The organism is Herbaspirillum sp. C7C8 (genome assembly GCF_022627875.1).
Taxonomy (GTDB): Bacteria; Pseudomonadota; Gammaproteobacteria; order Burkholderiales; family Burkholderiaceae_D; genus Herbaspirillum.
On sequence record NZ_JABXGG010000003.1, the window covers coordinates 1 to 54,707 of the forward strand.

A 54,707-nucleotide genomic window follows, 5' to 3' on the forward strand; every position below is an offset into this window, starting at 1 on the left:
AATCAATTCGTGCAAAGTCACCTTCAAGATCCTCGCTTGATGGCAGATCCGTACTTCAATGAAAGTACAAATGATCCCGAGCTCGCGGCAAGTCTTATAGCGCGGCAAGCTTTTACTTCACGTCCCTGCGATTGGATTTACGTAGAACAACTTCACGGACAGCCTATCGACTTGTTCGAACATCCGTCCAATGCAGGAGCTTAAACGCTCCCCAGTCCGCAACGTAACGTCGCCACGAGAACGAATACCGATCAGGACTGAATGCTGCAGGACAGGCCCGGTCCCCGTTTGGCCCTGCATCAACCCGCCGATATGAACATCAAAGACCTGATGATCAATCACAACGCGGATGCTGGGCTCAGCTATTGCGACTGCCCCCTCATAAAGCGAATAAACTTCCTCAAGCGGCATCCGCCTGCGCAAACCTCGCCCGCGCCTTGTGCAACTTGCGATAGCTATCAAGCAGGCGCTGATGACGCTCCAGTCCTTCGAGCTTCATGCTGGTCGGCGTCAAGCCAAAGAAGCGCACGCTTCCCGTCACCGATCCGATAGCCGCGTCCATGCGCGCGTTGCCGAACATGCGGCGGAAATTGGTCTCGTAGTCAGCCAGTTCCAACTCATCATCCAGTTTCACTTCCAGCACGACATTCAAGGCTTGGTAGAACAGACCGCGTTCGACCGAATTGTCGTTGTACTGCAAGAAGGCGCCGACCAGGTCATGTGCCTCTTCGAATTGCTGCAAGGCCAGATTGATCAGCAACTTTAGTTCGAGCACCGTCAACTGGCCCCATTCGGTGTTCTCGTCGAAGTCGATACCGATCAGGGTCGCGATATCCGAGTAATCATCCAGCTCGTTGTTCTCCAGACGATCAAGCAAGGCAGCCAGCGCCTTGTCGTCCAGGCGATGAAGATTCAGGATGTCCTCGCGGAACAGCAGCGCCTTGTTGGTGTTGTCCCAGATCAGGTCCTCCACCGGATAGACCTCGGAATAGCCCGGCACCAGAATGCGGCAAGACGTAGCGCCCAGCTGGTCATACACCGCAACGTAGGCCTCCTTGCCCATCTGCTCCAGAATGCCGAACAAGGTAGCCGCCTCGTCGGCATTGGAATCTTCCCCCTGACTGGAGAAATCCCATTCCACGAATTCATAATCCGACCTGGCACTGAAGAAGCGCCACGACACGATGCCGGAGGAATCGATGAAATGCTCGACGAAATTGTTGGGCTCGGTCACGGCATTGCTCTCGAAGGTCGGCTGCGGCAAATCGTTGAGGCCCTCGAAGCTGCGGCCTTGCAGCAGCTCCGTCAGGCTGCGCTCAAGCGCCACCTCGAAGCTCGGATGTGCGCCGAAGGAAGCAAACACGCCGCCGGTGCGCGGGTTCATCAAGGTCACGCACATCACCGGATAGACTCCGCCCAGCGAAGCATCCTTGACCAGCACCGGGAAGCCCTGCTCTTCCAGCCCCTGGATACCAGCCACGATGCCAGGGTATCTGGCCAGGACTTCTTGCGGCACGTCGGGCAGGCAGATCTCGCCTTCCAGGATTTCGCGCTTGACCGCGCGCTCGAAGATCTCCGAAAGGCATTGCACCTGAGCTTCAGGCAAGGTATTGCCGGCACTCATGCCGTTGCTCACGAAGAGGTTCTCGACCAGATTGGAAGGAAAATACACGACCTCGCCATCCGACTGTCTTACGTAAGGCAGCGAACAGATACCGCGCTGGGCGTTGCCCGAATTGGTGTCGATCAGATGCGACGCGCGCAGCTCGCCGTCCGGGTTGTATATTTCCAGGCAATACGCGTCCAGGATTTCCTTGGGCAGCTTGTCTGCGCGAGCGGGCTTGAACCAGCGCTCGTTGGGGTAATGCACGAAGTCGGCATTGGCAATCTCCTCACCCCAGTAGGAACCGGCGTAGAAATGGTTGTTGCTGATGCGTTCGATGTACTCACCCAGCGCCGAGGCCAGCGCGCTTTCCTTGGTGGCGCCCTTGCCGTTGGTGAAGCACATCGGCGAATGCGCATCGCGGATATGCAGCGACCACACATTGGGAATGATATTGCGCCAGGAAGCGATCTCGATCTTGATGCCCAGTTCGGCCAGCAAGCCCGACATGTTGGCGATGGTCTGCTCCAGAGGCAAATCCTTGCCAAGGATATGCGTGCTCACGCCGGCTTCGGGCTTGAGTGTGAGCAAGGACTGCGCATCGGCGTCCAGGCTTTCCACTTCCTCGATGACGAATTCCGGCCCCTGCTGCACCACCTTCTTTACCGTACAGCGCTCGATCGAACGCAGGATGCCGCGACGGTCTGCCTCCTCGATGTCGGCCGGCAGTTCGACCTGGATCTTGAAGGTCTGCTGGTAGCGGTTTTCCGGGTCGACGATGTTGTTCTGGGATAGACGGATGTTCTCGGTCGAGATATTGCGCGTATTGCAGTACAGCTTCACGAAGTACGCCGCGCACAGGGCCGATGACGCCAGGAAGTAATCAAAGGGGCCAGGTGCCGAGCCGTCTCCTTTGTAGCGGATGGGCTGATCTGCGATGACGGTAAAGTCGTCGAACTTGGCTTCAAGACGCAGCTTGTCGAGGAAGTTGACTTTGATTTCCATGGCGAAATTCCGAGAATGAACCGAAGAGGTGGCTAAAACTGACGTGTTCAAGAGTCCGGCCGCTACAGCGGCCCGGAGAATTGTCGTGACGAACGCGATATCATTGGCGATGCCGTTGATCGGCGCTATCGGCCGTCCGGCAAAGAGCCTTGATGATAGCTCAGGTGACCTTGCGCCGGCAGCGTGACCGTGTTGAGCGCTTCACAAAGGCCGTAGCTCAGGCTGGAGAGACTACGTCTCAATGGGCAAAAATGCGGAGCAAAAGAAAAACGGCTCACATCGCTGTGAGCCGCTTCGGTATTGGTGCTGGCTGCAGGACTTGAACCCGCCACCCCCTGATTACAAGTCAGGTGCTCTACCAGATGAGCTAAGCCAGCAAAACTTCAGCCGGCGATTATAGCTTACTTGATGCGGGTCAGTACAGGGCGACCACCCTTTTTCGGCGGTTCCGGATCATCATCGCCTTTATCGCCGCCTTCGGCGGGTTTCTTTTCTGGCTCGGATACTGGCACCGACGACAAGACCGGTGTGACGCTTTCCTGTTCAGCTGCCTGCTGCGCCTCCTCTGCCTTGGCCGGCGCCGGGGCTTCGAACGCCATGCCCTGGCCATTCTCTCGGGCATAGATGGCGATCACGTTTTCGACGGGAACCAGAATATCGCGTGAAACGCCACCAAAACGGGCGCTGAAGTGAATGTTGTCGTTCTCCATCTTCAGACCGCTGGTGGCCTCGAAGCTGATGTTGAGGACGATTTCGCCATTCTTGACGAACTGCATCGGCACGCGCGTGCGGCCGTCGACGACCACGGCGATGTGCGGCGTGTAGCCATTGTCGGTGCACCACTCGTAGATGGCGCGCAGCAGATAAGGCTTGGTGGAGACTTCTGGCATGACTGGTGTGGTGTGCGATGCGCCTGTAAAAACCGCATCTGCCGGCTAGGCCGGGGTGGAAAGCAATCTGAACAACTGGCAGCTGCACCACCGCTCAGGCGGTAGTGCAGCCGGTACGGCTTAACGGCGCATGACCTTTTCGGACGGGGTCAGGGCTTCAATGTAAGCAGGACGCGAGAAAATGCGCTCGGCATACTTCATCAGCGGGGCTGCCGTCTTCGACAGCTCGATGCCATAGTGATCCAGGCGCCACAGCAACGGGGCCAGGGCCACGTCCAGCATGGAGAACTCGTCACCGAGCATGTACTTGTTCTTCAGGAACAACGGTGCCAGTTGGGTCAGGCGGTCACGAATCTCGTGACGGGCCTTTTCCTGATTCTTCTCGGCAGCCTTGGACTTTTCATTTTCCAGGGTGTGCACGTGAACGAACAGTTCCTTCTCGAAGTTGAACAGCATCAGCCGCGCGCGGGCACGCATGAGCGGATCAGCCGGCATCAGCTGCGGATGCGGGAAGCGCTCATCGATGTACTCGTTGATGATGTTCGATTCGTACAGCACCAGATCACGCTCGACCAGGATAGGCACCTGGCCATAGGGATTCATGACCGAAATGTCTTCCGGCTTGTTGAACAGGTCGACGTCGCGGATCTCGAAATCCATGCCCTTTTCGAACAAGACGAGGCGGCAACGTTGCGAAAATGGGCAGGTCGTGCCCGAGTAGAGAACCATCATTTTTTCAGAGCCCTAAAACAAAAGGGGGGCGAGACGCATAACGCTCACCCCGATACGCAATTCCGCAAAAACTGCGCGGATACGTGATTGTACGTTTTTACTTGATGTTCTTCCAATAGGACGCGTTCAAACGCCACGCCAATACCGAGAAGATTCCCAGGAACAACAGCACCCAGACACCCAGACGCTTGCGCGTATTCTGCGCCGGCTCACCCATCCATTGCAAATAGGCAACGAGATCGGCGACATTGTTGTCATACTCCGCCGCGCTCATCTTGCCAGGCTTGACTTGTTCGAAGCCGGCAAACTTGTGGATGGTCTTGTTCGCGTCGTGAGGATCCTTCTCTTCCACGAACTTGGCCTTGCGGATACCTTGCAATTCCCACAACACATGCGGCATGCCAACGTTGGGGAAGAGCATGTTGTTCCAGCCGGTGGGGCGGCTGTCGTCCGTATAATAACTGCGCAGGTAGGTATAAATCCAGTCCGGACCGCTACCGGCCTCCGATGCCTTGGCCCGGGCGATCACCGACAGGTCCGGCGGCGCCGCGCCAAACCAGGCCTTGGCATCCTGCGGCGTCATCGCGATCTTCATCAGGTCGCCGACCTTTTCCCCACTGAACATGAGGTTGTTCTTGATCTGGTCTTCGGTCAGGCCGATGTCGCGCAGACGGTTGTAGCGCATGGCCGAGGCCGAATGGCAGTTCAGGCAATAGTTGACGAACAGCTTGGCACCGTTTTGCAGCGAAGAAACATCCTTGGTACGGTCCGGGGCGTGATCCAGCGGGAAGCCCCCTTCGTTGGCGCAGGCCAGCGCCGGCAGCAAGGCCAGCGCGGCAATCACTTTCTTGAGCAATGTCATGTTCTTGTCCTTTGGCAGCTGGCTTAGTGCGGATGGTAGACGACGCGCTCGGGCACCGGCTTGAAGGTACCGGCAGCACTCCACCAGGGCATCAGCAGGAAGAAGCCAAGGTAGATGAAGCTGCATACCTGAGAGACGGTGGTGCCGATGGCCGTCGGCGGTTGCACGCCGAGGTAGCCAAGGATGACGAAGGCAATACCAAAGACCAGATACACGTACTTGTGCCAGCTCGGGCGATAGCGGATGGACTTGACCTGCGAATGATCCAGCCACGGCAGTCCGCCCAGAATCACCACCGACAGGCCCATCAGGACCACGCCCCAGAACTTGGCATCAAAAATCAGCATGCCGGCGATGATGGCCAGACCGACGGCGATGGCGACGATCTTCAGCTTGGCTGTCAGCCGCGACTTGAACACCAGCAGCGCAACGTAGCCGGCCACGCCGGCAATGAGCCAGCCCATGAAATCGGCCGTCGTGGCACGCAGGATCGAGTAGAACGGCGTGAAGTACCAGACCGGAGCGATGTGTGGCGGCGTCTTCAGGGAATCGGCCGGAATGAAGTTGTTGTACTCCAGGAAGTAGCCGCCCATCTCCGGCGCGAAGAATACCACCGCCGAGAACACCAGCAGGAAGATCGAGACCCCAAAGATGTCATGCACCGTGTAGTACGGGTGGAAGGGCACGCCATCCAATGGCACACCGTTCTCATCGGTCTTTTCCTTGATTTCCACGCCGTCCGGGTTGTTGGATCCGACTTCGTGCAGGGCGATGATGTGCGCGGCCACCAGGCCGATCAACACCAGCGGAATGGCGATCACGTGGAAGGAGAAGAAGCGGTTCAGCGTGGCGTCCGAAACGACATAGTCGCCGCGAATGAGCAGCGACAGATCCGGACCGATGAAGGGAATGGCGCCAAAAAGGTTCACGATCACCTGTGCGCCCCAGTAGGACATCTGCCCCCAGGGCAACAGGTAACCGAAGAAGGCTTCACCCATCAGGCACAGGAAGATCCCCACGCCGAACAGCCACACCAGTTCGCGCGGCTTGCGGTAGGAGCCATAAAGCAGGCCCCGCACCATGTGAAGATAAACGACGATGAAGAAGGCCGAGGCGCCAGTGGAGTGCATATAGCGCACCAGCCAACCCCAGGGCACATCACGCATGATGTATTCGACCGAGGCGAAGGCCAGGTTGGCGTCCGGCTTGTAGTGCATCACCAGGAAGATGCCGGTGACGATCTGGATCACCAGCACCAGCAGTGCCAGGGAGCCGAAGATGTACCAGAAGTTGAAGTTCTTCGGGGCGTAGTATTCGGAGAGGTGGGCTTTCCAGGTGGCCGTCAGCGGAAAGCGCGAATCGACCCAGTTCAGGGCCTTGGCAGCCACCGGTGCATCATCCGGCAGCTTCTTTTCGTGAAATGCTCCCATGATCAGGCCTCCCCTTTCTCGTCCTTGCCGATGACGAGCTTGTTATCGCCTTCAAACATGTAGCGCGGGACTTGCAGGTTGTCCGGCGCCGGCTTGTTCTTGTACACGCGACCGGCCAGGTCGAAGGTCGAGCCGTGGCAGGGGCACAGGAAACCGCCGTGCCAGTCGTCTGGCAGCGAAGGCTGCGGGCCGGTGTCGAAGCGGGAACTGGGGGAGCAGCCGAGGTGCGGACAGATGCCGACCACGACCAGGATGTCCTTGCGCAGCGAGCGCCACTCATTGAGGGCGTAATCGGGCGTCTCGGAGAAATCGGTACGCTTGGAGTTCGGGTCGGCCACCTCGCTATCGGTCTTCTTGAGGGACTCGATCATTTCGGGGGTGCGCTTGAGAATCCAGACCGGCTTGCCGCGCCATTCAACCGTGCGCATTTCACCGGGAACCAGTGAAGAAATATCCACTTCCACCGGTGCGCCCGCTGCCTTGGCGCGTTCGGAAGGTTGCAGGGTGGAGACGAATGCTCCAGCGGTGGCCAAACCCGCTACACCTCCGGCCGCACAAGTCGCAACAAGCAAACCTCGTCGACTCGCGTCGACCTGATTCTCGTCAGTCATAAAGACCCCAATCTCCAAATGTAAGTTAGCGTGGACCTTCTAAGTGACCCTCATGCAACTTTTTGATTATATATAAGCTGAATAGGGTTTTGTAGCTAACGGCGGGTATCGTACAGGCTTGTGAAAATGAACATTTGACGCAGCGCAACCCCTTGTCAATCTGCTCTCGTTCTCGTTTTTTTTGCAGTGCGGCGTCAGCGCTTGTCCGATTTACTTTTCCTGGCGGGCAGGATATAACCCGTTGTAAGCCCGCCTCATGTTTAAACAGCAACTTTCAAAGGAGAAACCAGGGATGAGCATGCTCAAGGATTTTCGCGCCTTCGCGATCAAGGGAAACGTGGTCGACCTGGCCGTCGGTGTCATCATCGGCGGGGCCTTCGGCAAGATCGTCGGCTCGCTGGTCGAGGATATCATCATGCCCATCGTCGGCAAGATTTTCGGCGGTCTGGATTTCGCCAACTACTACCTGCCGCTCAACGGTCAAGCCTACGGGCTGCCGCTGGCCGAAGCCAAGAAGGCAGGCGCGGTCTTCGCCTACGGCAACTTCCTGACCATCTTCATCAACTTCCTGATCCTGGCCTTCATCATCTTCCAGATGGTGCGCGCCATCAACAAGGCGCGTGACCTGGCCTCCAAGCCAGAGGAAGCCGCCCCCGTCGCACCGGCCCCCACTCCGGAAGACGTGCTTCTGCTGCGTGAAATCCGCGATGCGCTCAAAAAGCAGGGCTGACGCGCTTCCTCACTTTTTCTGCTTCATCTTTTTGGTTTTTAAACTGAAGCTTGTAGTCAAAACATCGCCATCCGGTCTCAGACCGGATTGTCGATGTCGATGAAGCGATGCTCGATGCCGAAGTGCTTGGCCACATGTTGGCCGAGCGCCTCAATGCCGTAGCGCTCGGTGGCGTGATGGCCGGCGGCGAGATAGACGGTGCCGCTCTCGCGCGCCAAGTGCACGGTCGGTTCCGAAATCTCGCCGCTGATGTAGGCCGTGGCGCCGGCGTCGATGGCCTCGCCCAGCATGCCTTGTGCAGCGCCCGTGCACCAGGCGACCTGAGCGATGGACTGATGCGGGTCACCGATGAGCAGCGGCGTGCGTCCCAGGCGTTTCTCGATGAGCTGCGCCAGGTCGGCGGCAGTCTTGACCGAAGGGGCAAGGCAGCGCCCGATCCAGCCGATGTCGTTTTCACCGAAGCGACCGGTGGCGTCAAAGTCGAGTCGCTTGGCCAGTTGGGCATTGTTGCCCAGCTCGGGATGGCAATCCAGCGGCAGGTGATAGCCGAACAGATTGATGTCATGCGCCAGCAGCAGCTTCAGGCGCCGCTGCTTCTGGCCGATCACGCGCATGTCTTCGCCGCGCCAGAAGTAACCATGATGGACCAGGATGGCATCGGCCTGCCATTGTACGGCCGCCTCGATCAGGGCCAGGCTGGCCGTCACGCCGCTGACCACGCGGCCGATGGTGGCGCGCCCTTCCACCTGCAAGCCGTTTGGGCAATAATCGCGATATTGCGCCGCGTTGAGCGTCTGCCCCAGATAGACTGCGAATTCATTTCGACTAATGTGGCGGGTCATCTCTTCCTCATCCGATTTCAAATCCAAAACCAAAAATTCTTTTTATGCGACGTTTATGGCTGTTGTTTGCCCAGACCGTGACAGTGGGTCTGGCGCTGTGGTTCATTGTAGCGACCCTGAAGCCGGACTGGCTGTCCGGATCCTTCACTTCGCGTGCGCGCCCTGCCCAGTCCACGATCCAGATGCAGGAAGCCACGCCCGCCGCGCCCGCCCTGGACTCCTATCGTCATGCCGCGCGCCAGGCCATGCCCTCGGTGGTCAATATCTTCACAACGACCGAAGCCCGCCCGCAGAAGAGCCCCTTCCAGAACGACCCGTTCTTCCGCAAGTTCTTCGGCGACCAGTTCGACGAGCAGCAGCAGGATGACAAGCAATCCAGTCTGGGCTCGGGCGTCATCGTCAGCCCGCAAGGCTACATCCTGACCAACAACCACGTGGTGGAAGCGGCCGACAAGATCGAAGTGGCCCTGGCCGATGGCCGCAAGGCCAGTGCCAAAGTGGTCGGCATCGATCCCGAGACCGATCTGGCCGTCATCAAGATTGACCTGCCCAACCTGCCCGCCATCACTCTGGGTCATCCGGAAAACAGTTCGGTGGGCGATGTCGTGCTGGCCATCGGCAATCCGTTTGGCGTGGGCCAGACCGTCACCATGGGCATCATCTCGGCGCTGGGCCGCAATCACCTGGGCATCAACACCTTCGAAAACTTCATCCAGACCGATGCCGCCATCAACCCCGGCAATTCGGGCGGCGCACTGGTCGATACCAACGGCAACCTGCTGGGGATCAACACGGCCATCTATTCTCGTACCGGCGGCAACCTGGGCATCGGCTTTGCGATTCCGATGTCGACGGCCAAGACGGTGATGGAAGCCATCATCAGCCACGGCCAGGTGGTGCGCGGCTGGATCGGTGTCGAGCCGCAGGACATCACCCCTGAACTGGCCGAGAGCTTTGGCCTGGGCAAGAAGACCGGTGCCATCATCGCCGGCGTGCTCAAGGGTGGTCCGGCCGATCGTGCAGGCATGCGTCCGGGTGACATCCTGGTGAGCATCGCCGACAAGCCGGTGGCCGATACGACCGAGATGCTCAACGTCATCGCGCAACTCACGCCCGGCCAGCAGATCGCCATGACGGTGCTGCGCAAGTCGCAGGAGACCAAGCTGAACATCACCGTGGGCAAGCGTCCGCCGCCGCCCAAGAACGATGATGCCGAAGAAGAATAATCTAGGAGCAAGCCATCCATGCACGTGCGAGACCTGATCCAGTTCCTCGGAGAGCTCTCCGAGAACAACAACCGCGCCTGGTTCGTCATGAACAAGCCGCGCTACGACATCCTGCGCGAGGAATTCCTGGCGCTGACCATCAAGCTCATCGCCGAGATCAGCAAGTTCGATCCGGCCATCGCGGGCTGCAATCCGAAGAAGGCGCTGTTTCGCATCAACCGCGACATGCGCTTCTCACATGACAAGCGGCCCTACAAAACGCACTTCTCCGCCGCCATCACCGCCAGTGGGCTGAAGAAGCCCAGCCAGGGCGGCGGTCCGGCCTACTACTTCCACATCAACGAAGCCGGGCAGCTGCTCATCGCCGGTGGTGAATACCTGCCACCGACGCCGCGCCTGCGCGCCATCCGCAACCGGGTGGTGGAAGATGCAGCAGGCTTCACCAAGATGCGCAAGAACAAGAAGCTTGTGGCGACTTATGGGGATCTGCAGGAGGAAGGCAAGCTGCAACGTCCGCCCAAGGGCTTCGATCCGGACACGCCCAATATCGAATACGTGAAGCTCAAGAGTTTCATCGTCTGGACCGAAGAAGATATCCGCAAGAAGATTCCTGCTGACCTCGGCAAGCAGGTACTGGAAGGATTCAAGGATGCCTATCCGCTGGTGCAATGGCTGCGCGAGATCCCTCTGGTGAGCCTCGAGGAGTGAGGATTCATCCAAGGCGCCTGCACAACGACAAAGCCCGCTCATCATCGAGCGGGCTTTGTTTTGCGGGGACAGCCGGGCTTATTCCGAGGATACCGAACTGCTGGGCTCGGCATCCGGCGCGCGTGTGGCACGCTCGAAGATCGGCGCCACCAACAGGCCCACTTCGTAGAGCAGGATCAGCGGCACGGCCAGCATCAGCTGGCTCATCACGTCCGGCGGGGTGACCACGGCGGCGACGATGAAGGCGGCAACGATCACGTAGGGACGGATCTGCTTGAGCTTGGACAATTGCACCAGGCCCATGCGCACCAGCACGATCACGATCACCGGTACCTCGAAGGTCACGCCGAAGGCGACGAACATGGTCAGGACGAAGTCGACGTAGCTGTCGATATCCGGTGCCACCGAGACCGACTTGGGGGCGAAGTTGTTGATGAACGGGAAGACCACGCCAAAGACGAAGAAGTAGCAGAACGCCACCCCCATGACGAACAGCAGCGAAGACGAGATCACCAGCGGCGCGATCAGACGCTTCTCGTGCGCGTACAGGCCCGGTGCGACGAAGGCCCACAGCTGGTACAGCACCCAGGGCAGCGAGATCAGCACCGCCACCAGCATGGTGACCTTGATGGGAATCAGGAAAGGCGTGATCACGCCGGTGGCGATCATGCGGCTGCCGGCGGGCAGCGCATGGATCATCGGCGCGGCAAGCACGTCGAAGATGTGGGCCGCGAAGGGCATCAGGCACAGGAACACCACCAGCACCACGGCAGCCGCCTTGACGATACGGCTGCGCAATTCGATCAGGTGCGAGATGAAGGTATCTTCGGCCTGGGTGTTTTCTTCAGCCATGGGGTCGGAATTCCGATGAGGTGAGACGCGCTGCGCCAAATTAGAAGAAACCTGCCGACTTGCCCACCCCGACCGGACGGCGATACTTGGCCACCCGGGCCGAGGCCGAGATCACGCGGGTCTTGTGACCGCTCTGGTGCTTGTACCAGGCCGGCACGCCGGTAGTGCGCGAGAGCTTCTTGCGGCGGAAGGCCTTGGCCTTGATCGCATGCAGGGAGGGATCGGGCATACGGGTCCAGCTATTGCCCGCACTGGCGCTGTCGGAACTGGAAGAATCGTCACCGCCGTTCCAGGCGTCATTGATCGATGCTTCCGTCTCCGACATGCTCTTGTGGATGCTGTTGCTGACGTCGCTGGCGGCGTCCTGCACATCCTTCTGCATCTTGCGCAGCTCGTCGAGTTCCATCTCGCGGCTGACCTCCGACTTGACGTCGTTGATGTAGCGCTGGGCGCGACCGAACAGGGTGCCGGCCATGCGCGCTACCTTGGGCAGGCGCTCGGGACCGATCACGACCAGCGCGACCACGCCGATCAAGGCCAGCTTGGTAAGGCCGATATCAATCATGAGTCTGTGTGGGCATTAAGAGGACAACGAGGGCGCGCATGCGCTGGAAGACGGGATACCCGCTTCGAACCGCGACGCGGGCCCATGCGAACCCGCCAGACAGGGCTGGCGGGCGGCCTGTTCAGCTGCCGGACTTGTCCTTTTCCTTGGCCTGCACGTCGATGGCCGCGTCCTTCTTCTCTTCCTCGGCGCCCTTGACGCCATCCTTGAAGCCCTTGACTGCCTTGCCCAGGTCGGAACCCATGTTGCCGAGCTTCTTGGTGCCGAAGACCAGCATCACGATCACCAGAACAATCAGCCAATGCCAAATACTGAACGAACCCATTCTCTTCTCCTAAGCGGACATCCCTGCCCTGTGTACAAGTGAAACCTGCCAGCCCCCGGGCCGGCGAATCCTTATTGTTGCACGAACCGTACCCGCCAGGGATGCGGACCACCGATCACGTGCATGTGCAGATGGTACACCTCCTGGCCGCCATCCGGTCCGGTGTTGATGATGGTCTTGAAACCGCCGCTGGGCTTGCCTTCGGCGTCCAGACCATAAGCACAGCCCTGCTCGGCCGCCAGGCGTGGCGCCAGCGCCAGCATCTTGCCCAGCAGGGCGGCATGCTGTTCACCGCAATCGGCCAGGGTCGCCACATGCTGGCGCGGCACGATCAGGAAATGCACCGGTGCAGCCGGATTGATATCGTGGAAGGCGATCAGGTCCTCGTCCTCGTAGATCTTCTTCGAGGGGATCTGGCCCGCCGCAATCTTGCAGAAAATACAATTATCCAACGCCGTACTCCTGGGAAACAAGGGGAATGGAAAAGAACGCCAACCGGTCAGGTCAGTCCTTGCGGGCCGCCTTTTCTTCCAGGCCGGAGAGGCCTTCGCGCCGCGCCAGTTCGTTGAGCACATCCTGCGGGCTCAGCTCGAACTGCGCCAGCAGGACCATGGAATGGAACCACAGGTCGGCGCACTCGTAGAGCACCTTGGACTTGTCGCCCGAGACGCGGGCATCCTTGGCGGCCATCACGGTTTCGGTGGCTTCCTCGCCGATCTTCTTGAGGATGGCGTCATCCCCCTTGGAGAACAGCTTGGCGACGTAGGATTTCTCGGGATTGCCGCCGTTGGCCAGCTTGCGCGACTCGATGACTTCGGCCAGTCGCTTCAGGGTTTCACTCATGATGGGGTCTTGTCACTATCCACGGGCTTGGGGATGGTCTTGCGCACGCGCTTGGGCTTGGCGACCGGTGCGGCCGCTGCGACGACCGGAGCACCGCCGGCACCCGGCTGCAGATCCTTCAGGACCGGCTCGACCGTGACCCATTCGCCGCTGTCGGCGCTACCCTCGAACTTCTGGAAGAAGCAGGAATGGCGGCCGGTATGGCAGGCAATGCCGGCCACCTGCTCGACCTTGAGCAGCACCACGTCTTCATCGCAGTCCAGGCGGATTTCGTGCACTTTCTGGAAATGACCCGATTCTTCACCTTTGTGCCACAGCTTCTTGCGCGAGCGGCTCCAGTAGACCGCCTGGCCGATCTCCACGGTGCGCGCCAGCGCCTCGCGGTTCATCCAGGCGAACATCAGCACGTCATTGGAGCCGACTTCCTGGGCGATCACCGGCACCAGGCCGACTTCGTCCCATTTGACCTTGTTGAGCCATTTGGCGCTGATGCTCATGCCAGCCTCATGGAAATGTTCTGATCGGCCATGAAGCGCTTGGCTTCCTGCACGGTGTGCTGGCCATAGTGGAAGATGCTGGCGGCCAGCACCGCATCGGCCTTGCCCTTGGTGATGCCGTCGGCCAGGTCCTGCAGGCCACCCACGCCACCCGAAGCAATCACGGGGATGCTGACCGCTTCCGAGACCGCACGGGTCAGGTCGAGGTCGAAGCCGCTCTTGGTACCGTCACGATCCATGCTGGTCAGCAGGATCTCGCCCGCACCCAGCTGCGCCATCTTGCGCGCCCAGTCGACGGCATCCAGGCCGGTGGCCTTGCGGCCACCGTGGGTGTAGACCTCCCACCTGCCGTCACCGGCGCGCTTGGCATCGATGGCCACCACGATACATTGCGAGCCGTACTTGTTGGCCGCATCGGCCACCAGTTGCGGATTGGTCACGGCCGAGGTGTTGATGCCCACCTTGTCGGCACCGGCATTGAGCAGGCGGCGCACATCTTCCACCGCGCGCACGCCACCGCCCACCGTCAGGGGGATGAAGACCTGCGAGGCCACGGCTTCGATGATGTCCAGGATCAGGTCGCGGCCATCGGAGGAGGCAGTGATGTCGAGGAAGGTCAGCTCATCGGCGCCCTGCTCGTCATAACGACGGGCGATCTCGACCGGATCGCCGGCATCGCGCAGCTCCAGGAAGTTGACACCCTTGACCACGCGACCTGCGGTCACGTCCAGGCAAGGGATGATGCGTTTAGCAAGGGCCATGTTATTTGCTGCCGGACAGGCGGTTGGCTTCCAGTTCGCGCGTCAGCTCATCCGCACGATCCTGGCCGCTGCGCAGGTCCAGCGTCCCTTCATAGATGGAACGGCCGCAGATGACGGCTTCGATGCCTTCATCCTCGACCCGGCACAGCGCCTCGACGTCGCCCACGTTGTGGACGCCGCCCGAAGCGATGATGGGGATGGTCACGGCCTGCGCCAGGCGCACGGTGGCCTCGATATTGACGCCGCCCATCATGCCGTCGCGGCCGATGTCGGTGTAGACGATGGCTTCGCAGCCATAGCCTTCAAACTTCTGCGCCAAGTCCACCACTTCGTGGCCGGACAGCTTGCTCCAGCCATCGGTGGCAACCTTGCCGTCCTTGGCATCCAGGCCCACGATGATCTGGCCGGGGAAGGCGCTGCAGGCGTCATGCAGGAAACCGGGATTCTTCACCGCGGCGGTGCCGATGATGATGTAGGAGAGGCCATCGTCCAGATAGCGCTCGATGGTGTCCAGGTCGCGGATGCCGCCACCCAGTTGCACCGGGATTTCCTCGACCTCGTTTTCCTCGGCGAAGCGGGCGACCACCTGCAGAATGGACTTCACGGCTGCCTCGTTCTTGGGCTTGCCGGCGAAGGCGCCGTTCAGGTCCACCAGGTGCAGGCGGCGCGCGCCCTGCTTGAGCCAGTGCAGGGCCATTTCCGCCGGATCTTCGGAGAAAACGGTGGCTTGTTCCATATCACCTTGTTTGAGGCGTACGCAATGACCGTCTTTCAGGTCGATGGCGGGTATGAGCAGCATGGCTAGGGGATGACTAGTCAGTAAAAAAGAAGGGTTGGCGACGCTCTGCGGCGAAGCTCTTGCCGGAAAGGCAAAAAATCAAGGTTTCCAGTGTACGAAATTCCGATACAGCTGCAAACCCGCCGAAGCACTTTTTTCCGGATGGAACTGGGTTGCAAAGATATTATCGCGGGCCACGGCACAAGCGAAGTCACGGCCATAGGGAGTTTGGCCAACGATCTGCGACGTTTCGGCCGGGACGGCGTAATAGCTGTGGACAAAATAGAAGAAGGCGTTATCGGCGATGCCTTCCCACAAGGGGTGGGCGCTGGTCTGGTGCACATGGTTCCAGCCCATCTGCGGCACCTTGAACAGCGATCCATCGTCCTGGCGCACGCCTTCGAGCTCGAAGCGCACCACCTTGCCGGGCAGCAGGCCCAGGCCGGGGGTGTCGCCTTCTTCACTCCAGTCGAACAGCATCTGCTCGCCCACGCACACGCCGAACAGCGGCTTGGTGCGGGAGGCTTCGAGCACGGCATCCTGCACGCCGGATTCGCGCAGGCTGCGCATGCAATCGGGCATGGCGCCCTGGCCGGGCAGGACCACGCGGTCGGCGGCGCGGATATCGGCGACCTCGCCGGAGATGCGCACGTCGGCTTCAGGTGCGACATGGCGCAGCGCCTGCGCCACCGAGCGCAGGTTGCCCATGCCGTAATCGACTACAACAATTTTATTCATGGCGACATTGAACGGTGCTCGCGCACCGGGAAACCCAGATGATGTTTAGCGATACCCTGCGATTTACAGGCTGCCCTTGGTGGACGGAATCGTACCAGCAGCGCGCGCATCGAGTTCGACGGCCATGCGCAGCGCGCGGCCGAAGGCCTTGAACACGGTCTCGGCCTGGTGGTGGGCATTCACGCCACGCAGGTTGTCCACGTGCAGGGTCACCTGCGCATGGTTGACGAAACCATGGAAGAACTCGCTGGTCAGGTCCACATCGAAGGAACCGATCATCGAGCGGGTAAAGGGAATGTGGTATTCCAGGCCGGGACGGCCGGAGAAGTCGATCACCACGCGCGAGAGGGCTTCATCCAGCGGCACGTAGGCATGGCCGTAGCGGCGGATACCCTTCTTGTCGCCGATGGCCTTGGCAAACGCCATGCCCAGGGTGATGCCCACGTCTTCCACCGTATGGTGCGCGTCGATGTGCAGATCGCCCTTGGCGTGGATATCCAGGTCGATCAGGCCGTGGCGGGCGATCTGGTCCAGCATGTGATCCAGGAAGGGGACGCCGGTATCCAGCTTCTGCTGGCCGGTGCCATCCAGGTTGATCGCAACGCGGATCTGCGTCTCGTTGGTGTTGCGGACGACTTCCGCGGTTCTCGGTGTAGACATGGTTGGGGTCAGACGGTGTTCTATCGTTGGGTAATGCTTGATGCCGGCTTGCCTGGGCGGGAGCCTGAATCCTTCAGTGCTCTCGCAGTGCTTCTTTCAGGGCCGTCAGAAAAATGCGGTTTTCTTCATCTGAACTGACGGTAATACGCAAACAGTTTCGCAGCAATACGTGCATTCTACCGGCATTTTTGACAAGTACCCTGCGCGCCAGCAATGCAGCGCTGACTTTATCGGCATCCGGGACGCGGATCAGGATGAAATTGGCCGCCGAGGCAAACACCTCCACCCCTTCCAGCGCCGCCAGCCGCGCTGCCAGTGCGCCGCGCGCCTCACGCAGTTGTGCCGCCTGCGCCTCCAGCACCGGCAGGTGCTCCAGCACCAACAGCGCCGCCGCCTCGGTCAGCACGTTGACGTTGTAGGGCGGGCGCACCTTGTCCAATTCACGCAACAGGGCCGGGGCCGCCGACAGGTAGCCCAGGCGGATGCCTGCCAGGCCCAGCTTGGAGACGGTGCGCATGACGATCAGGTTGTTGTGCTGCGGCAATGCAGGCATCAGCGTCGAGGCGGCAAAGGGTTGATAGGCTTCGTCCACCACCACCAGGCCGTAGGGCGCGGCGGCTTCGATGATGCGCAACACCTCGGCCATCGGATAGAGCGTGCCGGTCGGATTGTTGGGATAGCCCAGCCAGGTGATCACGGGCCTGTGTTGCTCGATGGCGGCCAGCATGGCCGGCAGGTCCAGTGTCAGGTCCGCGCGCAGCGGCACGCCTACGTAGTCCAGGCCAGCCATCTTGGCCGAGATGCCGTACATGACGAAACCCGGCTCCGGCGCCAAGACGGTACGCCCCGGCATGGCACAGGCCACGCAGAGCATGGTGATGAGCTCATCCGAACCATTGCCCAGCAGGACGTCATATCCCTCGGGCACACCCAGCTGTGCGCAGATCGCCGCCTTCAGGCGCGTATAGGACGGCACCGGATAACGGTTCAACGCCAGTGCCGCCAGCCGCTGCGCCAGTTCGTCACGCAAGGCCGGCGGCAGCAGGTAGGGATTTTCCATGGCATCGAGCTTGACCATCCCTTCGGCCGAGGGCACGTGATAGGACTGCCAACCGCGCACCAGCGGGCGGATCACGTTGGCCACCAGGTCGTCCACGGTCTCAGGCTTGGAGGGATTCATCATCTAGGCTCGCAGGCGCCGGCGCATCGAGAGCGTCGAGACGCTGGCGGATCAGTTCGCAATAATCGGGATTGAGTTCAAAGCCGGTGAAGTGGCGTCCGCAACGGCGTGCTGCCACGGCCGTGGTGCCGCTGCCCATGAAGGGATCGAGCACCACGCCGCCGGGCGGGCATGAGGCTTTGACCATGCGCTCCACCACTTCCAGGGGTTTTTGCGTGGGATGGTCGGCGCGCTCCTTGTGCTCGCGGTGCAATCGCGAGACGCTCCACACATCCTTGGGGTTGTAGCCCATTTCCAGCCACTTGGCCCCGACGAAGATGGAGCGTGAACGCGCCTTTTTGGTCTGGGCATCGTAGGGAATGCGGATGGCATCGAGATCAAAGAAATAATCCTTGGCCCGCGCGAAGAAACCGATGGTGTCATGCACCGACGAATAACGCCGGGTGCTGCCGCCCATGGAGGGCACGCGGCGGTCCCAGATGATCTCGTTGATCATGGTCATGCGCTGCTTCAGCATCACGAAGATCTCCGGCGAATTGCGCCAGGTCAGGAAGATGTAGAGGCTGCCATTGGGCTTCAGCTTGGGCAGCGCGGCATCGACCCACTGCTCGGTCCAGGCCAGGTAGGCAGCGGTATCGAGCTTGTCGGAATCATTGCCGTAATCCTTGCCCAGTCCGTAGGGAGGATCGGCGATCATCAGATCGACGCTGCCATCGGGAACCCGCGCCAGGCCGGCAGCGACCGAGAGCGCATCCTCGCAAAATACGCGGTCCAGCCAGCCGGCGCCTGCAAGGGAGTCGGTGGCGGAGGTCATCATTTCACTTCTTGAGCCGCAATTCGGCCGAGCGGGCGTGGGCCTGCAGACCCTCGCCATAAGCCAGTTCAGCGGCAATCCTGCCCAGCGTCTGCGCGCCCTCTTCCGACACGCGGATGATGCTGGAACGCTTCTGGAAGTCATACACGCCCAGCGGCGAGGAGAAACGCGCCGTGCGCGAAGTCGGCAGCACGTGATTGGGACCGGCGCAATAATCACCCAGCGATTCGGACGAGAAACGGCCCAGGAACATGGCCCCGGCGTGACGGATCTGGTCGGCCCACTGTTGCGGTTCCTGCGCGGAAATCTCCAGGTGCTCGGCGGCGATCATGTTGGCGATCTCGCAGGCTTCCTCCATGTCGCGCACCTTGACCAGGGCGCCACGGTCGGTCAGCGAAGTACGGATCACGTCCTTGCGCGGCATGTCTTCCAGCAGGCGATTGATCGAGGCTTCGACCTTGGCGATGTAGTCCGCATCCGGGCACAGCAGGATGGATTGCGCCAGTTCATCGTGCTCGGCTTGCGAAAACAGGTCCATGGCGATCCAGTCCGGATCGGTGGCACCGTCACAGATGACCAGAATCTCGGAGGGACCGGCGATCATGTCGATGCCCACCACGCCGAACACGCGGCGCTTGGCAGCAGCGACGTAGGCATTGCCCGGACCGACGATCTTGTCCACCTGCGGGATGGTGGCGGTGCCATAGGCCAGCGCGCCCACGGCTTGCGCGCCACCAATGGTGAAGACACGGTCCACGCCGGCAATGGCAGCGGCGGCCAGCACCAGTTCATTCTTTACGCCATCGGGCGTGGGCACGACCATGATGACTTCCTGCACACCGGCCACCTTGGCCGGAATCGCATTCATCAGCACCGATGACGGATAAGCTGCCTTGCCGCCCGGCACGTAGATACCCACGCGATCCAGCGGCGTGACCTTCTGGCCCAGTTCGGTACCATCGGCTTCGCGATAGAGGAAACCATCGGAGCCGCATTCCTTCTTCTGGCGCTCATGATAGGCGCGCACGCGGTCGGCGGCGGTCTGCAGCGCATGGCGGCGTGCCTCGGGCAACCCGGCCAGTGCAGCTTGCAGCGCATCCTTGCCGATCTCCAGAGCGGCCACGGAAGTGGCCTGCAGGCGGTCGAAACGCTGGGTATATTCCAGCACGGCGGCGTCACCGCGCGCCTTCACGTCGGCCAGGATGGTGGCCGCAGCGCGGTCGATGGCTTCGTCCTCGCTGGCTTCGAAGGCCAGCACGGCCGACAGCTTGTCACGGAAGCCGGCATCGGCGGAATCGAGTTTTCGGATGGCAATGCTCATGGTCTCACCTGCTCTGCGAGGATGTCTGGGGTCGTGGGAATTACTTGGCCTTGGAAGCCTTCTCGAAGGCATCGAGAATCGGCTGCAGGCGCTCGCGCTTCAACTTCAGCGCGGCCTGGTTCACCACCAGGCGCGAGGAGATATCGATGATGTGCTCGACTTCCACCAGCTTGTTGGCACGCAGCGTACCGCCAGTGCTGACCAGGTCGACGATGGCATCCGACAGGCCCACCAGCGGGCCCAGTTCCATCGAGCCATACAGCTTGATCAGGTCGACGTGCACACCCTTGGCGGCGAAGTGCTCGCGCGCGGTATTGACGTACTTGGTCACCACGCGTAGGCGCGCACCCTGGCGCACTGCATTGGCGTAGTCGAAACCTTCCTGCACCGCCACCGACAGGCGGCACTTGGCGATGTTCAGGTCGATGGGCTGGTACAGGCCTTCACCGCCGTGTTCCATCAGCACATCCTTGCCGGCCACGCCGAAATCGGCCGCGCCGTATTGCACGTAGGTCGGCACGTCCGAAGCGCGCACGATGATCACGCGCACGTCAGGGTCATTGGTCGGCAGGATCAGCTTGCGCGAGGATTCCGGATCCTCGGCCACGGTGATGCCGGCGGCTTTGAGCAGCGGCAGCGTCTCTTCGAAAATACGGCCCTTGGAGAGCGCCAGCGTCAGTTGTTGGGTCATGATGGTGTACTTTTTGTGGAATCCGTCAAACTTGCTTGATGCGCTCGATATCGGCGCCGATGGCCGACAGCTTGGCTTCCATGCGGTCATAGCCACGGTCGAGGTGATAAATGCGCTCCACCACCGTCTCGCCCTGCGCCGCCAGGCCGGCAATGACCAGCGAGGCCGAGGCGCGCAGGTCGGTCGCCATCACGGGGGCGCCGAGGAATTTCTCGACCCCGGTGACGATGGCGGTATTGCCCTCCACATCGATGGCCGCGCCCAGGCGATTCAATTCCTGCACGTGCATGAAACGGTTCTCGAAGATGGTCTCGGTAACGTGGCTGGTGCCTTCCGCCAGGCAGTTCAAGGCCATGAACTGCGCCTGCATGTCGGTCGGGAAGCCCGGATATTCAGTCGTACGGAAGCTCACCGCCTTGGGACGGCGCGCCATCTGGATACGGATCCAGTCCTCGCCCGAAGTGAGGATGGCACCGGCTTCGCGCAGCTTGTCCAGCGCGGCATCGAGCAGGCCGGCACGGGTACGGTGCAGGGTAACGTCGCCACCGGTGGCCGCAACGGCGCACAGGAAGGTGCCGGTCTCGATGCGGTCGGCGATGACCTCATGCTCGGCACCGTGCAGCTTATCCACACCCTGGATCACCAGGCGATCCGTGCCGATGCCCTCGATCTTCGCGCCCATCTTCACCAACAGATTGGCCAGGTCACCCACTTCAGGTTCGCGCGCAGCGTTTTCCAGCACGGTCTCGCCATCGGCCAGGGCGGCAGCCATCAAGAGGTTCTCGGTACCGGTCACGGTGATCATGTCGGTGACGATGCGCGCCCCTTTCAGGCGCTTGGCCTTGGCATGGATGTATCCGGCCTCGATATGAATTTCCGCGCCCATCGCCTGCAGTCCCTTGATGTGCTGGTCGACCGGACGTGAACCAATGGCACAACCGCCGGGCAGCGACACCTTGGCCTGGCCGAAGCGCGCCAGCAAGGGGCCCAGCACCAGGATCGAGGCACGCATGGTCTTGACCAGCTCATAGGGCGCTTCGGGGCGGGTGATGTCATTGCCGTTCAAGACCAGCTGCTCGCCGTTCTCGCGTACGCGCAAGCCCATCTGCGTCATCAGCCTGGTGATGGTGGAGACATCCTGCAGGTGGGGCACATTGGAAAGCACCAGGTCGCCATCGGTCAGCAGGCCCGCGCACAAGATAGGCAGCGCGGCATTCTTGGCACCGGAAATGGTGAGGTCACCGGAGAGGCGCTTGCCGCCACGGATCAAAAGCTTGTCCATCGTGTTGCCTTATTTCTGGAATTCTTCGGGAGTCAGGGTCTTCATCGACAGCGCGTGAATTTCTTCGCGCATGCGGTCACCCAGCGCGGCATAGACCAGCTGGTGACGCTGGATCAGGCGCTTGCCGGCAAACGCCTCGGCGACGATAACGGCGGTGAAGTGCTGACCATCGCCCTCCACTTCTAGGTGCTGGCACTCCAGGCCGGCGGCGATGTAGCTTTTGACGAGTTCAGGTGTGGGTAGCATGTTGAGGCTCTTCACGGGAATGGGGGAGATGGCGGGGCGCAGGGTGTTCAATGCGAACCTGCCCGCAGCTTGTAGCCGCTCTTGAGCATGCGCACGGCCAGGGTAGACAGCGCCACGAAGAACACGGCGACGATACCGAGGCTGGTCATGGGGGGAATGTCGGACTGGCCGAAGAAGCCATAACGAAAGCCGTCGATCATATAAAAAAACGGGTTGAAATGCGATACCGCCTGCCAGAACGGAGGCAGCGAGTGTATCGAATAGAACACGCCGGCCAGGAAGGTCAGCGGCACGATCAGGAAATTCTGGAACGCAGCCAACTGGTCGAACTTCTCGGCCCAGATACCGGCGATCAACCCCATGGTGCCCAGGATGCCCGCTCCCAGCAGGGCGAACATCAGGATCCACAGCGGCGCCACGAAGTCCAGGTGGCCGAACCAGACAGTGACCACGAACACGCCCGCGCCCACCATCAGACCGCGCACCACGGCCGCCAGTACGTAGCCGCCAAACAGTTCCCAGTGCGACAGCGGCGTCAGCAGCACGAACACCAGGTTGCCGGTGATCTTGGACTGGATCAGCGAAGAAGAGCTATTGGCAAAGGCATTCTGCAACACGCTCATCATCACCAGGCCCGGGACCAGGAAACCGGTGTAGTTCACGCCCGGATAAACCTGTACGCGATCCTGCAGTACGTGGCCGAAGATCAGCAGGTACAGCAGGGCCGTGACGATGGGCGCGGTGATGGTCTGGGTGGCCACCTTCCAGAAACGCAGGATTTCCTTGTAGAACAGGGTACGGAAACCAATCATTTTTCATCTCCCATGATCTGGATGAAGACGTCTTCCAGGTCGGCCTGCTGCAACTGCAGATCGTCGATCTCCGCGCCCGAGGCGCGCAGCGTGGCCAGGATGGGTTCGACTTCCTTGTAGTCCGTCACGCGCAGCGTGAATTTATTGCCCGACAACAGCTCTTCCGGATGGGTGACCAGTGCCTTCAAGCCATCGGGCAGGCTGCCGCGCTTCAAGCGCAACAGCATCTGCGAACCGGAGATGCGGCGAATCAGGGCCTCGGTCGAATCCAGCGCCACCACACGGCCGAACTTCAACATGGCGATGCGATTGCACAAGGCCTGGGCTTCTTCCAGATAGTGCGTGGTCAGCACGATGGTATGCCCTTCGCGGTTCAGGCGTCCGATGAACTGCCACAGGGTCTGGCGCAATTCCACATCCACCCCGGCGGTCGGTTCGTCCAGCACGATCACGGGTGGCTTGTGCACCAGCGCCTGGGCCACCAGCACGCGCCGCTTCATGCCGCCGGACAGCGCGCGCATGTTGGTATCAGCCTTGTTGGTGAGGTCGAGGTTTTCCATGACCTCGTCGATCCACTTGTCGTTGTTGGTCAGACCGAAATAGCCGGACTGCATGCGCAAGGTCTCGCGCACGGTGAAGAAGGGATCGAAGACCAGCTCCTGCGGCACCACGCCCAGGTTCATGCGGGCGCCGCGATAGTCGCTCACCACGTCATGCCCGTGAATGGTGACCGAGCCCGAATCGGCCCGGTTCAAGCCGGCAATGATGGAAATGAGCGTGGTCTTGCCGGCCCCGTTGGGACCGAGCAGACCGAAGAATTCACCTTCTTCGATCGCCAGGGATACGCCACCCAGCGCCTGCAGGGACTGGTAGCGCTTCTTGATGTCTGTGATTTGGAGAGCGGCCATTGCCTCGCCCGTTCAATACGTTACTTGCCAGAAAGAAATAAGGAGCCAGGAGTTCCACCGGGGAATCCGCTGTCCACCTCGCCCTGGCTGCGCCATGCTCTCCGCTGGGGAGGCAGGCTGTCGCAGCCATCTTGTCGTTGTGCCATGAAAAATAGCGCAGTGTTTCGGTGTTGCCGTCGGCATTGCCGACAGGCAGGAGATTGCCTGGGCGGAAAGCTTATCCGCGGCCCAGGCTGCCGACGCGCCTGCAAAACCTTCGATTATAGGGGAATTCGATATTCGGGGCCGCCCCGGACGGGCTTCCCGGCGTCCGGGAGCCCGGACGACTGGGGAGAGCGCGATCAGTGATGTCGATCAGTCGCGGAAGTCGGCGCGCTGGCGCCTTGCAGCAAGGCGGTCACACCGTAGAGGTCGGCCAGGCTTTGCAAATTGGCGGGCAAGACCCCGAACTCCAGTGCCGCACCACGACCGGCTGCAGCGCGCCGCCAGGCCAGCAGGGTCGCCACCGCCGAGGAATCGACCACGACCACCTCGCTGACGTCGATGCTGGCCTGGCCGGCGGCGATGGCCGACAGGCCCTGGCGCAACACCGAGCTGGCATTGGTGAAGGTCAACGAGGCGCCGGGCTTGAACATGATGCGCTCTTTCGGATCAGGGGTCAGTGGTCGAGGGTCGGTCAGCAGTGACGGAGATTACTTCTTGCCGCGTGCGGCCAGTTGCTGGTTCTTGTCCGTCAGGGCCTTGATCAGCCCGTCGATGCCGCCCTTGTTGATCTCGCTGGAGAAGGTACCGCGATAGGCTTCCACCAGCCAGGCGCCCAGCACGTTGACGTCATACAGCTTCCAGCCGTCGGCCTTCTTTTCCAGGCGATAGCTCAGCTGGATCGGCTCGCCACCGCGCGAGGAGATGACCTGCGAGTTCACTTCCACTTCGGTATCGGTCGGCGCAGCGCGCAGCGGCTTGAATTCGATCTTCTGGTCGCGCACCTGCGACAGCGCGCCGGCATAGGTGAACACCAGCAGGCTACGGAACTGGGTGATCAGCTGCTTTTGCTGCTCAGGCGTCGCCTGGCGCCAGTAGCGGCCGGCGGCCAGTTGGGTCATGCGCTCGAAATCCACGTAGGGCAGGATCTTCTGCTCCACCAGCTGCATGATGCGGGCGTTGTTGCCGGCCTGGATGTCCTTGTCGTTCCTGGCAGTATCCAGAACTTCGGAACTGATGCGCTTGACCAGCGCATCCGGGGCCTCCTGGGCTGATGCGGCGCCGGAGAAGGACAGCGCCGGAACGGCAAAGGCGGCGATGGCGAAAAGTTTGGTAAGCATCTTCATAAGTCGGTTTTCCATTCGAGTCGGCAGAAGGCGCCGGGGCTGCCCGGTGGCGTCGCGCTGTAAGGCGCGCCGACGGCAGCTGGCGTTGTCCTTCGAAACCCGCCCGGGAGCGGGGTTCCCGCGCCGTCACAGTTCGGCACGGATGTTACAGATTGCCCTGAGGGGAGACTGCACGGAAAGCGCAGATTGGGCAGTTCGGCCACATTTCAAGACCAAAGCGCCCCTGCGGGCGCCCCGGAGGTTACACCCGCGAGGCGATCCGGGCCATCAGGGCTTGATGGTTTCTTCCTTCTGCTCACTGCCACCGGAGGCACCGTTGATTTGGCTCTGGCGGCGTTGCAGGTAGGCATCGCGCACGAAGTCATACTTGTCCAGTGCGGCATCTTCCAGCAGGGTCGAGGCATCCAGCAGTTGGGCGCGACGGTCGACGATGCGGACCACCGCACCGACATTGCGCCAGCGGGTCGGACGCTTGTAGGTCCACAGGTCGCCGTACAGGTCCACCGGCATGCCGGCGGTGTCGCGCAGCGTGGAGGGACCGAAGAACGGCAGCACCACGTAGGGACCGGAGCCGACGCCCCACTTGCCCAGGGTCTGGCCGAAATCGGACTTCTCACGCGGCAGACGCGCTTCGGTCGCCACGTCCAGCACGCCACCCAGACCGAAGGTCGTGTTGATGGCCACACGCATGAAGGTCGAGACCCCCTGCTCGATGCGACCCTGCAGCAGCTGGTTGATGGACGACCAGACATCCCCGATGTTGCCGAAGAAGTTGCCCACGCCGCGCTGGACCGGCGTCGGCACCACGGTGTCGTAGGCTTGCGCAGCCGGCTTCAGGGCCACCTTGTCGACCGTGTCGTTGAAGCTGAACATGGTGCGGTTGAAGCCTTCCAGCGGATCCTTGGGATTGTTGCTGGTGCTGGCACAGCCGGTCAGGGCGGCGGCAGCAAGGGCGAAGGCGCCGAGGCGGCCTGCATAAGCGGTGCTGATGGTTTTTTTATTCATTTGATTCATTTGGAATCATCCTTTCCCTCTGCCGCCTTGCTGTACAGGAACTGACCGATCAGGTTTTCCAGCACGATCGCGGATTGTGTCATCTTAATCGTATCGCCCGCAGCCAGGTTAGCAGTATCGCCGCCCGGCTCGATGCCGATGTATTGTTCACCCAACAGGCCCGAGGTCAGGATCTTGGCCGAGCTGTCCTTGGGGAATTTGTAGCCCTCGTCCATGTTCAGCGTGACCACGGCACGGAAGGTCTGGTCATCGAAACGGATCGAGTCCACCCGGCCCACCACCACGCCGGCACTCTTGACGGCCGCACGCGACTTGAGGCCGCCGATGTTGTCAAAATTGGCCTTGAGGGCATAGGTCTTCTGGCCAAAGGACATCGAGCTCATGTTGCCCACCTTGAGCGCCAGGAACGCCAGTGCCGCCACACCGGCCAGCACGAAGATTCCTACCCAGGCATCCAGAGATTTACGTTGCATATTCAACCCTTTTTCTACCCTTTTATTCACATCATTGTGCCCTCACCGGGCGCCAGTCCAAGTACTGCGGCCGCTCAGCTGAACATCAGTGCAGTCAGCAGGAAATCCAGGCCCAGTACGGTGAGCGAGGCGATCACCACGGTCCGGGTGGTGGCGCGGGCCACGCCTTCGGGCGTAGGCTGGGCTTCATATCCCTGGAACAATGCCACGAAGGTCACGGCCACGCCGAAGACGATGCTCTTCAACACGCCATTGGCGATATCGTTCCACACATCCACCCCGCCCTGCATCTGCGACCAGAACGCGCCCTCATCCACACCGATGAGCAGCACGCCGACCACATAGCCCCCCAGCACACCGACGGCGCTGAAGATGGCCGCCAGCACCGGCATGGCGATCACGCCGGCCCAGAAACGGGGCGCCACCACGCGTTGCAGCGGGTTCACGGCCATCATTTCCATGGCCGACAACTGTTCACCGGCCTTCATCAGACCGATTTCGGCGGTCAGCGAGGTCCCGGCGCGCCCGGCGAAGAGCAGGGCCGTGACCACCGGGCCCAGCTCACGGGTCAGCGACAAGGCCACCAGCAGACCCAAGGCCTGCTCCGAACCATATTTATTGAGCGTGTAATACCCCTGCAGACCCAGCACGAACCCCACGAACAGGCCCGACACCGTAATGATCACCAGCGAATAGTTGCCGATGAAGTGGATCTGGTCGGTAATCAAGCGCGGACGGCGCAGCAGGCCCAGCGAGGCCCCCAGCATGTTGATGAACATGCGCGCGGCAAAACCCACGCCGACTGCGAACTCGCGCACGCTGCGGCCCAGACCGCCGAGCAGACGGACGATCATGCGCCACCTCCCAGGCCCAGGTCCTCGGCCAGCGAACGGCCCGGATAATGGAAGGGCACCGGACCATCGGCCTCGGCGTGGACAAATTGCTTCACATAGGGATCGGTGGATTCACGCATCTGTTGCGGCGTTCCCTGGGCCACGATCTTGCCGGCCGACAGGAAATACACATAGTCGGCAATGGCAAAGGATTCATTGACATCGTGCGACACCAGGATCGAGGTCGACCCCAGGGCATCGTTGAGGCGGCGGATCAGGTTGGCCGTCACGCCCATGGAAATCGGATCGAGCCCGGCGAAGGGTTCGTCATACATGATCAGCGCCGGGTCCAGAGCGATGGCCCGTGCCAGCGCCACACGGCGCGCCATGCCGCCGGAGATCTCGGCCGGCTTGAGGGCGGCGGCATTGCGCAGGCCCACGGCGTTCAACTTCATGAGAACCAGGTCGCGGATGAGCGTTTCATCCAGGTCGGTATGCTCGCGCAACGGGAAGGCCACGTTGTCGAACACCGTCATGTCGGTAAAGAGCGCGCCGTTCTGGAACAGCATGCCCATCTTGCGGCGCAGCACATACAACTGCCGGGTCGCCAGTGAGGGCACGTTCTCGCCATCCACTTCCACCCTGCCCTGCTGAGGCTGCAACTGCCCGCCGATCAGGCGCAGGATGGTGGTCTTGCCGGATCCGGAACCGCCCATCACCGCCACCACCTTGCCGCGCGGGAAGTCCATCTGCAAACCGGTCAGGATGGGCCGGTCGCCATAACGGAAATGCAGATCGCGGATTTCGACGATGTTGGGCACGGGAGGCAAGGGGATTCTTTGAGGATTTGGGAAAACCGACATTGTAGAGCAAATTTTACAAATCGCTTTCAAGAAGGCAATACAGCCTGTAAATCACGGGCGCTGAAAACGCCTGTTCTTTACAAGTTACAGGCATGTTCACTACAAATAGGGACACTTTCCGACAACCAACTAGATGACGAATGAGTCATTTAAATATTGCACCGGCAAAAAAATTCTTATTGCGTGGTACATCTGCAACGGAATGGTGCATTGCAGACAATTTCCGAGATGCGAATCAAGACTCGCATGTTACCAGTGATGGCCGGATACCACAGCGCGTACGTGCGCTTCGATGCTGCGTTGCAAAGCTGGGGCTTGGGGCGTCGGGCTTGCTACAATGTCGGTTTTGCTTTCGGAAGAATCTGTCATGAGCCTCAAATGCGGCATCGTGGGTCTGCCCAACGTCGGTAAATCCACTCTTTTCAATGCGCTGACCAAGGCGGGCATCGCCGCCGAGAACTATCCGTTCTGCACCATCGAGCCCAATGTCGGCATCGTGGAAGTGCCAGATCCGCGTCTGAAGGCGCTGGCCGAGATCGTCAAGCCCGAGCGCATCCTGCCGGCCACGGTGGAATTCGTGGACATTGCGGGCCTGGTGGCGGGTGCCTCCAAGGGTGAAGGTTTGGGCAACCAGTTCCTGTCGCACATTCGCGAGACCGATGCCATTGTCAACGTGGTGCGTTGCTTTGAAGACCCGAACGTGATCCACGTAGCCGGTCGCGTGAGCCCGCTGGACGATATCGCCGTGATCCAGACCGAACTGGCGCTGGCCGACATGGGCACGGTCGAGAAGGCCATCCACCGCGAACAGAAGAAGGCCCGTTCCGGCGACAAGGATGCGGCCAAGCTGGTGGCGCTGCTGGAGCGCATCATGCCGGCGCTGGACGAAGCCAAGCCGGTGCGCGCGCTGGGTCTGGATGCCGAAGAGATGCTGCTGATCAAGCCCTTGTGCCTGATCACGGCCAAGCCGGCGATGTATGTGGCCAACGTGTCCGACAGCGGTTTCACCGACAACCCGCTGCTGGACCAGCTGACCGCCTACGCCCAGGAACAGAACGCCCCCATCGTAGCCATCTGCGCGGCCATCGAAGCCGAGATCGCCGATCTCGACGACGCCGACAAGGCCGACTTCCTGGCCGACATGGGCATGGAAGAGCCGGGCCTGGACCGTCTGATCCGTGCGGCCTTCAAGCTGCTGGGCCTGCAGACCTACTTCACGGCGGGCGTAAAGGAAGTACGCGCCTGGACGATTCCGGTAGGCGCCACTGGCCCGCAGGCGGCTGGCGTGATCCACACCGACTTCGAGCGCGGCTTCATTCGTGCGCAGACCATTGCCTTTGAGGACTTCATTGCCTTCAAGGGTGAGGCGGGTGCCAAGGAAGCGGGCAAGATGCGTGCGGAAGGCAAGGAGTATGTGGTCAAGGATGGGGATGTGATGAATTTCTTGTTCAATGTCTGATTCAACTTAGCTGTTTCAAGCAATTTCATCACGTTGCAGAAATCGCCAAGAACTTAAATCCTCGTGAATACGGGGATTTTTTTTGCTGCCTTGGGTCAGGGAGCATCCGCATTGGCGGCAGGGGTGAAGCTTGCCAACAACACTTACAGGCGCCGGAGAATGAGTCGCATACGGCGCCTTCCGTGAGGCTCAGTCCGGGTTTGCGCGGATGCAGAGGTCATACTGCTTGGACAGATGGGCATTGGCTTCGGCAACGAAGGCCTCGGGCACGCTTTCTACAATGGACGATCGCCCCTGCTCCAGGGTAAATATGCCGAAATGGTTTGTTGAATCATTCATGAAATCGTAGATCAATAGATAATCCGTGTCCGCCGTATCCTTGTAGCGGCAAACGTTTCTCAAAAACGGAAGACTCACCAAGAGGGTATAGACGCTGTAGGAGAAATCAAGGCTGCTGAATTGCCAGATGCCGGTTGCGGAATCGTAGTTCGACATGGTCAGGCCATAGCACTGCGATGATGCGCACCAGCCTTCAAGCGATTCCTTGACCGTTCGATCTCCGCGCTCAACTTCGCTGTATTCATTGACAAGGGCCTGCGTGATCTGCGGGTCGTAGTTGCCCTTGGTGTTCAGCCATTCGACCCAATCGTCGAAATCCGACGGTCGGCCGCCGTCGCTTTCCAGGTAATCGGCATACGCCTGCGGGCTCAACTTGACACGCATATAAAATGAAGGTGTATCGGACATGCTCTTCCTTTAGAAAATGAGTGGACTACTTCATGGCTGATGCCGGCGCGCGCAGATATGAATGATTCCAAGTAGGGCCACTTCTATCACTGCGTTCTCCGGCACGCCGTCATGAACGGGATTGTGGTCTGAACATGGGTCCACTTGGAATGGAAATTTTTGGAGAAAGTGCGCCAGTTCTAAAACAAATCAACAGCGCCTTGCATTGCGGTTCCAAGATACCGGCGGTCAATGATGCCGAGTCCGAATGTGGGCTGCGATCAAGCGCGTGTGGATGGTGGCCTCCCAGGAAGAAATTCTCTAAATCATTTTCGCTTGTCCACGACAAGTGCTGTGGACAATTCAACTGAAAGTGATTCTCCAATTATGAGAATCACTTTCTCACCTCCTCCCACTACTCAACTGCGGCGTCAAAAACGACTGCCTGAAATACTCCCGCACCGCCTCCATCGCCGGCGTAAATTTCACCCCCTTGCGCCAGGCCAGCCCCACATTCATGGCCGGCACGTGATCCATCAACAACACGGTCTCGATACGCAACCCCTCCAGCGACCACGGCCGATACACCAGGTCCGACAAAATCGCCACCCCCGAACCATTGGCCACCATGCTGCGCACCGCCTCGATGGAACTGGTGCGCATGATGATGTTGGGCTTGCGTCCGCTCTGGTTCCAGTAGCGCAGTGCGGTCTTGTCGGCCTCGTCCACCGTCAGCAGGATGAAGGGCTCATGGACCACCTCGGAGAGATTCACCACCGAGCGCTCCCCCAGCGGATGGCGCGCCGGTAGCCACAGCCGGCGCACCGAACCAAACAGCGTCTCGTAAGCGATCTCGCGATGGCGCAGGTTGGAAGTCAGCACCACCGCCATGTCGATGTCGCCCTCCACCAGACTCTGCTCGATCTCGGCACGCTCCTTCTCATGCACATGCAGCTTGATCCCCGGATAGGACTGCGACAACCGCTGCAAATGGTGCGGCAAGAAATATCCCAGCACCGTATAACTGGCCGCCACCCGCAAGCTGCCACTGGCGGTATTGTCCGGCAGCGGGCTCTTCATCGCATCGTCCACGCTGCGCAGAATCGAATACGCATGATTCAAAAAATGCCGCCCGCTGTCGGTGAGGATCATCCCCTGCGGGGAGCGAATGAACAGCGGGGCGCCCAGCATGGCCTCCAGTTCCTGGATGGCGCTGGTAACCGAGGATTGCGAAATGTGCAGATGAATTGCCGCCTGCGAAATCTGTCCCACTTCCGCAGTAGCAACGAAATAACGAATCTGCCGGAGGGTGATGGCCATGTTTGATGCCCTTCATAAGCTATCGGATTTTTCGATATCAAGCCCTCTGATAATACATCTGTCCAATACCGTGGCCGATTTCTATACTCATTTTCACGCGCTGATTCCGGCAGCGCAGGAGACCACGAGATGAGAACAATCGATCTGAATTCGGACATGGGCGAAGGCTTCGGCCCCTGGACCATCGGCGATGGCGTCGATGCGGCCATCATGCCCCTGATCAGTTCAGCCAACATCGCCACAGGCTTCCATGCAGGCGATCCCAATACCATGCGGCGCACGGTGGAACAGGCGCGGCAACACGGCGTGGCCATCGGTGCGCATCCGGGCTTCCGTGATCTGGTCGGCTTCGGCCGCCGTCACCTCAACGCCCCGGCCACCGAGCTGGTCAACGACATGCTCTACCAGCTCGGCGCCCTGCGCGAATTCGCCCGCCTCAACGGCATGACCTTGCAACACATCAAACCGCACGGCGCGCTCTACATGCACCTGGCCCGGGATGAAGAGGCCGCACGCGTCTTCGTGCAGACCCTGCGCCAGTTGGACCCGAACTTGCTTCTGTTCTGCATGCACGGCTCGGCCGTCTGGCGCGTGGCCCGGGAACTAGGACAATCCGTGGTCTGCGAGTTCTACGCCGACCGCGATTACGACAACAGCGGCTCCATCGTCTTCACCCGCCGGGTTGGTGCGCTCGATCCTGCGCAGGTGGCGGCCAAGGTGCTGCGGGCCTGCCGCGAAGGCGTGGTGCGCACGGTCGAAGGGCGCGATATTCCCATCGCCTTCGAATCCGTCTGTATCCACAGCGATACACCCGGTGCCCTCGCAATGGTGCAGGCCACGCGCAGGAGCCTCGAAGCCGCCGAAATAGCCATCGCCGCACCGCGCTGATCCATACCATTCATCACACGAAGGAGAAAAGTCATGGCAGTCCAAGAAGTGCACTCCCCTTTGCCCGGCACCTTCTATCGCCGGTCCAGCCCTGAGGCCCCACCCTATGCGCAGGAAGGCGACCTCATCGAAGCCGGTGCCGTGATCGGCCTGATCGAAGTGATGAAACAATTTACGGAATTGCAGGCCGAGCACGGCGGCACGCTGCAGGCCTTCCACGTCGAGAACGGCGATCCGGTCGAACCCGGCCAGCTGGTCGCCGTGATCGAGACGGCAGGCTGAGGCGGCACCATGAGCACGTCCATCACCAAACTCCTGATCGCCAATCGCGGCGAGATCGCCGTGCGCATCCTGCGCGCCGCGCAAGCGCTGGGTATCCCGACCGTGGCCGCCTGCAGCGAGGCCGATACCGATTCGATGGCCGCGCGCATGGCCGATGAAGTCCAGATCATCGGACCGGCACGCGCCGACCGCAGCTATCTCAACGCCGATGCACTGCTGCAGGCCGCACGCGCGACCGGTGCCAATGCCATCCATCCCGGCTATGGCTTTCTCTCCGAGAACGCCGCCTTCGCGCAAGCGGTCAGCGAGGCGGGGCTGATCTTCGTGGGACCGGAGGCCGATACCATCCGCCGCATGGGCGACAAGGCCGAAGCGCGCCGTACTGCGGCCTCTGCCGGCGTGCCGGTGGTGCCGGGATCGCCGGGTGAACTCGATGATCTCCCCGCCGCCCTGAGCTGTGCGGAACAGGTCGGCTATCCCCTGCTGATCAAGGCCTCGGCCGGCGGCGGTGGTCGCGGCATCCGCATGGCGCGCGATGCTGCCGAACTGACGCGGGAATTCCCCATCGCACAAAGCGAAGCGCAGGCCGCGTTTGGATCAGGTGCGGTGTACCTGGAGCGCTTCATCCGCAGCGCGCGCCACATCGAAGTGCAGATCCTGGGCGATGGCCAGCGCGCCGTACACCTGTTCGAACGCGAATGCTCGCTGCAACGGCGCCGCCAGAAGGTCTTCGAAGAAGCGCCCTCGCCCGCCCTCACGTCCGCACAGCGGCAAGCCCTCTGCGAGAGCGCGGTGCGGCTGGCCGAACAGTTGCACTATCGCGGCGCCGGCACGCTGGAATATCTCTTCGATGACGAGAGCGGCGAGTTCTTCTTCATCGAGATGAATACGCGCATCCAGGTCGAGCATCCCGTCACCGAAATGATCACCGGCATCGATCTGGTGCAGGCCATGCTGCGCATCGCGGGCGGCGAGCCGCTCGGCTTGCTGCAGTCCGACATCCGCATGCTGGGCGCAGCAGTGGAAATGCGCATCAACGCCGAAGACCCGGAACGCAATTTCTTCCCCTGCCCAGGCACCGTGACGGACCTGCACTGGCCGCAAGGCGAAGGCATCCGCGTGGAGAGCCACCTCTATGCCGGCTATCGCATTCCGCCGTATTACGATTCCCTGCTGGCCAAACTGGTGGTGCACGGCAAGGACAGGGCGCAGGCCATCGAACGCGCCCAGGCAGCGGTAGACGCCACGCGGATCAGCGGCATGGCCACCACCTTGCCGCTGCATCAGTGGCTGCTGGCCGATGCACGCGTGCAGGCGGCGCGCTTCGATACCGGGGCGCTGGAAACCTGGCTGGCCGAACGCGCAGCCGCCCGCACCGCGCAACTTGAGGAAGCCTGAGATGAACAGCCCACAATCCCAGCCCTGCGCGCCCATCCGCTACAGCATCGCCGGTGACGAACACCTCTTTGCGGAAGTATCCGAATCGATGTCGCTGGAAGCCTTCTTCCGCGCCATGGCCATCACGCGCGCCGTGGAGCAACTGGCGCTGCCCGGCGTACTGGATGTCTGCCTGGCCAATGCCTCCTTCCAGATCCGCTTCAATCCTGACCTGATCCATCCGCTGGCCCTGCTGGAACAGGTCAAGGCGCTGGAAGCCAGCACTACCGCCGAGCGCCGCATCCAGACCCGCATCATCGAGGTGCCGGTGCTGTATGACGATCCCTGGACCAATGAAACCCAGGCGCGCTTCCGTGACCGCCACCAGGACCCGTCCTCCACCGACCTGCAATACGCGGCGCGCATCAATGGCTATGACGAGGTACAAGCCTTCATCGCGGCCCACATCGGCACGCCCTGGTTCGTCTCCATGGTGGGTTTCGTGGCGGGGCTGCCCTTCATGTACCAGATGGTCGGGCAGGACAAGCAGTTGCAGGTGCCCAAGTACCTGCGTCCCCGTACCGACACGCCCAGGCTGACCCTCGGCCACGGCGGCTGCTTCGGCTGCATCTACTCGGTGCGCGGCGCTGGCGGTTACCAGATGTTCGGCGTCACGCCCGCGCCCATCTACGATCCGGCGCAGGGCCTGCCCTATCTGCAGGACTCGATGGTGTTCTTCCGTGCCGGTGACATCGTGCAGTTCAAGGCCATCGACCGTGCCGGGTATGACGCCGCCGTCGCGGCGGTCGAGGCCGGCCGCTTCGACCTGCGCATCCGTGCGGCCAGTTTCGATCTCGATGCCTTCCAGGCCGATCCGGCGGCCTGCATCCACGCTCTCAAGGAGGCCCTCCATGACGATTAAGGTGAAACAGCCCGGCCTGGCCACCACGGTGCAGGATGGCGGCCGCGAAGGCTACTACCACCTGGGCATCCCGCCCTCCGGTGCACTGGACCAGTACGCCCTGCGCAGCGCCAACCTGCTGGTGGGCAACCCCGCCACCAGCTCGGCCCTGGAATGCAGCCTGATGGGACCGCAGTTGGAGTTCCAGTGCGATGCGCTGGTCGCCGTCACCGGTGCCCGCATGCAGCCGCGCGTGGATGGTAGTGACCGGCCGCTCGATACCGCCTTCGAGGTGCGCTGCGGCCAGGTGCTCAGCTTCGACTATCCCAAGGCCGGCGCGCGCAGCTATCTCGCCATCGCCGGTGGCATCGACGTGCCGCTGGTGCTGGAAAGCCGCGCCACCTATGCCCTGGGCGCACTCGGTGGATGGCATGGCCGCAAGCTGGCCAAGGACGACGAACTGCCGCTGGGGCGCGCGTCCGCGCAGGCCGTCGAAGGCCGTGCCCTGCCGCTGTCGCTGGTGCCGGTGTTCGACCGCGAAGCCACGCTGCGCGTGGTGCCGGGGCTGTATATACATCGCCTCACCGAGGACGCCGTGGAGCGTTTCTTTGCCGATACCTGGACCGTGGCCTCGGAAGCGGACCGCATCGGCTACCGCTTCAAGGGTGGTCAGCCCATGCAGTTCCGGCCGCGTGAACAGCCCTTCGGCGCGGGGTCGGATCCGTCCAACATCGTCGATGCCTGCTATCCCATCGGTTCGATCCAGATCCCCGGTGGCGTGGAGCCCATCGTGCTGTTGCGCGATGCCGTTTCCGGCGGCGGTTACGCCACCATCGGCACCGTCATCAGCGCCGACCTCGACCTGATCGGGCAACTGCAACCCAACCACAAGGCGCAGTTCGTGCGCGTGACGCTGGACCAGGCACTGCAGGCCCGGCGCCAGTATCAGCAGCGCTTCCAGCGCCTGGGCAGTCTCCTGGGCAACTGAGACCGTCACCGCCGCGCATTCCTCCGTTTGATCCCGCCCCGGTCCGGCGCGCAGTCGCCGCCCCGGGATGGGAACGGCTTTGCCAGCGAGTTTTGCATACGCAAATCCGTTTGTATTTCGTTTCGGTTTTTCGCTTTCGTTTTTCGCTCTCGCCTCTCATCCGCCTCATTGAATATCGCTTCAACGTCTCAGGAGAAACTGACATGGCCGGCTTATCACAAACGCAGAACAAGGAAATCGACCTCTCCACCCACAGCGTTCCCGCCAGTGCGCGCATGGGCAAACTCTCGCTGACGATGGCCTGGTGGGCCGTCTGTAGCGCCATCTTCTACATCGTCGTGGGAGCTTCGCTGGCGCTGACCTATGGCGCCCGCAACGCTCTGATCGGCATGGTGCTCTCGGTCATCAGCTACGGGCTCATCAATGCCTGCATCAGCCGCTATGCCATGCGCACCGGCCTGTCGGTGGCCTTGTTTTCGCGCATCCTGTTCGGACGGCTGGGCGCCTCGCTGGCCACGCTGATCTTCTTTTCCACCGCGATCTATTACGCCGTCTTCGAGGGCTCGGTGATCGCGGTGGCCCTGCATCATCTCTACCCGTCGCTGCTCTATCCGGTGGCCGCGCTCATCGTGGTGCTCTACAGCGTGCCGCTGGTCTTCGGCAGCGTGCAGCACTGGCTGGACAAGTTCAACGGCGTGCTGCTGCCGTTCTACCTGCTGGGCCTGCTGATGGCGCTGGTGCTGGCGGTGAGCCAGTACGGCTACCAGCCGCAGTGGCTGGACTTCGGCCCGGCCGCACCGCCGGCCGATGGCTGGTGGAGCTGCTTCACGTACTACATGGGCGTGTGGGTACTGATGATGTTCACCTTCGACTATGCCCGCTTCGGCAAGCCGGAAGATGCGACGTATCACGGCCGCTTCAATTTCGGCATGCCCTTCTACCTGGTCACCATCCTGCTCAATGGCGCAGCCGGCATCTACCTGGCAAGCAGCATTCCGCAAGATGGTCCGCTGTCTGAAGTGTCGGTGGTGATGGCCATTCTCAAGCTCATGGGATTCTGGGGATTGCTCTTCGTCTGGGTCACGCAGACGCGCATCAACACCGCCAACTACTATCTCGCCACGGTCAACATGCAGGCCTTCTTCGGCAACCTGCTGGGCCTGCACGCGTCGCGCCTGGTATGGGCGGTGGTGGTGGGTATCGTGGTGTATGCGCTGATGCTGGCCGACGTGTTTTCCTATCTGCTCAAGGCGCTGGCCTATCAGGGTGTGTTCGTGGTGGCATGGGTCGGGGTGGCACTGGCGCACATTCTCACCGCGGGCGACCATGGCACCGCTACCGATGGCGCAGCGGGTATCAACCGAGTCGGGCTGGGTGCCTGGTTCTGCGGTGTCGTGCTGGGTTTCGTGCTGATGGAGATGGCGGGGTTCTGGCTGTCACTGTCGGCACCGCTGACCTTCGTGGCATCGATGGGAGTGTATGCCTTGTTGCAGCAGCGGGACAGAGCAGACAAGACCTTGCAGACTGCCGACTGATCTGATGCAACCGACTTGCCAGGGCGCCACGGGGCGCCCGTTTTTCATGTGCGGTCTCGCATGACTGCGGCCTACCGGAACTCAAAAACTTTCGAGATCCGCAACGCATTATCGCCAACTTTCCCGAATTGCCCCATGGTCCGTCTTATCTCGCCAAAGCGATCTTGCTAGCCTCGGTCGCTTTGACAAGGATCAGGAGTTCGGCATGGCAATCATCGGTTTCATCGTCATGGGCGACCGCAGCTCGCACGGCGGGCTAGGGCCTGTTCACATTCAATCTGTGAGTGCGAGAGGTCGCCAAGCGCGTGGCGACCATCATCAGCAGTCGCTTCCCGACGATCATGGATAACGGCCAGCCGGTAGTCTATGACCAGGACGTCACCGACTGCGGCGCAATCCTCTACTCGCGGCACAACAATCACGCTGGCTGGGCTCGCCAGACGACGACAGAAGCACCAACGCGCCACCGGAACAACACGTTCCCCGCCAGGCACCGCGCTTCCAGGAGCACTTCGTCCTGCGCAACAACACCACTGGAGAATTGCTGGCAGGCGTTCCCTATCTGATCAAAACAGGTGATGGCCGGATAGTGGAAGGCGAGACCGATGCCGAAGGCCGCACCGATGTGGTCTGGACTGATTCGCCCCTGCCGCTGCAAGTGATTGCGCGTCCCAAACCGATGGGCGGCGCTGATCCCTACCATGTGCAGGATCAGCGTTGCGAGGATCTCTGATGGGAGAAGGTATCTCGCCATCCTCCCGCCCAGTGGGGCGATCAGGAACACACCAGGGGCCGAGAGGCCGGGTGCTGGAGATCAAGTTTGAAGGCGACAAACTGCGCAGAACGCAAAGGAGCGCCTATCAAACGATAGCAGGCGATCCAAAGAAGTTTCGCTTGCTCGCGATCGCAGAGTGCGATTGTCAACGCGATACATCTGCACCTGTGCAAGACCCCATACCTGCCCCGGTCACCACACCAATGAAACAGGAGCGCAAGGCAAAAGATCACTGGTATAGCCGGAAGCCACCTCTGCCTGCTCCCATACCGCCTCCACAACCGGTCAAGCCGCGCCACGGCCCCATCGCATCACAAGAAGAAGGTATCCCGCTTGCCGACTATCTCAAAGGTGCCGCAGTGGTCGGCGGTACGATTCTGGTGGGTGCCATTGCCATCGCCGCCCTTCCTCTTTAGGCAGCAGGTGCTGCCGCTGCGGCGTTAGTCGTACCCGTAGCCGGTACAAGAACGGCCAATGCGAATCAAAAAGACGAAGAGGATAAACACTGATGAAATACGGTTTGGAGAAAATCGAAGCCCTGCTTCCGGATTTTCAATATGTGGATGATGACCGAATCATCACTAGCGTCGGACTGACCGTCTCTCTTTATTTCTGGGGCGGCCATACACCGGAGAAACGCCAAGCAATCATTGAATTGTTTGAGGCGTACGTAGAAGCCTACGGGAGCGAATTGAAGTGGGGTTGCGATCCCGAGAGCTGGCAGACCAGAAAACTTGCCGACAAAAAAATTCCCAAGCTACGCAACTACGCCGCCAAGCTCGATGAAGATGACTGCATCGAGTGGTACCTTTCTTCCGGCGAGCATCGCGAGCAGGCCACGGAATATGCGATCTTCTGCCTGACTGAACGAGGCTGGCAAAAGGGCTGCATATCAGAGCTTTACTTCCAGCTGCCACGCAGTCACGCATTCGATCTCCACCATCGCAAAGCGCCTGACAGCTTGCTGCTGCGCGCGATCGAACGCGAGGCCATCACCTGGGAACTGCTCGCCGAACTCTGACTATCAATGAGGGAACCCCTTGTTGCTGCGAAGCGCGAAGTGGCAACATCACCAGCGCGCCATCACGCTGGAAAGAAAACATGAAATGAGACCGCTCATGAACGTACCGGTTGCCTGAATGATCCGCGCTCAATGCCGCGCCACCCCCAGATAACTTTCCACAATCTTCTTGTCCGCCGCCAGCACCCCCGCCGGTCCCTCGCAGACCATCTCCCCCATCTCCAGGACATACCCGTAATCGGCCACCTGCAAGGCCGCCCGCGCATTCTGCTCGACCAACAAGGTGGCCACGCCGGTGCTGCGCAACTGGCTGATGATGGACAGGATTTCCTTGGTGATCAATGGTGCCAGCCCCAGGCTGGGTTCATCCAGCATCAGCACCTGCGGCTTGGCCATCAAGGCGCGCCCCACCGCCAGCATCTGGCGCTCGCCACCGGAGAGCGTCCCGGCCGCCTGCTTGCGCCGCTCCTTCAAGCGCGGAAACAAGGCATAGACAAATTCCTGCTGATCCAGATATCCCGACTCACCATTGCGCCGCCGCTTGTACGCCCCCAGCAGCAGATTGTCTTCCACGCTCATGGACGTAAACAATTCACGCTTTTCCGGCACCAGCGACAGGCCACGTGCGACGCGCTCTTCCACTTCCATCTGGCTTACATCCTCGCCCTGGAAGGCAATCCGCCCACTGGCAGCAGCCCCGCCGGGCAAGGCGCCCATCATGGCATTGAGCAGGGTCGACTTGCCCGCGCCATTGGGGCCGATGACGGTGACGATCTGTCCGGCCCGCAGCGTCAGCGCCGCCCCGGTCAGCGCCGGCACCTTGCCATAACGCGCCGAGAGTGCACTGACTTCCAGCAACACCGGCGCGGTCGTAGCGCGCACCTCCGGTGCCACGCTGGCGGGGTTCATCATGGTCGCTGCAGTCATCATTGGGCTCCTCCGAGATAAGCTTCCAGCACCGCCGGGTGCACCTGGATCTGCGCCGGCGTGCCTTCGGCAATCTTGGTGCCGAATTCCATGACCACGATGTGGTCGGTCAACTGCATCACGAAGTCCATGTCGTGCTCCACCAGCAGCACCGCCATGCCCTCGCCACGCAGCTTGTCCAGCAAGGCGGCCAGCGCTTGCTTCTCCTTGAGCCGCAAACCGGCCGCTGGTTCATCGAGCAACAGCAACGCCGGATCACAGCACAGCGCACGGGCAATCTCCAGGATGCGCTGCTGGCCCAGCGCCAGGCTGCCCGCAGGCCGGTCGATCAGTTCACCCAGACCCACGCGTTCCAGCTGACGTCGCGCCTCGCTCAGAATGCGCGCCTCCTCCTTGCGATTGGCCCGCGCCAGACTGGCCAGGATGCCGCGCTGGGGTGCGAACTGGCCACGGCGGAAGGCGCCCATGGCAGCGTTCTCGAGCACGCTCATGCCCGGTACCAGCCGCACATGCTGGAAGGTGCGCGCAATGCCTCGGCTGGAAATCTCGCGCGAGGACAATCCCGCCAGCGACTGTCCGCGATAATTGAGTTTGCCACTGGTGATCGAGAGCACACCGGTGACCAGATTGAAGGTGGTCGACTTGCCCGCACCGTTCGGTCCGATCAGGCCAACGATTTCTCCGGCCTTCACCGAGAAGCTCACATCATTGACCGCCACCAGTCCACCGAACTGCTTGCGCGCGGCCTCCACCTCCAGGATCACGTCACCCCGCCCCGGCTTGGGAATCTGCGCCAGCGGCGCAGCGTCGGCCGGCAACCGGTGCGGCAGGCGACGCCCGAAGCGCGCCTGCAGACGCGGCCACAAGCCCTCATTGGCGAACTGCAGGAAGATCACCAGTGCGATGCCGAAGACGATGGCTTCGAAATTTCCGCCTGTGCCCAACACACCCGGCAACCACTCCTGCAGGAAGTTGCTCAACACTGCCAGCAGCCCCGCACCAAGAATGGCCCCCCACACATGGCCGGCCCCGCCGACCACGACCATGAGCAGATAGTCGATGCCGTATTTCAAGCCAAAGGGCGTGGGATTGACCGCCTGTTGCAGATGCGCGTAGAGCCATCCGGAAATGCCTGCCAGCACCGCCGCATAGACGAAGATGACAATCTTCAGCCGCGCCGTATCCACCCCCATTGCTTCCGGCATCACGGTACCGAACTTGAGCGCCCGCACCGCCCGGCCCGCGCGTGAATCGAGAAAGTTGACCACCGACACCAGCGCCAGGATCAGCACCACCCAGATCAGCAGATACATCGATGCGCCGTTGCCGAAGGTGAACTGGCCCACGGCAATGGGCGGGATGCCGTTGATGCCGTCATGCTTGCCCAGCATCTCCAGGTTGCCGAACAGGTAGTACAGCGACAGGCCCCAGGCAATCGTCGACAGAGGCAGGTAATGCCCGGAGATGCGCATGGTGAGCATGCCGATCAGGAAGGCCGACAGCGCGGTCAGGCCGATGCCGGCCAGCAGCCCGATCCAGGGCGAGAGTCCGAACTGTGTGGTGAGATAGGCCGTGGTGTAGGCACCGATGCCGACGAAGGCCGCCTGTCCGAACGAGATCAGCCCGGCCACGCCAGTGAGCAAGACCAGTCCCAGTGCAACGATGGCATACAGGCCGACGTAGGACATCAGCGTCACCCAGAAGGGAGGCAGGCCCAGTAGCGGCAACACCAGCACGATGGCGAAGAACAGCGCCGGCCACGCGGCGCGATGCGATGTGAATGCGGTCATGACGGGGTCCTCAGGCTTCTTCGTCGATGTGGTGGCTGGTCAGCGAACGCCACAGCAGGATGGGGATGATGACCGTGAAAACGATCAGCTCCTTGAAGGCACTGGCCCAGAAGGACGAAAAACTCTCGATCAGTCCGACCGATACCGAGCCCAGCGCCGCAATCGGATAACTCGCCAGCCCGCCGAAGATGGCGCCGACAAAGCCCTTGAGCGCGATGATGAAACCGGACTCGTAGTTGACGATGGTAAAGGGCGCAATCAGGATGCCACACAGCGCCCCGATGCCCGCCGACATCGCAAAGGACAAGCGGCCCGCCTGGTTGATGCCCACCCCCACCAGTCGCGCACCGAGACGATTGACGGCGGTGGCGCGCAGGGCCTTGCCGGTCAAGGTGCGTTCGAAGAAGACGTAGATCACGGCGATCAGCGCGGCCACCGTCACCAGCACGATCACGCTCTGGCCGGAGACCGGGCTGTCCCCCAGACTGAACTGCATCTCGGTGAAGGGTCGGGTGTTGGTCCCCTCGGGACCGAACATCAGCAAGCCCAGACCGACCATGGCCAGGTGCACGCCCAGCGAGACGATCAGCAAGACCAGCACGCTGGAATGCGCCAGCGGCTGGTAGGCTAGGCGATAGATCATCGGTCCCATCGGCACCACGATCAGGAGCGTGAGCAGGATCTGCCAGGGCATGGCCAGCGCCTGCAGATCCAGGTAATGCGTGATGCCGCAGAGCACCAGCGGCAGTCCGATCTGGGTGGCCAGCAGCAGTGGCAGGCGGCGCAGCAAGCGACTACGCGTGGCCGCCAGGCGCAACGCGGTGCCGGCCTCGACCGCCAGCGTCACCGTACCCAGCGCCAGCAGCAGCAATGCGGTACCGGGGGCCTGGCCGTTCTGGATGGCGGCCAGCGTCAAGGCGCCGAAGGCGACGAACTCGCCCTGCGGCAGGAAAATTACCCGTGTCACTGAAAACACCAGCACCAGCGCCAGCGACAGCAGCGCATAGATGGCGCCGGTCGTGATGCCGTCCTGGATCAGCACGGTCAGAATGCTCGAATCCACTTGTCTCCTCCTGTTGTGGCCGGCCGCCGCAGATCGGGCTGCGACTGGCCGGAGTGGCCCGGTTCTTGTCAGAGATGAACCTTTGGGGCTGCTATCTTGTGTGTGGCGCGGATTACCGGACAGGACATGAAGCTTTTTGCAAAAAACCGGGAGGCTCAGGCCGCCGGTCTCTTGGCTACCAGGGTCAGGATGTCGTAGGACGCCACCAGTTCACCTTCCTGGTTGCTCACCTCCACATCCCAGGCCACCACGCCCTGGCCCTGACCATTGGCGTCCTTCTTGTTGCGGTCGATCTTGCGCTTGCAGGTCAGGCGCGCCGAGAGGGTGTCGCCGATGCCCACCGGTTTGACGAAGCGCAGCGTGTCCAGCCCGTAGTTGGCCAGCACCGGACCGGGTGCCGGCGAGACAAACAGCCCGGCCGCCGCCGACAGCACGAAGTAACCATGCGCAATGCGTTTGCCGAAGGGCGACTGGCGTGCCGCGACGTCGTCAAAGTGCATGTAGAAATGGTCGCCCGAAAGGCATCCGAAATTGACGATGTCGGCTTCGGTGACGGTGCGGCGATGGGTGGTGAGCGAATCGCCGATCTGCAGATCCTCGAAGTAGTGGCGGAAGGGGTGAATGCCCGACTCGCGCACCTGCGCACCACGCACGTGTTCGCCTGCGACGGCCGCCAGCATGGTGGGCGAACCCTGTACGGCACTGCGTTGCAGGTAGTGCTTCACGGCGCGCGAACCACCCAGTTCCTCGCCGCCCCCGGCGCGTCCGGGACCGCCATGCTTGAGCTGCGGCAAGGGCGAACCGTGGCCGGTGGATTCCGGTGCGGCTTCGCGATCGAGGATCAGCAGGCGACCGTGCCACGCTGCCGCCACCGGGATGGCCCGTGCCGCCACGGGAGGACTGCGCGTGACCAGGCTGGCCACCAGACTGCCGCGTCCGCGTGCGGCCAGCGCCAGGGCTTCGTCCAGATCGTCATAGGACATGAGCGTACTGACCGGACCGAAGGCTTCCACTTCATGCACCGGGCTGCCTGCGGAGGTATCGCGCGCCAGCAGCAGGGTCGGGGCGAAGAACGCACCCTCGCGCACGCCCTCGCCTTGCGGCTGGAAGTGGCTGCCGGCGCCCAGGATCACTTCTGCACTTTGTTTGAGCAAGGCCACGCGCTCTTCCACATCGCGCTGTTGCGCATGCGAAGCGAGCGGCCCCATGCGCACCGACTCCAGCGCCGGGTCACCGATCACGGTTTTCGACAGGCGCGCGGCGAGTTTTTCCGAAATTGCATCCAAGTGTTGGCGTGGCACGATGGCACGGCGGATCGCGGTGCATTTCTGGCCGGCCTTGGTGGTCATCTCGCGCGCCACTTCCTTGACGAAGAGATCGAATTCTTCATCGTCGACGTTGACGTCGGGACCGAGGATGGCGCAGTTCAGCGAGTCGGCTTCGGCATTGAAGGGGATGGAGTTGGCAATCAGATTGGGATGGGCGCGCAGCCGGGCGGCCGTGTCGGCCGAGCCGGTGAAGGTCACCACATCCTGCGCCTGCAGGCGATCAAGCAGATCACCGGTGCTGCCGATGACCAGTTGCAGGCTGCCTTCGGGCAGCAGGCCCGACTGCTGGATCAGGCGCACGGCTGCTTCGGCCAGATAGCTGGTGGCGGTGGCCGGCTTGACGATGCAGGGCATGCCGGCCAGGAAGGTCGGGGCGAATTTTTCCAGCATGCCCCAGACCGGGAAGTTGAAGGCATTGATGTGCACCGCCACGCCGCCGCGCGGCACCAGGATGTGGGTACCGGCAAAGCGTCCCTGCTTGCCCAGCGACATGGCCGGGCCTTCATGGACCAGGTTGGAGGACGGGAATTCATTGGTGCCGATGCTGGCATAGGTGAACAGCGTGCCGCTGCCGCCTTCGATGTCGATCCAGCTGTCGGTGCGGGTGGCGCCGGTGTGGGCCGAGATGGCGTACAGGGTTTCCTTGTGCTCGACCAGATACTTGGCCAGCGCCTTGAGGATCGCCGCACGTTGCTGGAAGTCCAGGCGCATCAGCGCAGGCAGGCCCTGACGGCGGGCATGGTCCAGCGCTTCGCCGAAATCGATGGATTCCTGATGCGTACTGGCCACGGACTGGCCATTGACCGCGCTGTGCAGCGCCTGGGACGGGCTCTGGCCGAACCAGCGACCGGCGATGAAACTCTGTAGCAAAGGGGGACGGGTGGTCATCGAAGACTCCTGTGAGCGGGTAGGACGACACGCTGCGGACGAGGACGCACCCGCAGCGTGTTGGAAAATGGGATCAGGCCGGGGCCACGCCGATCAGGGCTGATACTGCCAGGCGCCATCCACGATCTTGACCATCACCGAAGCACGCTGGTCCAGCCCCAGGTGATCGGTGGCGGTCATGTTGTAGACGCCGTGCACGCCAGTGACTTCCTTGGTGGCTTCCAGCGCATCACGCAGGGCCGCGCGGAATTCCGGCGTGCCCGGCTTGGCGCGCTTCAGGGCCACCGGAATGGCCGACTGCAGCAGCACGCCGGCATCCCAGGCATAGCCGCCGAAGAGCGAGACACTGTGCTTGCCATGTTCCGCTTCGTATTTCGCGGTGTAGTCCAGGGCCACCTTGCGGATGGGGTTGGAGGCCGGCAGTTGCGCCGCCACCAGCACCGGACCGGCCGGCAGCAGGGTGCCGTCGAGCATCTTGCCGCCCACGCGCAGGAAGTCGGCATTGGCCACGCCGTGCGTCTGGTAGATCTGGCCCTTGAAGCCACGCTCCTTCAACGCACGTTGCGGCACCACCGCCGGTGTGCCCGAAGCGGCGATGAGGATGGCATCCGGCTTGGCCGCCACCAGCTTCAGGGCTTGCGCGGTGGCCGAGGTATCGTTGGGCGCGAAGCGCTCATTGGCCACCAGCTCCAGCTTCTTGAGACCGGCCGCTTTCTTGAATTCCTCGTACCAGCCTTCGCCATAGGCGTTGGAATAACCGATGAAGGCGATGCGCTGATAGCCACGCGCCACCATGTCGCGGGCAATCGCCAGCGACATCATGATGTCGTTCTGCGGAGTCTTGAAGACCCACTTCTTCTTGGCATCCATGGGCTCGACGATGCGCGCGGCGGCAGCCAGGGAGATCATCGGGGTCTGCGCTTCGGCGGCGACTTCGATCATCGAGATCGAGTTCGGGCTCACCGACGAACCGATGATCACGTCCACATTGTTTTCCGAGACGAAGCGGCGCGCGTTCTTGACCGCCTGCGTGGTATCGGAGGCATCGTCGAGGACGATGTAGTTGATCTTCTGCCCGCCCATCGTGGTGGGCAGCAGTGCGATGGTGTTCTTTTCGGGAATGCCCAGCGAGGCAGCCGGGCCGGTGGTCGATACGGTGACGCCGACGTTGATGTCAGCATGTGCGGCGAGGGCGCAGCCGGCCAGGGCCAGCGCCAGCAAAGGGCGAGCAAACTGCATGGAGGTCTCCTTGATGATTTTGTCATTGTGGTGCTGCGTGCCTGCAATGACGCTACCGATCAAGGGCTCACGTCATCGTTTCTTCTTTCCGGCGCCGTCCAGGCTCACGGCGCCGATTCCGCCAAACAACAGATCCGACACGACCACGGCCATGCGCTCATGGGTCAGTTCACCATCCGGTTTCAACCACATGAACATCCAGTTGATCATGCCGAACAACAGCATGGCCAGCGGCTTGGCCATGCGGCTGCGGTCCAGTTCCGGGCGCACCGCGCACATGGCGTCGGCCACCGCCTTGACCACCTTGCGCTCGCCGTTGAGGATGCGCTTCTGGTCACCCGGCTCCAGGAAACGCACGTCCTCGGTCAGCACCCGATGCTCGTTCTGCGCATCGCGGTATTCCTCCACGAAGCGCTGGATCAGCAGGCGCAGTCGTGGTTCCGGCAACAGATCCTGCTGCGCGACTTCCTCCACCAGCGCACACAGGCGATCGATGTGGTCCTCGCAGATGTGCATGAGCAACTGGTGCTTGTCGGCAAAGTAGTGATACAGCGATGCCTTGGACAGCCCGCACGCCAGCGCCACCTCATTCATCGATGTGCCCACGAAACCATTGCGCGCGAACAAGGCAGCCGCCTGTTCGATGATGGTCTCGCGCTGGTTGTCGTATCCCGCTGCTCGCTTGCGTGCCATAAATGCGTCCTCGTCGATATTTCCGCAAAGTCATGATTGTGCCGTAAATCAAAACTCTTACGAAACATCTATCGGAGACATCCCGCTCTGCAAGCCTCCCTGCCCTGTCCGAAACCCGATACCTCCCGAAGCGGTCAGAAAAAATCTTTAAAACATTATTGACCAACCGGTCGGTCGAAATTATTATTCCTCAAAAAACAGCGCCAGGCAAATGGTTTTTTCCAGCGTTTCAACAAGGAAAGCCAGGCAATCGCCACAGCGCTGCCACCACAAGGAGCCGCTGCGCCCGAGGCGACACGCTGGCAAAGGAGACGCTGTGCCCTGTTACTCGATCGAAGGCGTGATCCCGGTGGTCGACCCGACCGCCTATGTGCATCCGACGGCGGTGCTGATCGGCGACGTCATCGTCGGCCCGGACTGCTATGTCGGTCCGGCCGCCTGTCTGCGCGGCGACTTCGGCCGCATCGTGCTCAAGCGTGGGGCCAACGTGCAGGACACCTGCGTGGTCCACGGCTTCCCCGGACATGACACGGTGGTGGGCGAGAACGGTCACATCGGTCACGGCGCGGTGCTGCACAGCTGCACCGTCGAGCGCGACGCGCTGGTCGGCATGAATGCCGTGGTGATGGATGATGCGGTGGTGGGAGAACAATCCATCGTCGCGGCCAGCGCCTTCGTGCGTGCCGGCATGCAGATTGCCCCGCGCATGCTGGTGGCCGGGCTGCCGGCCAAGGTGGTGCGCGCATTGACGGAAGAAGAGATGGCCTGGAAACGGGCCGGTACCGAGACCTATCACGACCTCACCAAACGCAGCCTGAAGAGCCTGCGGGAGGTCAGCCCCTTGCAGCAGATCGAAGAGAACCGGCCGAGCCTGGCCGCCCCCTTCGTCGAGCCGCTGATCGCGGCCAGGCGGGCCTAGCAAGCAGCATTTTTCAGTTTCGCGGTTTCAACTCACGCAGACGCAGGGCCTGGCCTTGCGGCAAGGACCGCGTTCGTCCTTCACCCGCGTGATTCACCTTCACGGAGAAGCACATGTATGCACAACTCGTAGAAACCGGACTGGCCAAGGTGCGCAGCGCCGAGGACATGTCCGCCCAAGAGCAAGCCTTCCAGGCCCGCATCGATGCCGGGGTCAAGATCGAGCCCAAGGACTGGATGCCCGACGCTTATCGCAAGACGCTGGTGCGCCAGATCTCGCAGCACGCGCATTCGGAAATCGTCGGCCAGCTGCCCGAGGCCAACTGGGTCACGCGCGCCCCGACCCTGGAACGCAAGGCCATCCTGCTGGCCAAGATACAGGATGAGGCCGGTCACGGTCTCTATCTTTACAGCGCGGCCGAAACCCTGGGCGTGTCGCGCGATGCACTGCTGGACGATCTGCATGCGGGACGTGCCAAGTACTCCAGCATCTTCAACTATCCGACCCTGAGCTGGGCCGACATGGGCGCCATCGGCTGGCTGGTGGATGGCTCGGCCATCATCAACCAGATCCCGCTGTGCCGCTGCTCCTATGGTCCCTACTCGCGCGCCATGGTGCGCGTGTGCAAGGAGGAATCCTTCCACGCCCGCCAGGGCTACGACATCATGCTGGCGCTGTGCCGCGGCACGCCCGAGCAGAAGCAGATGGCGCAGGATGCGCTGAACCGCTGGTGGTGGCCGGCGCTGATGATGTTCGGTCCCTCCGATGCAGAATCGGTCAACAGCGCCCAATCGATGCAGTGGCGCATCAAGCTGTTCTCCAACGATGAACTGCGCCAGCGCATGGTCGACCAGACCATCCCGCAGATCGAATACCTGGGCCTCACAGTTCCCGACCCCGACCTCAAGTGGAACGAAGAACGTGGCCGCTATGACTTCGGTGAAATCAACTGGGACGAATTCCACAACGTCCTGCGCGGCAACGGCCCCTGCAACCGCGAACGCCTGGCCACCCGCAAGAAAGCCTACGACGACGGCGCCTGGTTCCGCGATGCGCTGGTGGCGCATGCCGACAAGCGGGCCGCGCGCAAGGCGGCCTGAGTCGCCGCTTCGATATCCGATCCGATTCGTTTCACACACAACCATGCCAGTGGCCGCCATGACAGCGGCCCGCCAACAAGGAAAAGCATCATGAGCAAGGAATGGCCTCTCTGGGAAGTCTTCATCCGCAGCCAGCACGGTCTGGCCCACAAACACGTCGGCAGCCTGCACGCCCCCGATGGCGAGATGGCCATCAACAATGCGCGCGACGTCTACACCCGCCGCAATGAAGGCGTGGGCATCTGGGTGGTGCGTGCCGCCGACATCGTCTCTTCCAGCCCGGGCGACAAGGCGCCGCTGTTCGAGCCGGCCAACAGCAAGGTGTATCGCCATCCGACCTTCTTCCCCATGCCGGCTGAGCTGAAGAACCTGTAAGAGGTAAGCACCATGACCCACAAAACCGATTACGTGCGACGCCTGGGCGACAACGCCCTGGTGCTCTCGCAACGCCTCTCCGAATGGTGCGGCAAGGGCCCGGCGCTGGAAGAAGACATGGCGCTCATCAACGTCTCGCTGGACCTGATCGGCCAGGCCCGCCTGTGGCTGGCCTACGCCGCCGAACTGGAAGGTGCGGGCCGCAACGAAGATCAACTGGCCTTCCTGCGCGATGCCCATCAGTTCCACAACCTGCTGCTGGTGGAGCTGCCCAATGGCAGCTATGCCGATACGCTGGCGCGTCAGTTCCTCTTCGATGTCTGGCATTACTTCCTGCTCGAAGGACTGTGCGAGAGCAGTGATGCACGCATCGTCGAGATTGCGCAGAAGTGTCTCAAGGAAGTCACCTACCACGTGCGCCGCAGTACCGATCTGATGATCCGCCTGGGTGACGGCACCGAAGAAAGCCATCGCCGCATGCAGGACGCCATCGACGCCCTGTGGATGTACACCGGCGAACTGTTTACGGCCGACACGCTGGATCAGGCCATGCAGGCCGACGGTATCGCACCGGACCTGGGCGAACTGCAACAGAAGTGGCAGCAGCACGTCACCGAGGTGATGCGCGAAGCCACGCTGCAACTGCCGGCTGCGGGCCTGTGGATGCAGAGCGGCGGCAAGCAGGGCCGACATACCGAACACCTGGGCTACCTGCTGGCGGAAATGCAGTTCTTGCAGCGCACCTATCCCGGAGCCAGTTGGTGAGCGAGCTGGCATCGCCTGCGCAGGCGCTCCAGGCAAGGATCTGGGAATGGCTGCAAGCCATTCCCGATCCGGAGATTCCGGTCATTTCGGTGGTGGACCTGGGCATCGTGCGCGCCGTCGAGGTCTCCGAGGAGGATGCCGGGGCGGCACGCTGCACGGTGGTCATCACCCCGACCTATTCCGGCTGCCCGGCCATGGGCGTAATCGCCCAGGAGATCGGCGCGGCGCTCAAGCAGCACGGACTGACCGAGGTGGCCATCCGCACCCAGCTGGCACCGGCCTGGAACACTGACTGGATGAGCGAGAAAGGCCGTCGCAACCTGCAGCAATACGGCATCGCGCCACCGGCACAGCAGGTCGTCGACATCCGCGGCATCAGCATCCGGCGACAGGCCGCACCGCAGGTTCCCTGCCCGCATTGCGGTTCGATGCAGACGGTGTGCGTGAGCCAGTTCGGCTCCACTTCCTGCAAGGCGCTGTACCAGTGCAAGGACTGCCGCGAGCCGTTCGATTACTTCAAGGCGCATTGAGCCGTGCTCAATGTCCCAGAACCAAGGCACAACATCATGAGCAAATTCTATCCACTGACCATCTCGGGCGTGAAACAGGAAACGCGCGATACCATCGTGGTCTCCTTCGCCGTCCCGGCCGAATTGCAGGATACCTTCGCCTATCAGCAGGGCCAGCACCTGACGCTGCGCTCGCACATCGAGGGCGAGGAATTGCGCCGCTCCTATTCGATCTGCGCGGCCACCCAGGAAAAGCAGTTGCGGGTCGCCATCAAGCGCGTCCCCGGCGGACTGTTCTCGAACTGGGCCAATGAGTCCTTTGTCCCGGGACAAAGTATCGAGGTGATGCCGCCCATGGGCCACTTCAACGTTCCGCTGGATGCCGCCAACCGCAAGCACTACCTGGCCTTTGCCGCCGGCAGCGGCATCACGCCGATGATCTCCATCATCAAGACCACGCTGCTGACCGAGCCGCACAGCCGCTTTACTTTGGTCTATGCCAATCGCGCCTCGTCTTCGGTGATCTTCAAGGAAGAACTCACCGACCTCAAGGATGCCTACCTCGAACGTCTGAACGTGATCTGGGTGATGAGCCGCGAGCAGCAGGACGTGGAACTGTTCAACGGACGCATCGACCGCAAGAAGTGCGATGCCTTCTTCGCTTCCTGGATAGATCTCAAGGACATGGACGCGGCCTTCCTCTGCGGTCCCGAAGAAATGGTGCAGGCCGTCTCCGATTCTCTGCAGGCACATGGCATGCCCAAGACGCAGATCAAGACCGAATTGTTTGCCGCCAGCACGCCGACGCGTGCGCACGCCTCGCGCCCGGTGGTGGGCAGGAAGGAATGCGAGGTCACGGTGATCGTCGACGGCTATCACAACGTCTTCACCATGGACAAGGAAAAGGAATCCGTGCTCGATGCCGGCCTGAAGCACGGCATCGACCTGCGCTACTCCTGCAAGGGTGGCGTGTGCGCCACCTGCCGCTGCAAGGTGGTCGAGGGCAAGGTCGACATGGATGCCAACTACGCCCTGGAAGACTACGAGATCGCCCGCGGCTTCGTCCTGAGCTGCCAGTCCTTCCCGGTCAGCGACAAGCTGCTGCTGGACTTCGACCAGGACAACTGAGACTGACGCTCTTCCCCGCCCCTTACTTTTTCCGAGCCCATGAGCTACTCATCCATCCTCTTCGAGAACCGCGACGGCATCGCCGTCATCACGCTGAACCGCCCCGACAAGCTCAACAGCTTCACCGTGGCCATGCACCTGGAACTGCGCGAGGCCATCGCCGCGCTGCAGGCCGACACCAGCGTGCGGGTGCTGCTGCTCACCGGCGCCGGACGCGGCTTCTGCGCCGGCCAGGACCTGGGCGACCGCGCCGTCAAACCCGGTGACGGTGCCGTCGACCTGGGCGAATCCATCGACAAGTACTACGGTCCGCTGGTGAAGTCGCTGCGTGCGCTGCCCTTCCCGGTGATCTGCGCCGTCAACGGCGTGGCCGCCGGTGCGGGTGCAAACCTGCCGCTGGCCTGCGACATCGTGCTGGCCGCGCGCTCGGCCAGCTTCGTGGAAGTGTTCTGCAAGCTGGGGCTCATTCCCGATACCGGCGGCACCTACTTCCTGCCGCGCCTGGTGGGTACGGCGCGCGCCATGGGCATGGCGCTGCTGGGCGAGAAGATCAGCGCCGAGCAGGCCGAACGCTGGGGTCTGATCTGGAAATGCGTGGAGGACGACCAGTTGATGGAGCAGGCACGCGCCATGGCGGAACACTTCGCCCGCGCCCCCACCAAGGGCCTGGCCGCCACCAAGGCCACGCTCCATGCCAGCCCGGCCAACACCCTGGCGCAGCAGCTGGACCTGGAACGCGACACCATGCGCGCGCTCGGCCACAGCCGGGATTACCGCGAGGGCGTGAGCGCCTTCCTAGAAAAGCGCGCGCCGCAGTTCACGGGGCAATGACATGAACGCGGCAGACATCAGGCACGCCCTGCCCGCCACGGCCCCGGTGGCCGTCATCGGCAGCGGCACCATGGGCGCCGGTATCGCCCAGGTGGCCGCGCTGGCCGGGCATCCGGTGCAACTTTACGACAGCCGCGAAGGCGCGGCGGCCAAGGCTATCGCCGACATCCGCGCCGGTCTCGACAAACTGGCCAACAAGGGCAAGATCCCCGCCGAAGAGGCTCACGCCGCCAGTGACCGGCTCTGCGTTGCCCACACCCTGCAGGAGATGCGCGATGCACGCCTGGTGATCGAAGCCATCGTCGAACAGCTCGGCGCCAAGCAGGAACTGTTCGGCAAGCTGGAAGACCTGGTCGATGCGCAATGCCTCTTGGCCAGCAATACCTCCTCGCTCTCGATCACCCATATCGCGGCCACGCTGCGTCATCCCGAGCGCCTGGCGGGACTTCACTTCTTCAACCCCGTGCCGCAGATGGCCCTGGTGGAAGTCATCCGTGGCGTGCGCAGTGACGCCACCGTGGTGCAATGCCTGCACGACACCGCGCTGGCCTGGGGCAAGGTCCCGGTGGTGGCCAGCTCGACCCCGGGCTTCATCGTCAACCGTCTGGCCCGTCCCTACTACGCCGAAGCCTTGCGGGTGCTCAACGAAGGCGGCGCGCACCCGGCCACCATCGACGCCCTGCTGCGCGAGAGCGGCGGTTTCCGCATGGGTGCCTTCGAGCTGATGGACCTGATCGGACATGACGTCAACTTCGCCGTCACGCAATCGGTATTCCATGCCTTCTTCAACGACCCGCGTTTTACGCCCTCGCTGATCCAGCAGGAACTGGTGCAGGCCGGATTGCTGGGCCGCAAGAGCGGGCGCGGTTTCTATCGCTATGGCGAGGATGCCGAGATCCCCCAGCCGGCGACCGAACCCGAGTACGAGCTACCCACGGTGCCACTGCAATTGTTCGGGACGCATCCGCTGGTGGAAGTGATCCGCGCGCGCTACCAGGGCCGCGTGGAATACCACGGGCCACGCGCCGACCACCTGCTGATGAAGGCCGGCCCCGGCCGCCTGTACGTCACCGAAGGCCGTAGCGCGACCCAGCAATCCTACGACTACAACATGCCCGACGTGGTGCTGGTGGACCTGGCGCTGGACTATGCCCGCGCCACCCGCCTGGGCGTGACGCGCGCCGACCAGTGTCGCGACCGCGCCTGCCAGGCCGTGCTCGCGGTGCTGCAGTCCTGCGGCTTTGCGGTCTCGGCCATGCAGGACGTGCCGGGCATGGTGGTCATGCGCACCGTCTGCATGCTCGCCAATGAAGCCGCCGATGCCGTCAACCAGGGCGTGTGCAGTCGGAGCGATGCCGACATGGCCATGCAGAAGGGCGTGAACTATCCGCGTGGCCCGCTTGCCTGGGCCGACGCCATCGGCATCGACACCGTCACCAACGTACTGCGCCAGCTCA

General features: G+C 61.9%; 60 protein-coding genes, 1 tRNA gene and 1 pseudogene (1 of these 62 running past the window's edge). 22 read left to right on the top strand and 40 right to left on the bottom strand.

Annotated features, from left to right (window positions below; translation table 11 throughout):
* Positions 1–204, top strand: a pseudogene (locus HWE01_RS04460) (hypothetical protein); the annotation flags it as partial.
* 196 nt (positions 205–400) lie between these two features.
* On the opposite strand, the gene HWE01_RS04465 reads toward HWE01_RS04460, so the two are convergent.
* The 7 genes from HWE01_RS04465 to petA all read right to left on the bottom strand — a co-directional run bounded on the left by HWE01_RS04465 (position 401) and on the right by petA (position 7,133).
* Positions 401–2,608 (bottom strand): OsmC domain/YcaO domain-containing protein, encoded by a 2,208-nt coding sequence (locus HWE01_RS04465; RefSeq protein WP_008332306.1) that lies wholly within the window; start codon positions 2,606–2,608, stop codon positions 401–403.
* 301 nt (positions 2,609–2,909) lie between these two features.
* Positions 2,910–2,985, bottom strand: a tRNA-Thr gene (locus HWE01_RS04470).
* Between the two features lie 24 nt (positions 2,986–3,009).
* The gene (locus HWE01_RS04475) at positions 3,010–3,498 is read right to left on the bottom strand and encodes a ClpXP protease specificity-enhancing factor (protein WP_008332418.1); all 489 of its coding nucleotides are present in this window, start codon (positions 3,496–3,498) and stop codon (positions 3,010–3,012) included.
* Positions 3,499–3,618: 120 nt separating this feature from the next.
* Positions 3,619–4,230, bottom strand: a complete 612-nt coding sequence (locus tag HWE01_RS04480) for a glutathione S-transferase N-terminal domain-containing protein (RefSeq protein WP_017453790.1) — start codon at positions 4,228–4,230, stop codon at positions 3,619–3,621.
* 97 nt (positions 4,231–4,327) lie between these two features.
* Positions 4,328–5,092 (bottom strand): cytochrome c1, encoded by a 765-nt coding sequence (locus HWE01_RS04485; RefSeq protein WP_008332420.1) that lies wholly within the window; start codon positions 5,090–5,092, stop codon positions 4,328–4,330.
* A 23-nt stretch (positions 5,093–5,115) separates the two neighbouring features.
* Positions 5,116–6,522, bottom strand: coding sequence for a cytochrome b (locus HWE01_RS04490; RefSeq protein WP_241821177.1), 1,407 nt, complete (start codon positions 6,520–6,522; stop codon positions 5,116–5,118).
* Positions 6,523–6,524: 2 nt separating this feature from the next.
* A complete protein-coding gene (gene petA, locus HWE01_RS04495; RefSeq protein WP_034351097.1) occupies positions 6,525–7,133 on the bottom strand; it encodes a ubiquinol-cytochrome c reductase iron-sulfur subunit in 609 nt (202 codons plus the stop codon).
* 292 nt (positions 7,134–7,425) lie between these two features.
* Between petA and mscL the strand changes: the two genes are divergently transcribed.
* On the top strand, positions 7,426–7,863 hold the full coding sequence (gene mscL / locus HWE01_RS04500) for a large conductance mechanosensitive channel protein MscL (protein WP_283810207.1): 438 nt from the start codon (positions 7,426–7,428) through the stop codon (positions 7,861–7,863).
* A 77-nt stretch (positions 7,864–7,940) separates the two neighbouring features.
* Here mscL and HWE01_RS04505 read toward each other — a convergent pair whose 3' ends face one another.
* Positions 7,941–8,705 (bottom strand): Nif3-like dinuclear metal center hexameric protein, encoded by a 765-nt coding sequence (locus HWE01_RS04505; protein ID WP_034351099.1) that lies wholly within the window; start codon positions 8,703–8,705, stop codon positions 7,941–7,943.
* A 44-nt stretch (positions 8,706–8,749) separates the two neighbouring features.
* On the opposite strand from HWE01_RS04505, the gene HWE01_RS04510 reads away from it, so the two are divergent.
* Both HWE01_RS04510 and HWE01_RS04515 read left to right on the top strand, forming a co-directional pair.
* Positions 8,750–9,931, top strand: a complete 1,182-nt coding sequence (locus tag HWE01_RS04510) for a Do family serine endopeptidase (RefSeq protein ID WP_034351100.1) — start codon at positions 8,750–8,752, stop codon at positions 9,929–9,931.
* Between the two features lie 18 nt (positions 9,932–9,949).
* Complete coding sequence (locus HWE01_RS04515) at positions 9,950–10,639, top strand: DUF2461 domain-containing protein (protein WP_008332426.1); 690 nt, start codon at positions 9,950–9,952, stop codon at positions 10,637–10,639.
* A 78-nt stretch (positions 10,640–10,717) separates the two neighbouring features.
* Here the strand turns inward: HWE01_RS04515 and tatC are convergent, their stop codons facing one another.
* The 24 genes from tatC to HWE01_RS04635 all read right to left on the bottom strand — a co-directional run bounded on the left by tatC (position 10,718) and on the right by HWE01_RS04635 (position 28,381).
* Entirely contained in the window at positions 10,718–11,491 is a 774-nt protein-coding gene (gene tatC, locus HWE01_RS04520; RefSeq protein WP_008332428.1) for a twin-arginine translocase subunit TatC, read from the bottom strand.
* A 40-nt stretch (positions 11,492–11,531) separates the two neighbouring features.
* Entirely contained in the window at positions 11,532–12,056 is a 525-nt protein-coding gene (gene tatB, locus HWE01_RS04525) for a Sec-independent protein translocase protein TatB (RefSeq protein ID WP_241821178.1), read from the bottom strand.
* A 121-nt stretch (positions 12,057–12,177) separates the two neighbouring features.
* Positions 12,178–12,381: a Sec-independent protein translocase subunit TatA gene (tatA, locus tag HWE01_RS04530; protein ID WP_008332431.1), complete on the bottom strand. Its 204-nt coding sequence runs from the start codon at positions 12,379–12,381 to the stop codon at positions 12,178–12,180.
* A 71-nt stretch (positions 12,382–12,452) separates the two neighbouring features.
* Positions 12,453–12,833, bottom strand: coding sequence for a histidine triad nucleotide-binding protein (locus HWE01_RS04535; RefSeq protein ID WP_175344804.1), 381 nt, complete (start codon positions 12,831–12,833; stop codon positions 12,453–12,455).
* A 52-nt stretch (positions 12,834–12,885) separates the two neighbouring features.
* Positions 12,886–13,224, bottom strand: a complete 339-nt coding sequence (locus HWE01_RS04540) for a phosphoribosyl-ATP diphosphatase (RefSeq protein WP_039783857.1) — start codon at positions 13,222–13,224, stop codon at positions 12,886–12,888.
* Positions 13,221–13,721 carry a phosphoribosyl-AMP cyclohydrolase gene (gene hisI, locus HWE01_RS04545; protein WP_241821179.1) on the bottom strand — a complete coding sequence of 167 codons (501 nt, stop codon included), beginning with the start codon at positions 13,719–13,721 and terminating at the stop codon, positions 13,221–13,223. Before hisI ends, HWE01_RS04540 begins: the two co-directional genes overlap by 4 nt.
* Positions 13,718–14,482, bottom strand: coding sequence for an imidazole glycerol phosphate synthase subunit HisF (gene hisF, locus HWE01_RS04550; protein WP_175344806.1), 765 nt, complete (start codon positions 14,480–14,482; stop codon positions 13,718–13,720). Before hisF ends, hisI begins: the two co-directional genes overlap by 4 nt.
* 1 nt (position 14,483) lies before the next feature.
* Complete coding sequence (gene hisA / locus HWE01_RS04555; protein ID WP_008332447.1) at positions 14,484–15,281, bottom strand: 1-(5-phosphoribosyl)-5-[(5-phosphoribosylamino)methylideneamino]imidazole-4-carboxamide isomerase; 798 nt, start codon at positions 15,279–15,281, stop codon at positions 14,484–14,486.
* 78 nt (positions 15,282–15,359) lie between these two features.
* Positions 15,360–15,998, bottom strand: a complete 639-nt coding sequence (gene hisH, locus HWE01_RS04560; protein ID WP_008332450.1) for an imidazole glycerol phosphate synthase subunit HisH — start codon at positions 15,996–15,998, stop codon at positions 15,360–15,362.
* Positions 15,999–16,061: 63 nt separating this feature from the next.
* Positions 16,062–16,658: an imidazoleglycerol-phosphate dehydratase HisB gene (gene hisB, locus HWE01_RS04565; RefSeq protein WP_008332457.1), complete on the bottom strand. Its 597-nt coding sequence runs from the start codon at positions 16,656–16,658 to the stop codon at positions 16,062–16,064.
* Positions 16,659–16,731: 73 nt separating this feature from the next.
* Complete coding sequence (gene hisC, locus HWE01_RS04570) at positions 16,732–17,838, bottom strand: histidinol-phosphate transaminase (protein ID WP_241821349.1); 1,107 nt, start codon at positions 17,836–17,838, stop codon at positions 16,732–16,734.
* Positions 17,819–18,655: a DNA-methyltransferase gene (locus tag HWE01_RS04575; protein ID WP_008332466.1), complete on the bottom strand. Its 837-nt coding sequence runs from the start codon at positions 18,653–18,655 to the stop codon at positions 17,819–17,821. The genes hisC and HWE01_RS04575 overlap by 20 nt, the downstream gene beginning before the upstream one ends.
* Position 18,656: 1 nt before the next feature.
* On the bottom strand, positions 18,657–19,973 hold the full coding sequence (gene hisD, locus HWE01_RS04580; protein ID WP_008332467.1) for a histidinol dehydrogenase: 1,317 nt from the start codon (positions 19,971–19,973) through the stop codon (positions 18,657–18,659).
* Between the two features lie 40 nt (positions 19,974–20,013).
* Complete coding sequence (hisG, locus tag HWE01_RS04585) at positions 20,014–20,664, bottom strand: ATP phosphoribosyltransferase (RefSeq protein WP_008332468.1); 651 nt, start codon at positions 20,662–20,664, stop codon at positions 20,014–20,016.
* Positions 20,665–20,689: 25 nt separating this feature from the next.
* A complete protein-coding gene (gene murA, locus HWE01_RS04590; protein ID WP_008332469.1) occupies positions 20,690–21,946 on the bottom strand; it encodes a UDP-N-acetylglucosamine 1-carboxyvinyltransferase in 1,257 nt (418 codons plus the stop codon).
* Positions 21,947–21,955: 9 nt separating this feature from the next.
* A complete protein-coding gene (locus HWE01_RS04595) occupies positions 21,956–22,192 on the bottom strand; it encodes a BolA family protein (RefSeq protein WP_008332475.1) in 237 nt (78 codons plus the stop codon).
* 47 nt (positions 22,193–22,239) lie between these two features.
* Positions 22,240–23,004 carry an ABC transporter permease gene (locus HWE01_RS04600; RefSeq protein WP_175344810.1) on the bottom strand — a complete coding sequence of 255 codons (765 nt, stop codon included), beginning with the start codon at positions 23,002–23,004 and terminating at the stop codon, positions 22,240–22,242.
* Positions 23,001–23,912, bottom strand: a complete 912-nt coding sequence (locus HWE01_RS04605) for an ABC transporter ATP-binding protein (RefSeq protein WP_008332478.1) — start codon at positions 23,910–23,912, stop codon at positions 23,001–23,003. The genes HWE01_RS04600 and HWE01_RS04605 overlap by 4 nt, the downstream gene beginning before the upstream one ends.
* A 341-nt stretch (positions 23,913–24,253) precedes the next feature.
* Positions 24,254–24,547, bottom strand: coding sequence for an STAS domain-containing protein (locus tag HWE01_RS04610; RefSeq protein ID WP_008332479.1), 294 nt, complete (start codon positions 24,545–24,547; stop codon positions 24,254–24,256).
* Positions 24,548–24,604: 57 nt separating this feature from the next.
* Complete coding sequence (locus HWE01_RS04615; protein WP_008332480.1) at positions 24,605–25,240, bottom strand: MlaC/ttg2D family ABC transporter substrate-binding protein; 636 nt, start codon at positions 25,238–25,240, stop codon at positions 24,605–24,607.
* A 267-nt stretch (positions 25,241–25,507) separates the two neighbouring features.
* Complete coding sequence (locus HWE01_RS04620) at positions 25,508–26,245, bottom strand: MlaA family lipoprotein (protein WP_034351103.1); 738 nt, start codon at positions 26,243–26,245, stop codon at positions 25,508–25,510.
* Between the two features lie 5 nt (positions 26,246–26,250).
* Positions 26,251–26,727: an outer membrane lipid asymmetry maintenance protein MlaD gene (gene mlaD / locus HWE01_RS04625; RefSeq protein ID WP_034351105.1), complete on the bottom strand. Its 477-nt coding sequence runs from the start codon at positions 26,725–26,727 to the stop codon at positions 26,251–26,253.
* A 74-nt stretch (positions 26,728–26,801) separates the two neighbouring features.
* Positions 26,802–27,581, bottom strand: a complete 780-nt coding sequence (gene mlaE, locus HWE01_RS04630) for a lipid asymmetry maintenance ABC transporter permease subunit MlaE (protein WP_008332483.1) — start codon at positions 27,579–27,581, stop codon at positions 26,802–26,804.
* The gene (locus tag HWE01_RS04635) at positions 27,578–28,381 is read right to left on the bottom strand and encodes an ABC transporter ATP-binding protein (RefSeq protein ID WP_008332484.1); all 804 of its coding nucleotides are present in this window, start codon (positions 28,379–28,381) and stop codon (positions 27,578–27,580) included. The genes mlaE and HWE01_RS04635 overlap by 4 nt, the downstream gene beginning before the upstream one ends.
* A 409-nt stretch (positions 28,382–28,790) precedes the next feature.
* On the opposite strand from HWE01_RS04635, the gene ychF reads away from it, so the two are divergent.
* Entirely contained in the window at positions 28,791–29,882 is a 1,092-nt protein-coding gene (gene ychF, locus HWE01_RS04640; RefSeq protein WP_241821180.1) for a redox-regulated ATPase YchF, read from the top strand.
* A 189-nt stretch (positions 29,883–30,071) separates the two neighbouring features.
* Here the strand turns inward: ychF and HWE01_RS04645 are convergent, their stop codons facing one another.
* Together HWE01_RS04645 and HWE01_RS04650 are read right to left on the bottom strand one after the other, a co-directional pair.
* Positions 30,072–30,629, bottom strand: coding sequence for a hypothetical protein (locus HWE01_RS04645; RefSeq protein ID WP_241821181.1), 558 nt, complete (start codon positions 30,627–30,629; stop codon positions 30,072–30,074).
* A 381-nt stretch (positions 30,630–31,010) separates the two neighbouring features.
* Positions 31,011–31,928, bottom strand: coding sequence for a LysR family transcriptional regulator (locus tag HWE01_RS04650; protein ID WP_008332496.1), 918 nt, complete (start codon positions 31,926–31,928; stop codon positions 31,011–31,013).
* 129 nt (positions 31,929–32,057) lie between these two features.
* Between HWE01_RS04650 and HWE01_RS04655 the strand changes: the two genes are divergently transcribed.
* From HWE01_RS04655 to HWE01_RS04695, 9 genes are all read left to right on the top strand, one after another.
* Positions 32,058–32,816: a 5-oxoprolinase subunit PxpA gene (locus HWE01_RS04655; RefSeq protein ID WP_241821182.1), complete on the top strand. Its 759-nt coding sequence runs from the start codon at positions 32,058–32,060 to the stop codon at positions 32,814–32,816.
* Between the two features lie 33 nt (positions 32,817–32,849).
* Positions 32,850–33,098, top strand: a complete 249-nt coding sequence (locus HWE01_RS04660) for an acetyl-CoA carboxylase (protein WP_008332510.1) — start codon at positions 32,850–32,852, stop codon at positions 33,096–33,098.
* Positions 33,099–33,107: 9 nt separating this feature from the next.
* Positions 33,108–34,496: an acetyl-CoA carboxylase biotin carboxylase subunit gene (locus tag HWE01_RS04665; protein WP_241821183.1), complete on the top strand. Its 1,389-nt coding sequence runs from the start codon at positions 33,108–33,110 to the stop codon at positions 34,494–34,496.
* Between the two features lies 1 nt (position 34,497).
* A complete protein-coding gene (locus HWE01_RS04670) occupies positions 34,498–35,397 on the top strand; it encodes a 5-oxoprolinase subunit B family protein (RefSeq protein WP_241821184.1) in 900 nt (299 codons plus the stop codon).
* Positions 35,387–36,364 carry a 5-oxoprolinase subunit C family protein gene (locus HWE01_RS04675; protein WP_241821185.1) on the top strand — a complete coding sequence of 326 codons (978 nt, stop codon included), beginning with the start codon at positions 35,387–35,389 and terminating at the stop codon, positions 36,362–36,364. Before HWE01_RS04670 ends, HWE01_RS04675 begins: the two co-directional genes overlap by 11 nt.
* 203 nt (positions 36,365–36,567) lie before the next feature.
* Positions 36,568–37,899, top strand: a complete 1,332-nt coding sequence (locus tag HWE01_RS04680) for a purine-cytosine permease family protein (protein WP_241821186.1) — start codon at positions 36,568–36,570, stop codon at positions 37,897–37,899.
* Positions 37,900–38,488: 589 nt separating this feature from the next.
* Positions 38,489–38,632 carry a hypothetical protein gene (locus tag HWE01_RS04685; RefSeq protein ID WP_241821187.1) on the top strand — a complete coding sequence of 48 codons (144 nt, stop codon included), beginning with the start codon at positions 38,489–38,491 and terminating at the stop codon, positions 38,630–38,632.
* Between the two features lie 71 nt (positions 38,633–38,703).
* Positions 38,704–39,090: a VRR-NUC domain-containing protein gene (locus tag HWE01_RS04690; RefSeq protein WP_241821188.1), complete on the top strand. Its 387-nt coding sequence runs from the start codon at positions 38,704–38,706 to the stop codon at positions 39,088–39,090.
* 92 nt (positions 39,091–39,182) lie between these two features.
* Positions 39,183–39,695, top strand: a complete 513-nt coding sequence (locus HWE01_RS04695; RefSeq protein ID WP_241821189.1) for a type VI immunity family protein — start codon at positions 39,183–39,185, stop codon at positions 39,693–39,695.
* 129 nt (positions 39,696–39,824) lie between these two features.
* On the opposite strand, the gene HWE01_RS04700 is transcribed toward HWE01_RS04695, so the two are convergent.
* The 6 genes from HWE01_RS04700 to HWE01_RS04725 form a co-directional block, all read right to left on the bottom strand.
* Positions 39,825–40,622, bottom strand: a complete 798-nt coding sequence (locus HWE01_RS04700) for an ABC transporter ATP-binding protein (RefSeq protein WP_488927836.1) — start codon at positions 40,620–40,622, stop codon at positions 39,825–39,827.
* Positions 40,622–42,412 carry a branched-chain amino acid ABC transporter ATP-binding protein/permease gene (locus tag HWE01_RS04705; RefSeq protein ID WP_008332561.1) on the bottom strand — a complete coding sequence of 597 codons (1,791 nt, stop codon included), beginning with the start codon at positions 42,410–42,412 and terminating at the stop codon, positions 40,622–40,624. The genes HWE01_RS04700 and HWE01_RS04705 overlap by 1 nt, the downstream gene beginning before the upstream one ends.
* A 10-nt stretch (positions 42,413–42,422) precedes the next feature.
* Positions 42,423–43,475: a branched-chain amino acid ABC transporter permease gene (locus HWE01_RS04710; RefSeq protein ID WP_241821191.1), complete on the bottom strand. Its 1,053-nt coding sequence runs from the start codon at positions 43,473–43,475 to the stop codon at positions 42,423–42,425.
* 155 nt (positions 43,476–43,630) lie between these two features.
* Positions 43,631–45,691 carry a phenylacetic acid degradation bifunctional protein PaaZ gene (gene paaZ / locus HWE01_RS04715; RefSeq protein ID WP_241821192.1) on the bottom strand — a complete coding sequence of 687 codons (2,061 nt, stop codon included), beginning with the start codon at positions 45,689–45,691 and terminating at the stop codon, positions 43,631–43,633.
* Positions 45,692–45,784: 93 nt separating this feature from the next.
* Complete coding sequence (locus tag HWE01_RS04720) at positions 45,785–46,930, bottom strand: ABC transporter substrate-binding protein (protein WP_008332568.1); 1,146 nt, start codon at positions 46,928–46,930, stop codon at positions 45,785–45,787.
* A 72-nt stretch (positions 46,931–47,002) separates the two neighbouring features.
* On the bottom strand, positions 47,003–47,623 hold the full coding sequence (locus HWE01_RS04725; protein WP_008332569.1) for a TetR/AcrR family transcriptional regulator: 621 nt from the start codon (positions 47,621–47,623) through the stop codon (positions 47,003–47,005).
* A gap of 316 nt (positions 47,624–47,939) precedes the next feature.
* Here HWE01_RS04725 and HWE01_RS04730 point away from each other — a divergent pair, with 316 nt between their 5' ends.
* The 8 genes from HWE01_RS04730 to HWE01_RS04765 all read left to right on the top strand — a co-directional run.
* Positions 47,940–48,542, top strand: a complete 603-nt coding sequence (locus HWE01_RS04730) for a phenylacetic acid degradation protein PaaY (RefSeq protein ID WP_008332571.1) — start codon at positions 47,940–47,942, stop codon at positions 48,540–48,542.
* A gap of 113 nt (positions 48,543–48,655) precedes the next feature.
* A complete protein-coding gene (gene paaA, locus HWE01_RS04735; RefSeq protein WP_008332572.1) occupies positions 48,656–49,642 on the top strand; it encodes a 1,2-phenylacetyl-CoA epoxidase subunit PaaA in 987 nt (328 codons plus the stop codon).
* Positions 49,643–49,732: 90 nt separating this feature from the next.
* The gene (gene paaB, locus HWE01_RS04740) at positions 49,733–50,017 is read left to right on the top strand and encodes a 1,2-phenylacetyl-CoA epoxidase subunit PaaB (protein WP_008332574.1); all 285 of its coding nucleotides are present in this window, start codon (positions 49,733–49,735) and stop codon (positions 50,015–50,017) included.
* Positions 50,018–50,029: 12 nt separating this feature from the next.
* Positions 50,030–50,782, top strand: a complete 753-nt coding sequence (gene paaC / locus HWE01_RS04745; RefSeq protein ID WP_241821193.1) for a 1,2-phenylacetyl-CoA epoxidase subunit PaaC — start codon at positions 50,030–50,032, stop codon at positions 50,780–50,782.
* On the top strand, positions 50,779–51,312 hold the full coding sequence (gene paaD, locus HWE01_RS04750) for a 1,2-phenylacetyl-CoA epoxidase subunit PaaD (RefSeq protein ID WP_008332578.1): 534 nt from the start codon (positions 50,779–50,781) through the stop codon (positions 51,310–51,312). The genes paaC and paaD overlap by 4 nt, the downstream gene beginning before the upstream one ends.
* Before the next feature lie 36 nt (positions 51,313–51,348).
* Positions 51,349–52,419 (top strand): 1,2-phenylacetyl-CoA epoxidase subunit PaaE, encoded by a 1,071-nt coding sequence (gene paaE, locus HWE01_RS04755; RefSeq protein ID WP_241821194.1) that lies wholly within the window; start codon positions 51,349–51,351, stop codon positions 52,417–52,419.
* A gap of 39 nt (positions 52,420–52,458) precedes the next feature.
* Complete coding sequence (gene paaG, locus HWE01_RS04760; protein ID WP_241821195.1) at positions 52,459–53,250, top strand: 2-(1,2-epoxy-1,2-dihydrophenyl)acetyl-CoA isomerase PaaG; 792 nt, start codon at positions 52,459–52,461, stop codon at positions 53,248–53,250.
* Between the two features lies 1 nt (position 53,251).
* Positions 53,252–54,707: the 5' portion of a 3-hydroxyacyl-CoA dehydrogenase gene (locus HWE01_RS04765; RefSeq protein ID WP_241821196.1), read on the top strand. The gene runs 83 nt beyond the window's last position; the window shows 1,456 of its 1,539 coding nt (coding positions 1–1,456); its start codon is at positions 53,252–53,254; its stop codon lies beyond the right edge, outside the window.

What these genes read in the sequence shown, in the direction of transcription:
- tatC (WP_008332428.1), bottom strand. Translation starts at nt 11,491, where the DNA reads ATGGCTGAAGAAAACACCCAGGCCGAAGATACCTTCATCTCGCACCTG.
- HWE01_RS04600 (WP_175344810.1), bottom strand. Translation starts at nt 23,004, where the DNA reads ATGATTGGTTTCCGTACCCTGTTCTACAAGGAAATCCTGCGTTTCTGG.
- HWE01_RS04540 (WP_039783857.1), bottom strand. Translation starts at nt 13,224, where the DNA reads ATGAGTGAAACCCTGAAGCGACTGGCCGAAGTCATCGAGTCGCGCAAG.
- HWE01_RS04510 (WP_034351100.1), top strand. Translation starts at nt 8,750, where the DNA reads ATGCGACGTTTATGGCTGTTGTTTGCCCAGACCGTGACAGTGGGTCTG.
- hisA (WP_008332447.1), bottom strand. Translation starts at nt 15,281, where the DNA reads ATGCTGCTCATACCCGCCATCGACCTGAAAGACGGTCATTGCGTACGC.
- murA (WP_008332469.1), bottom strand. Translation starts at nt 21,946, where the DNA reads ATGGACAAGCTTTTGATCCGTGGCGGCAAGCGCCTCTCCGGTGACCTC.
- HWE01_RS04695 (WP_241821189.1), top strand. Translation starts at nt 39,183, where the DNA reads ATGAAATACGGTTTGGAGAAAATCGAAGCCCTGCTTCCGGATTTTCAA.
- HWE01_RS04595 (WP_008332475.1), bottom strand. Translation starts at nt 22,192, where the DNA reads ATGCTACCCACACCTGAACTCGTCAAAAGCTACATCGCCGCCGGCCTG.
- HWE01_RS04615 (WP_008332480.1), bottom strand. Translation starts at nt 25,240, where the DNA reads ATGAAGATGCTTACCAAACTTTTCGCCATCGCCGCCTTTGCCGTTCCG.
- mlaE (WP_008332483.1), bottom strand. Translation starts at nt 27,581, where the DNA reads ATGATCGTCCGTCTGCTCGGCGGTCTGGGCCGCAGCGTGCGCGAGTTC.
- tatB (WP_241821178.1), bottom strand. Translation starts at nt 12,056, where the DNA reads ATGATTGATATCGGCCTTACCAAGCTGGCCTTGATCGGCGTGGTCGCG.
- hisB (WP_008332457.1), bottom strand. Translation starts at nt 16,658, where the DNA reads ATGTCTACACCGAGAACCGCGGAAGTCGTCCGCAACACCAACGAGACG.
- HWE01_RS04705 (WP_008332561.1), bottom strand. Translation starts at nt 42,412, where the DNA reads ATGACCGCATTCACATCGCATCGCGCCGCGTGGCCGGCGCTGTTCTTC.
- HWE01_RS04725 (WP_008332569.1), bottom strand. Translation starts at nt 47,623, where the DNA reads ATGGCACGCAAGCGAGCAGCGGGATACGACAACCAGCGCGAGACCATC.
- HWE01_RS04720 (WP_008332568.1), bottom strand. Translation starts at nt 46,930, where the DNA reads ATGCAGTTTGCTCGCCCTTTGCTGGCGCTGGCCCTGGCCGGCTGCGCC.
- hisH (WP_008332450.1), bottom strand. Translation starts at nt 15,998, where the DNA reads ATGAATAAAATTGTTGTAGTCGATTACGGCATGGGCAACCTGCGCTCG.
- HWE01_RS04505 (WP_034351099.1), bottom strand. Translation starts at nt 8,705, where the DNA reads ATGACCCGCCACATTAGTCGAAATGAATTCGCAGTCTATCTGGGGCAG.
- mlaD (WP_034351105.1), bottom strand. Translation starts at nt 26,727, where the DNA reads ATGCAACGTAAATCTCTGGATGCCTGGGTAGGAATCTTCGTGCTGGCC.
- paaG (WP_241821195.1), top strand. Translation starts at nt 52,459, where the DNA reads ATGAGCTACTCATCCATCCTCTTCGAGAACCGCGACGGCATCGCCGTC.
- paaC (WP_241821193.1), top strand. Translation starts at nt 50,030, where the DNA reads ATGACCCACAAAACCGATTACGTGCGACGCCTGGGCGACAACGCCCTG.
- paaZ (WP_241821192.1), bottom strand. Translation starts at nt 45,691, where the DNA reads ATGACCACCCGTCCCCCTTTGCTACAGAGTTTCATCGCCGGTCGCTGG.
- HWE01_RS04490 (WP_241821177.1), bottom strand. Translation starts at nt 6,522, where the DNA reads ATGGGAGCATTTCACGAAAAGAAGCTGCCGGATGATGCACCGGTGGCT.
- hisD (WP_008332467.1), bottom strand. Translation starts at nt 19,973, where the DNA reads ATGAGCATTGCCATCCGAAAACTCGATTCCGCCGATGCCGGCTTCCGT.
- paaB (WP_008332574.1), top strand. Translation starts at nt 49,733, where the DNA reads ATGAGCAAGGAATGGCCTCTCTGGGAAGTCTTCATCCGCAGCCAGCAC.
- HWE01_RS04645 (WP_241821181.1), bottom strand. Translation starts at nt 30,629, where the DNA reads ATGTCCGATACACCTTCATTTTATATGCGTGTCAAGTTGAGCCCGCAG.
- paaE (WP_241821194.1), top strand. Translation starts at nt 51,349, where the DNA reads ATGAGCAAATTCTATCCACTGACCATCTCGGGCGTGAAACAGGAAACG.
- HWE01_RS04480 (WP_017453790.1), bottom strand. Translation starts at nt 4,230, where the DNA reads ATGATGGTTCTCTACTCGGGCACGACCTGCCCATTTTCGCAACGTTGC.
- HWE01_RS04610 (WP_008332479.1), bottom strand. Translation starts at nt 24,547, where the DNA reads ATGTTCAAGCCCGGCGCCTCGTTGACCTTCACCAATGCCAGCTCGGTG.
- HWE01_RS04700 (WP_488927836.1), bottom strand. Translation starts at nt 40,622, where the DNA reads ATGACTGCAGCGACCATGATGAACCCCGCCAGCGTGGCACCGGAGGTG.
- petA (WP_034351097.1), bottom strand. Translation starts at nt 7,133, where the DNA reads ATGACTGACGAGAATCAGGTCGACGCGAGTCGACGAGGTTTGCTTGTT.
- HWE01_RS04675 (WP_241821185.1), top strand. Translation starts at nt 35,387, where the DNA reads ATGACGATTAAGGTGAAACAGCCCGGCCTGGCCACCACGGTGCAGGAT.
- hisI (WP_241821179.1), bottom strand. Translation starts at nt 13,721, where the DNA reads ATGAGCATCAGCGCCAAATGGCTCAACAAGGTCAAATGGGACGAAGTC.
- HWE01_RS04660 (WP_008332510.1), top strand. Translation starts at nt 32,850, where the DNA reads ATGGCAGTCCAAGAAGTGCACTCCCCTTTGCCCGGCACCTTCTATCGC.
- tatA (WP_008332431.1), bottom strand. Translation starts at nt 12,381, where the DNA reads ATGGGTTCGTTCAGTATTTGGCATTGGCTGATTGTTCTGGTGATCGTG.
- hisG (WP_008332468.1), bottom strand. Translation starts at nt 20,664, where the DNA reads ATGACCCAACAACTGACGCTGGCGCTCTCCAAGGGCCGTATTTTCGAA.
- paaA (WP_008332572.1), top strand. Translation starts at nt 48,656, where the DNA reads ATGTATGCACAACTCGTAGAAACCGGACTGGCCAAGGTGCGCAGCGCC.
- HWE01_RS04650 (WP_008332496.1), bottom strand. Translation starts at nt 31,928, where the DNA reads ATGGCCATCACCCTCCGGCAGATTCGTTATTTCGTTGCTACTGCGGAA.
- HWE01_RS04515 (WP_008332426.1), top strand. Translation starts at nt 9,950, where the DNA reads ATGCACGTGCGAGACCTGATCCAGTTCCTCGGAGAGCTCTCCGAGAAC.
- HWE01_RS04485 (WP_008332420.1), bottom strand. Translation starts at nt 5,092, where the DNA reads ATGACATTGCTCAAGAAAGTGATTGCCGCGCTGGCCTTGCTGCCGGCG.
- hisF (WP_175344806.1), bottom strand. Translation starts at nt 14,482, where the DNA reads ATGGCCCTTGCTAAACGCATCATCCCTTGCCTGGACGTGACCGCAGGT.
- HWE01_RS04605 (WP_008332478.1), bottom strand. Translation starts at nt 23,912, where the DNA reads ATGGCCGCTCTCCAAATCACAGACATCAAGAAGCGCTACCAGTCCCTG.
- HWE01_RS04620 (WP_034351103.1), bottom strand. Translation starts at nt 26,245, where the DNA reads ATGAATAAAAAAACCATCAGCACCGCTTATGCAGGCCGCCTCGGCGCC.
- HWE01_RS04655 (WP_241821182.1), top strand. Translation starts at nt 32,058, where the DNA reads ATGAGAACAATCGATCTGAATTCGGACATGGGCGAAGGCTTCGGCCCC.
- HWE01_RS04680 (WP_241821186.1), top strand. Translation starts at nt 36,568, where the DNA reads ATGGCCGGCTTATCACAAACGCAGAACAAGGAAATCGACCTCTCCACC.
- hisC (WP_241821349.1), bottom strand. Translation starts at nt 17,838, where the DNA reads ATGAATCCCTCCAAGCCTGAGACCGTGGACGACCTGGTGGCCAACGTG.
- HWE01_RS04665 (WP_241821183.1), top strand. Translation starts at nt 33,108, where the DNA reads ATGAGCACGTCCATCACCAAACTCCTGATCGCCAATCGCGGCGAGATC.
- mscL (WP_283810207.1), top strand. Translation starts at nt 7,426, where the DNA reads ATGAGCATGCTCAAGGATTTTCGCGCCTTCGCGATCAAGGGAAACGTG.
- HWE01_RS04465 (WP_008332306.1), bottom strand. Translation starts at nt 2,608, where the DNA reads ATGGAAATCAAAGTCAACTTCCTCGACAAGCTGCGTCTTGAAGCCAAG.
- HWE01_RS04475 (WP_008332418.1), bottom strand. Translation starts at nt 3,498, where the DNA reads ATGCCAGAAGTCTCCACCAAGCCTTATCTGCTGCGCGCCATCTACGAG.
- ychF (WP_241821180.1), top strand. Translation starts at nt 28,791, where the DNA reads ATGAGCCTCAAATGCGGCATCGTGGGTCTGCCCAACGTCGGTAAATCC.
- HWE01_RS04670 (WP_241821184.1), top strand. Translation starts at nt 34,498, where the DNA reads ATGAACAGCCCACAATCCCAGCCCTGCGCGCCCATCCGCTACAGCATC.
- HWE01_RS04575 (WP_008332466.1), bottom strand. Translation starts at nt 18,655, where the DNA reads ATGATGACCTCCGCCACCGACTCCCTTGCAGGCGCCGGCTGGCTGGAC.